Origin of the sequence: Anaerotruncus massiliensis (ex Togo et al. 2026), from assembly GCF_030825285.1 — a bacterium.
In the GTDB taxonomy this organism is placed as follows: Bacteria; Bacillota; Clostridia; order Oscillospirales; family Ruminococcaceae; genus Anaerotruncus; species Anaerotruncus massiliensis.
Map to the genome: position 1 here is coordinate 138,911 of NZ_JAPJQF010000001.1, position 57,671 is coordinate 196,581.

A 57,671-nucleotide genomic window follows, 5' to 3' on the forward strand; every position below is an offset into this window, starting at 1 on the left:
GTGGGCCGCGTCCTGTCTGGTCCTCTTCGTTTTTGTGGGTGTCATATTTTTTATTTTGTTTTATTTTTTGTGGGGGGGGCGCGAGGATCGCGCGCCCGACTTTTTCCATTTTTGTGCACATTTCATATAGACGAGCCCTTTCCTCTGCGGTATACTAGAAAAAATACAGATTATCAGGCCGCTTTGCGGCCAGAAGCGAGGAACTGTTTATGGATTCAACATACCTGCTGGCCTATGGGATGATGATGGTTTTGATCGTCATCGCCTTCATTGTCATCAATCAGGCCCACCAGAAGATCCGGCGGATGTGCGATCCGTTCGGCATCGCCTTTGCCGAGGCCGCCAACCACACCCTCTCCGGGCTGAGCTGCAAGCCCGCCACGGAAACGCTCGCGGACGGCGCCGTCCGGATGCTCCCCTTCGAGCAGCAGTCCCCTGAGATGCAGGAGGTCCTGCGGCGTGGCTGCGACGCCTATGTGCGGGAACGGCACGAGACGATGCAGAACGCCCTGCGGCAGGTTCTGGAAGCCACCAAGGCCAACAGCCGCCAGAACAAGTTCTATTTCGGCGTGCTCAATGAAATCTACCGCGTGAACCTGCTCTTCTTTAACGGCTGCCATGACCTGTCCACCCTCGCGGATGAGGACGACCGTACAGAGTTTGGCCTCTACATCGACAACCAGGATTTCATCCGCGGGAACATCTCCAAGCGGATGACCACCGCCGGGCAGAAGCAGCTCGCCGCGCTCTGGGACCAGCACGACTGACCGGCGTTTCCTGTAAAGCAACTTTACTTAACGCGATTCTTGTAGCAGCTGCAAAAGCGGCCCGCACAGCCATTGAGGCTGTGCGGGCCGCTTCGTTTTACTGCCAAGTGATTTGCCTTTACTCCATAAACGCCGCGAGCAGTTTTTCACGGACCTCCGCCACGTTCGTCTCCCGGACGCGGCGGCGCAGCTCGAGCACGTAGGGCGGCGAAACGGACAGCTCGTCGACCCCGATGGCGAGGAAGGTCTCGGTCAGCTCGGGGTCCGCGGCAAGCTCGCCGCAGATGCCCATCCAGATGCCCGCCTTGTGGGCATTGTCCGCCACCAGCTTGATGAGCCGCAGGATCGCCGGGTGATGCGCGTCATAGAACCGCTCCAGCTTCTGGTTCTGGCGGTCGATCGCCAGGGTGTACTGGGTCAGGTCGTTGGTGCCGATGCTGAAGAAATCCACCTCCGGCGCGAGCCGGTCGCTGATCATCGCCGCCGCGGGCGTCTCGATCATGATGCCCAGCTCGACCTCCTCGGAATAGGGGATGCCCGCCGCCTTCAGCTCCTCCCGCACCTCGGCGGCGATCCGCTTGATCTCGCGGACCTCCCACACGGAGGTGATCATCGGGAACATGATCGCGATGTTGCCGAACGCCGACGCGCGGTAGAGGGCGCGCAGCTGGGTCTTGAAGACGTCCTCCCGCGTCAGGCAGATACGGATGGCGCGGTAGCCCATCGCGGGATTGTCCTCCTTGGGCAGCTGGAAGTAATCCACCTGCTTGTCGGCGCCGATATCGAGGGTGCGGATGACCACCCGCTTGCCGGCGGCCGTCTCCGCGACGGTGCGGTAGGCGGCGAACTGCTCCTCCTCGCTCGGGTAGCCGCTGCTCTCGAGGTAGAGGAACTCGCTGCGGAAGAGCCCGATGCCCCCCGCGTCGTTGGCGAGCACCGCGCCCATGTCGGAGGGGCTGCCGATGTTGGCGTAGATGAGCACCTTCTGACCGTCGACCGTGACGTTTTCCTTGCCCCGCAGTTCCTGGAGCAGGCGGCGCTTGTCGTTCTCCTTCTCCCACTTTTCGCGCAGGGCCGCCGTCGTCTCCGCGTCGGGGTCGACGTAAATCTGCCCGCAGAAGCCGTCCACGATGACCTCGCGGCCGTTATAGGCCTCCTCCAGCGCATCCCCCACGCCGATCACGGCGGGGATGTTCATCGTGCGCGCCAGGATCGCGGTGTGGGAGTTGGCCGAGCCGCGCTTGGTCACGAACGCGAGAATCTTGTTTTTGTCGAGCTGGACCGTCTCGCTCGGCGCGAGGTCGTCCGCCGCGATGACCACCGGCCCGGCCGAGTCGACCCCCGCGCTCTGCACGCCGCAGAGCACGTTCACCAGCCGCTCGGACACGTCCTTGACGTCCGCCGCGCGCCCCTGCATATAGGGGTCGTCCATCGCGGAAAACATCTGCGCGAAGTTATCCGCCGTCACGCCGACGGCGTATTCCGCGTTCACCCCCTGGGAGGTGATGATGTTGGTGACCGAATCGCAGTAGTCGAGGTCCTCGAGCATCATCTGGTGGATCTGGAAGATCATCGCATTGGTCTCCCCCACCTCGACGAGCGCCTTCTGGTAGAGCGCCTCGAGCTGTTCGACGGCCTTTGTCTTCGCGTCCTCAAACCGGGCGATCTCCGCCTGCGGGTCGTCGACGCTGCGTCGGTGGATGTTCTGCTGGCGGCGCTCATAGAACGCCAGCCTGCCGAACGCGATCCCGCCGAACACGCTCTTGCCGTTTAATACTATCATTCCTGCACCTCCCGAAGATTTCCCCGCCGGGTCAGAGCTGTTTTCCCTTCACATAGACCGCACGGATATTCAGCTCCCGGTCGGCCAGCACGAAGTTGGCGAGCTTTCCGGACGCGATCGAGCCCATGCGGCCGTCCTCGCCGATCGCTTTGGCGGGATTGATCGTGGCCATCCGGACGGCGCTCTCGAGCGGCACGCCGAATTTGACCGCGCAGCGCATGCAGTCGAAGAGGTTGGTCGCGGAGCCCGCGATCGTGCCGTCCGAAAGGGTCGCGAGGTTGCCCTTGACGTCGACATGCTGGCCGCCGAGCGAATAGGCTCCGTCCGAAAGGCCGGTGGCCATCATGCTGTCGCTGATGAGCACGACCTTGTCGTCCCCGAGCAGCTTGACGGTCGCGCGCACAACCGCCGGGTGGATGTGCACCCCGTCGCAGATGAGCTCCGCCATCGCGCCGCTGTCCGCCACCGCGCCGACCACGCCGGGCGCGCGGTGGGAGAAGGGCGGCATCGCGTTGTAGAGGTGGATGGCGCGGGACGCGCCCCGCCGGAACGCCTCCATCGCCGTATCGTAGTCCGAGGTGGTGTGGGCCACCGCGACGGCGCAGTACCGCTTCGCCTCGTCGATGAACTCCATCGCGCCGGGCAGCTCGGGCGCGACGCAGGCGGTCTTGATCCTGCCGCCCGACGCCTCCCACAGCCGCCGGAACATGCCGATGTCCGGCTCGCGCAGGAAGGCGCCGTTCTGTGCGCCCTTCTTGGCGGGGTTGAAGAAGGGCCCCTCCATGTTGACGCCGAGGAACATCGCGCCGCCCCGGTAGGAGTAGCGCGCGGCGTTTTGGTAGATCGCGGCGAGCGTCTCCTCCGCCAGCGTCATCGACGCGGGCGAGATGGCGGTCACGCCGTTTTTGCCCTCATAGGCGGTGATCGCGTCGAGCGCCTCGTCGGTGCCGTCGCAGAAATCGTAGCCGTCGCAGCCGTGGGAGTGGATATCGATCAGCCCGGGAAGCATGAGCAGCCCCGACGCGTCGACCGTACCGCCGCCCGCCGTTTCGGCGAACAGCTCCCCTTCCACCGCGACGTCCCGCTTTTCAAAGGCGAACCCTTCGGTATAGACCTGTGCGTTTTTGATAATCATCTGGAACCTCCGTCCCCGCGCCGCGGGGCTTTTACAGTTGGATTTTGGCGAGCGCCGCGCCGTCCGCCACAACGGTCACGTCGTTGTGGAGCTGGAGGATCGACGCGGGTACCGCCGGCGTGATCGGCCCGCAGAGCGCCGCGTACATCGCGTCCGCCTTGCCCGCCCCGCTGGCGACGAGCAGAATCTTTTTCGCCTGCATGATCGACTTGATACCCATCGAATAGGCGTAGCGGGGCACGTCGTCCCGGTTCTCGAAGAAGCGGGAGTTCGCCTCGATGGTGCTCTCGGTGAGCGCGACGCAGTGGGTTTCCTTCTCGAACGCCTCGCCCGGCTCGTTGAAGCCGATGTGGCCGTTCGCGCCGATGCCCAGGATCTGAAGATCGATGCCGCCCACGCTCTCGATGACCCGGTTGTAGCGCGCGCACTCCTTTTCGCCGTCCGGCTCCATGCCGTTGGGGATGTGGGTGTTTTCGGGCCTGATGTTGATGCCTTTGAAAAAATGCTCGTTCATGTAGTAGTAATAGCTCTGGTCGCTCTCCCGCGGAAGGCCCTTGTACTCGTCGAGGTTGACCGACTTGACGGAAGAGAAGTCGATATCGCCCTTGTTGTACCAGTCGGTCAGCTGGGCGTAGATGCCCTCGGGCGTCGAGCCGGTGGCCAGCCCGAGCACGCAGTTGGGCTTCATGATCACCTGCGCGGAGACGATGTTGGCGGCCTTGCGGCTCATGTCGTGGTAGTCCTTCGCAACGTATATTCTCATGGTCGGTTCCCCCTTTTTGCTGCGGCCCTGTCCGCGGGTCGCTTAGTTTCATTATAGTGGCTCTATCCGTCTTTACAAGGGCTCTTGTTTAAAAAAAGAATTTTTTAGGGATAAATCCACAATTTTTTATCCATTTTCTGTTATTGTTAACAAAATGTGTCCATAATATTGACAAAATATATCTCAGCTGTTAAACTGAAACCAAACAGAAGATGCAAAGTGATGTTACTGATGCGATCAGGCATAAGCTTTCGGACGATTGGTTGAATTGTTTGGAAAGTTTGTGCCTTTTATTTTTCCCCGATTTTCGCCGGTACATCCGCATCCGCTCAAAAGGAGGATCATTTCATGCAGACCTTTACCTACAAAATAAACGACGCCCTCGGCATCCACGCGCGCCCCGCCGGGCTGCTCGTCAAGTGCATCTCGTCCTTCCCCGCCGCGACCACCATCTCGGTGAACGGCAAGTCGGCCGACGGCAAGCGCCTCTTCGCGCTGATGGGGCTGGGCGTCAAGCAGAACGACGAGATCACCGTCGCCGTCGACGGCGAGCGGGAGGCCGAAGCCGCCGAGGCCATCAAAAAGTTCCTCACCGAAAACCTGTAAGTGCCGCGCCGCCGCAGGGCGGCGCGCGCGGTCGGCTTTCACGGGGGACGGCTTGAAGGAGGGCGCGCGGCATGCACTACAAAGTGCTGAAGGTCTATAACAACAACGTCGTCCTGGCCGAGGAGCCGGGCGGCAAGCAGATCGTGCTGATCGGCAAGGGCGTCGGGTTCGGTGCGCGCAAGGGCGACCTGATCAACGGCGACGATCCGGACAACAAGGTCTTTTCCATCCTGGACGAGAGCGTCAACCCCAGCGAGATCAAACGGCTCAACTACGACATCGAAAAGGTCGAGAAGGTGACCCAGGAGATCGTGGAGATCGCGCGCGAAAAGCTCGACATCACCAACGACAAGCTCTACGACGCCCTCTACGACCACATCGCGTTCGCGATCGAACGCCTCAAGATGGGGCTGCCGATCGACAACCCCTTCATCGGCGAGATCGCCATCATGTGCTCGCGGGAGTTCGAGGTCGCGGAGATTGCCGCCAAGCTCATCCGCAGGGAGGTCGACGTCGATATCGGCGAACCGGAAAAGGGCTTCATCGCCCTTCACCTCTACTCCGCCCGCCGCAACAAGCACATCAATACCGCCATGAAAAACGCCCGGTTCTATAAGCAGGCGGTACTCGTGGTCGGGCGGTGCTTCGGGCGGACCTTCGACACCAACTCCTCCGCCTGCAAAAACTTCCTGACCAGCCTCAACCGCCTGATCAGCTCCGCGCTGCGCGGCGCCCCGCTCGAGATGCCCGTCAAACAGTATGTCCGGCTGGGCATGGGAGAATACTACCGCGCCGCGCAGGCGGTCTCCGACCTGATGAAACGGGAGATCGGCGCGGAGCTTTCTGAAGACCACAAGGCGTTTCTGGCGGTCCACATCTGCCTGCTGGTCCAGATGTAGATTCCGGCTTTGTCTGTATACGGGGAATTCGCCCCGTACATAATAGATTCTGTTTTAGGAGGTAGACACATGGAAAAAACCACGTTCCTGCAAAAGCTCCAGAAACTGGGCAAAGCGTTGATGCTGCCCATCGCCTCCCTTCCGGTCGCGGCTCTGCTGCTCCGCCTCGGACAGGGCGACCTGCTCAACCTGCCCTTCATCTCGGCGGCCGGTTCCGCGCTGTTCGACAACCTGCCGCTGCTCTTCGCGATCGGCGTCGCGATCGGCTTCGCGAAGGACAACAACGGCGCCGCGGGCCTCGCGGGCGCCATCGGCTTCTACGTCATGAACGGCACCGCGGGCGCGCTGTTCAGCTGGCTGGTCACTCCCGTCGCGGAGGGCGCCACCGGCCTGTTCGGTTCGGTCGGCGGCTTCGCCTGGGCGCAGAGCCTCTACGCCGGCGTTGCTTCGGTCAACATGGCGCACTTCGGCGGTATCATCGCGGGCGTCATAGCGGGCGTCGCCTACAACAAGTATAAGAGCGCCAAGCTGCCCGACTGGCTCGCCTTCTTCGGCGGCCGCCGCTTCGTTCCCATCATGACCGGCCTTTACACGCTGCTTGCCGGTATCGGCTTCGGCTTTGTCTGGCCGTTCATCCAGAAGATGCTTGACACCTTCGCCGGATTCCTCTCTAGCATCGGCGCGGCCGGCGCGGCAATCTATGGCTTCTTCAACCGCGTGCTGCTCTCCGTCGGCCTGCACCACGTGCTCAACTCCTACTTCTGGTTCAACTTCGGTGAGTTTGCCAAGCCTGACGGCACCGTGGTCCACGGCGACCTGACCCGCTTCTTCGCGGGCGACCCGACTGCCGGAAACTACATGGCTGGCTTCTTCCCGATCATGATGTTTGCGCTGCCGGCCGCCGCGCTTGCCATGTACTTCTGCGCGAAGAAGGAGAACAAGGCCGCCATCGGCGGCGCGATGATCTCCGTCGCGATCCCGGCGTTCCTCTGCGGCATCACCGAGCCGATCGAGTTCATGTTCATGTTCCTCGCTCCCGGCCTCTTCGTGATCCACGGCGCCCTGACCGGCGTTTCCATGGCGGTCAGCGTCATGCTCGGCATCAAGATGGGCTTCGGCTTCTCTGCCGGCCTCTTCGACATGGTCCTCAACTGGGGCATTTCCACCAAACCCGCCCTGTCGATCGTCATCGGCCTGATCATGGCGGTCATCTACTTCTTCCTGTTCGTCTTCGTCATCAAGAAGTTTGATCTCAAGACCCCCGGCCGCGAGGAAGACGAGGAGACCGCGGACTTCGGAAAGCTGGCCGACGACATCGGCTTCGACGAGCTGGCCCAGAAATATATCGCGGTCCTCGGCGGCAAGGAAAACATCAAGGAGATCGAGAGCTGCATCACCCGCCTGCGCCTCGTCCTTGTCAGCAACAAGGAGATCGACGAGAAGGACCTCAAGGCTCTCGGCGCCTCGGGCGTGATGAAGGCCGGGACCCAGGTCACCCAGGTCATCGTCGGCATGAAGGCGGAGCTGCTCGTCGACGCGATGAAGAAGTTCCTCTGATCAAAACCGTATCCGTCTTTCGGATATCCCTCTCCGCCGCGGCGGAGAGGGATATCTTGCACTACTATCAAAAGCCCCGGCAGCGGGCAACAGTATAAGGAGAATAGGGTATGCTGAACTTTCTGAAAGGCAAACAACTTGAAATCGCGGCCCCGCTGACCGGGAAGGTGATCCCCGTGACCGAGGTCCCCGACCCCGTCTTTGCGGAAAAGGTGCTCGGGGACGGCATCGCCGTCGACCCGACCGAAGGGACGGTCTACTCCCCCGTCGACGGGACGATCTTCCAGATCGCCCACACCTTCCATGCGATGGGCATCGAGTCGGACGACGGCCTGGAGATCCTCGTCCACCTGGGCATCGACACCGTCAAGCTCGAGGGCAAGGGCTTCCAGAGCTTTGTCGAGGTCGGCCAGAAGGTCAAAAAGGGCGACAAGATCATGGAGATGGACATCGGCTTCATCAGGGAGCAGGGCCTTTCCCCGATGTCCCCCTGCATCATCACCAACCTTGACGCGATCAAGTCGATGACCGCCTGCCCCGGCCCCGCCGAGGGGGGCAGGACGGCGGCAATCACCTATAAGAAGTGAGACCCTCTTCTTCCCCAGGAGGCGTTCCCATGAAAAACCGCGTGTCCATTGAGTTTTGCTGCGGCTCGCTCGAGGACTGCAAACTGGCCGAACGCGTGGGCGCCGACCGGATCGAGCTGGTGTCCGCCCATCTGCTGGGCGGGCTCACCCCCTCCGCCGGCCTCGTCGCCCTGGTCAAGGAGCAGGTTTCCCTGCCCGTCAGCGTCATGGTCCGTCCGCGCGGCGCGGGATTCTGCTATTCCGACGAGGACTTTTCCGTCATGTGCGAGGACGCGCGCCGCTTCTCCCGGATGGGGGCGGACGGCGTCGTCTTCGGCTTCCTGACCGCCGACGGCCGTCTCGATTACGAGCGGTGCGCGCGCTTCCTAGAATGTACCGGCGGCTGTGAGACGGTCTTTCACCGGGCTATCGACGTCACCGAAAACATGCTCGACGCCGCGTCGAAGCTCGTCTCCCTCGGGGTGACCCGCGTGCTGACGAGCGGCGGCTGCGCCGACGCGCTGACCGGCGCGCCCGCCATCCGCGCGATGCAGCAGATGTACGGAGACCGGATCCAGGTCCTCGCAGGGGGCGGCGTGCGCGCGGGCAACATCCTGCGCCTCGTCGAGGAGACGGGCGTCTCCCGCGTCCACCTGGGCGGCACCGCGCAGGTTTCCGACCCTTCGACCCTGCTGAACCCGACGCTGAATTTCGGGTCTTCCCTTCCGCCCTCCAACGACTGCTACCTCGCCGTCAATGAAACGACCGTGCGGGGAGTCATGCAGGTGCTCGGGCGGTAGTCATTCCGATTTACTCCCAATTCCATTCTCCGGCCCCCGCCGTTCCCTCCGTTCGGCGGGGGCCATTCATCTGTCCGCCCTCCCCCGCATATAAATCGGTATGGGAGGGATCCTTGATGAACTGTTCCGACTGCCCCGACCGGGAAAGCTGCGGCTGCCGCCCGGAAAACTGCCCCCGCTGCCGTTCCGGCGCGCCCGGATGCGACGGCTGCCTCGCGGTCTTTCTGATCGCGCTCGTCATCTTCTTTTTGCTCTGCATCATCGGCAACCCCTGCCTGCTCTGAATTTCCGTCCCCTGCATGAAGGGCCCCGCCCCGCCCCATACTATAGGGCGAGGTGATGAACATGTCAAAAGTGAACGGGAGCTTCCCCACAGGACTCGACGCCCTGCTCCAGCGGGACGCGCGCGCCAAGCAGTATTACAGCGCCCTGCCGAGCTATGTGCAGGACCTGGTCCACCGCGGCGGGGAACGCATCCAGACGCAGGCCGAGCTGGAACGCTACGCGGGGAACATCCTCGAGGGGCTGTCCAAATAACCGTTTGGAGGCGATGGCCGTGACGGATACCAATCCCGCGCCGCGCGCCCTGCTCGACGCGCTCCCGCCCGGCCTGCGGCGGGAAATCCTTGAAGCGAACCTGCCGGCCGGCACGCCCGACGAGCTCTTCCGGACCGTCGAGCTGCTCGAATGCCAGCGCTTGCTCTGCGGCGGCGAGGATCCGCCCGCATAAAATAGGGGCGCCCGCCGTCCGGCGGGCGCCCTGTTCCCGTTTTATCGCTATTACCGCGTTTCGTCGGCGGGGAAACGGATGCCGCACTGCCGCCGCGCCTCGTCCAGCAGCTCCATCGCGGCGATCGACCGGCGGCGGTGGGGCTCCTCTCCCCGGCCCGTCTCGGCCATCCTGAGGAACGCTTCCAGCTCGTGGCGCATGTCGTGCTCCGCCGTTTCCACCGGCAGGGGCGTCTCCCCGCCGCCGCCCCGCATGGACAGGCGGAGATCCCCCAGGTGGCTGATGTCCCCCAGGAAGATGCTGCCGTCCTCCCCCTGGAGCTCGCTGCGGTCGTCCATGCCGCTGATCTTCGAGTAAAGCAGCTCGGCGGTCATCTCCCCGTAGGACGCGAGGATGGTGCCCGCGCCGTCCACTCCGTTTTCGAGCTTGACGCAGGCCTCCTGGATCCGTTCCGGCTCCCCGAAAAGGAGCAGCAGCAGGTGCACGCAGTAGACGCCGATGTCCATCAGCGCGCCGTTGGAGAGGGCGGGGTTGAAGGCGTTTTCGATGACGCCCGCGCGGAACCGGTCGTAGCGCGAGGAGTATTTGCAGAAGCTGAGCACCGCGCGCCGCACCTTGCCGATCCTCGGGAGCGCCTCGCGCAGCCGGTCGAGGGAGGGCAGGAACGCCGGGCGCATCGCCTCCAGAAGCAGCGTGCCGCTTTCATCCGCGGCGGCATACATCTCCCGCAGCTCGCGGGCGTTGGAGGCGGCGGGCTTTTCGCAGAGCACGTGCTTTCCCGCGCGGAGCATCCTCACCGCCTGCGCGCGGTGCAGGGCGTTGGGGCTCGCGATGTAGACCGCGTCCACCTCCTGGCAGGCGGCCAGCTCGTCGAGGTCTGTGAAGACCCGGGGCGCGCCCCACTTCGCGGCGTATTCCCTCCCGCGCTCCCGCGTGCGGGAGCAGACCGCCTCCAGCCGGAACCCCGGGACCTCCCCCGCTGCCGTCAGGAGCCGGTCGGTGATAAAATTGGTGCCGATTACAGCAAATCGCATGACGAGTTCCCCCTGTCCGTCTTTTTCGTTCGCTTCCCTTACACTGTACCTCATTTCCCCGGGAATTCCAATCCCCTCCGCGCAATTTTGCATTGGGATTTGATACCGGGGCCGAAAGGTGCTATGATAGGATCAATGTACAGAGGGGAGTGACTGAGGTTGTTCGAGGAACTGCGGACCTTTGTGGAGGTGGCGGAGAGCAAAAACTTCACGCGCACGGCGCAGAAGCTGAATTTTTCCCAGCCCACCGTCAGCCAGCAGGTCAAGAAGGTGGAGATCTTTTTCGGCGGGACAAGCCTGCTCACCCGTTCGGCCGTCTCCCGGCAGATCGAGCTGACCGAGGCGGGCGAGGCGGTCTACCGCTGCGCCAAAAAGGTGCTCGGCACCCTGGAGGACACCTTCGGGGAGCTCGACCAGATCCGGCACAGCGCCGCCGTCCAACGCCTCGAGATCGGCGCGAGCATGACGATCGGCGACCATATGCTTCCCAGGGTCCTGGCGGCTTTCTGCGGGCGGTATCCCGACGTGCGCGCGGGGGTGCTGGTCGGCAACACCCGCGAGGTCTGCGACGCGCTCGAGGACGGGCGGATCGACGTGGGGCTCATCGAGGGGCGGGACATCCCCCACAGCTTCCAGCGCACCGACTTCTATACCGACCACCTCGTGCTCGCCGCCTCCCCCGCCCTCGCGGGGGAGCTCGGGGACGCCAGCCCCGGCAGGCTGGGCAAGGTGCTGTGGATCACCCGCGAGCAGGGCTCGGGCACCGAGCAGTACCTCGACAGCTTCATCTCCTCCAACCACATCCGCGTGGAGAACCGCATCGAATACAACTCCAATTTCGCCATCAAGGAGGTCGTCAAGCAGGGGCTCGGCGTCTGCTTCCTCTCCCGGCTCGTCATGCTCGACGAGCTGCGCAGCGGCGAACTGGTCGAGCTGCCCGTCCGCAGCTCCTACACCCGCGATTTTTCCTACATCCTTCCGAATGACCGCCCCCTCCCCGACGCCGCCGGGGCCTTCCTCGACCTTCTCGGCGAGGTCTGCGCCACCTTTTCGGGAGGCTGACCGGCGCCAAAAAAGCCTCCCGCGCGTATGCGCGGGAGGCTTTTTCCGGCAGGCGGCCTATTTTCGCGGGCCCGCCTTGGGGTGCTCGGAAAGCGGGATCACGTTGATCTGGGCGCGGTACTCGGTCTCTGTCCACAGGATGCGCTGCGCCACCGTCGCCTCGGGGTTCAGCGTGACGCCCTCGAGCATCATCTCCTTGAACTTGTCGTAGCCGGCCATGTCGATCAGGTGGCCGCCGTGCATATAGACGGGCTGGTGGTCCAGCACCCAGGCGGAAAACTTCTGCCAGTTGCCGATGACCGCGAGGAGGACGTCCTCGGTGACCCAGTTGAGGAAGGTCTTGCCCATGCGGGGGGACTGCTTGCCCGTGCGCCCGCCCACCAGCACGCGGAAGAACTTGGTGGGTCTGCGGGTCCACGCGCCCGCGGGGCAGACGGTCGCGCACTCGCCGCAGCCGACGCAGCAGCAGGTGTCCTTGGCGATCTTTTTGTCCTCGGTGAAGGAGAGCACGCCGGTCGCGTGCTTTTTGCACGCGTCGATGCACATGCCGCAGCCGATGCACCGCTCATAGTGGTAGACCATCTTGGAGATGCCGACGATGCCGAAATCGTTGAAGTGGCCCTTGCCGCAGTCGTTCGGGCAGCCCGAGAGGGACATCTTGATGTGGTAGTGGCTCGGGAAGACGAGCGGTTCCAGCTTGCGGGCGAGATCCTGGGTGTTGTAGTTGGCGAGGATGCAGTGGGTGTTGCCGATGCAGGCCATGATGTTGCGGGAGCCGATCGTCGGATAGCCCGCGTCGGTCTCCATGTCGACGTCGCACATGTCGCACTCGACCTCTTCGAGGTACTCGGAGATGTAGTCGTTGACCGCCGGGATGTCCTCGTATTTGACGCCCGGCACGTTGAGGGTGTGGCGCATGCCGACGTGGAAATTGCCGTTGCCCCACGTCTGGCAGATATATTGGACCCGCTCGAGGTGCTTCGCGCTGATCATCGAGCCGGGGACCCGCATCTGGAGCATGAATTCGCCCGGCACCTTCGACTGCCGCCAGCAGTTCTTCTGGAGTTTTTTAATGTTGATATCCTGGTTCATCCGCTTGTTCCCTCCTCAATCCAACAGGTCTTTGGCGACCGTATAGTTGAATACGGGGCCTTCCAGGCAGACATAGGTCTCGTCGATGCGGCAGTGCCCGCATTTGCCCACGGCGCAGGACATTTTGCGCTCGAAGGAGACCCAGATCTTTTCGTCCGGGATGCCGAGCTTTTTGCATTCCAGACCGCAGAAGTGCATCATGACGGGCGGGCCGACGATGATCACCGCGTAATCGTCCCCGAAGGAGTCGAACGGCACCTTCGAGATGTGGGTGGTGACGAGCCCCGTCTCCCACCCCTCGCACACCTGGCTGTCGAGGGTGTAGATCGCGCGGAACTTCTCCGCCCAGCGCCTGAGATCGGGGCGGAAGAGGATGCAGTCCTCATTTTTGTAGCCGCAGATGAGGTCGACGCTCTTCACGAAGTCCGGCTCGGCGGCGCATTTGTTGAGCAGGCTGCGCACCGGCGAAACGCCCGTGCCGCCCGCGACGACGACGAGGTGCTTGCCGCGCAGCTCGTCGGTCGGCCAGCCCTTTCCGTAGGGGCCGCGCACGAAAAGCTCGTCGCCCGGCTGGAGGGAGAACAACTGGTCGGTCACCTTGCCGACCGAGCGGATGGTGAACTCCATCCACCCCTCTCCGAAATTGCTCACCGAGATGGGGCACTCGCCGACGCGCGGGAGGGAGAGCTGAAAGAACTGCCCGTGCTGGGGACGCATATCCGTCTCAATCCGGAAGGTGTATTCCAGATTGGTCTCCCGGATGATATCCAGAATCTGATGGGGTTTCGGCATGACGGGATTGTTCATCGGTATCCTCCTTCTTTCACTGGCGTTCGGCGGCGACGATCTCTTTGATCGCGGCGGCCATCTTGTTGATGGTGGCGGGGAACGAGATGAACTTCGGGCATCTCGCGCTGCACCGCCCGCAGCCCACGCACATGTGGAAATCGCCGAAACGGGCCTTGTAGTCGTGCACCTTATGTAGGACGCGGTAGCGCATCCGGTCGGCCGCGGTCGTGCGGAACTCATGCCCGCCCGCCATGCAGTCGAAGCCCGCCACCTGGCAGGAGGCCGCCACGCGGCGGCGTTCGCCCGCGTGGGCGTTTTCGCCGTAGATTTTGTCCACCGTGGTGAAGCAGGTGCAGGTGCTGCACGCGACGGTGCAGCTTCCGCAGCTGATGCAGCGGTCGTTGAACTCCTGCCACATCGGGTGCTTTTTGAGCTTGTTGAGCACGTCCTTATTGGGGATCTCGGGAATTTCCACGGTGAAATCGTTTTGCTCGATGAACCGGACCTCGAACGGCTCCTCCCGGTTCCCGGCGAAATGGGGGGCCAGCCCGGGGTCGGGGACCGAGAAGAGCAGGCCGTTTTCGTCGCGCCGGACGGCGGCGGAATAGTCGTTCGTGCGGTTGGCGCCCATCGAGACGCAGAAGCAGGTGTCCCACCCCTCGGTGCACTCCATCAGCACAAAGCGCACCCGGTCGCGCACCCGCTGGTAGAACACGTCGGCGATGCCGCCGTTCTCCAGGTAGATCTTGTCCTGGTGCTCAAACGCGTTGATGTCGCAGGGGCGCAGGAAGATGAGGAGCTTTTTGGCGCCCGTGCGGCTCTCGCGGTATTCGTCCTCGGTAAAGTAAAAAATGGTCTGGGTGATCGGGCTGACGACCTCCTTGGCCGAAAAGTCCGATTTGCGGTCCCAGACGATCTCCTCGGCCCGTTTAACCCGGTCGTACCGGACAATGTCCGTATCGGAATAACGGCCCTGTTTCTCAAACAGCTTCGGCGCGTAGATCTCATACTCCGCCGACAGTTTCCGGAAGAGCTCGTCTGCCTCCGGATAGCTCAAGCGATATCCCATCTGTTTTCTTCCGCCTTTCCTCGTTGGATGGAGCGTCCCCGGACGGCACGGCTCCCTTTGTGAATAGTATAACATGGTTAACAATATGCTTGCCAATTGAAAAAATGAATCGGATGGCCAGGGTTTGGCAATGGAAAGGGCCGCCGCGGTTTCCCGCAGCGGCCCTTTCCGGTCCCGTTCAGTTTTTTTCCGTGCGGAAAAAATCCGCGACGCGGGCCGCAAGGGCGTCCACATCCCCCTCGGTGTGCGCGTCCGAGAGGAAGAGCGCCTCGAACTGGCTGGGCGCGGTGTAGATCCCCCGGTCGAGCAAAAACCGGAAGCAGCGCGCGAACCGCGCGGTGTCGGCCGCCTTCGCCGTCGTGTAATCGACGACCGGGCCGGGGGTAAAAAAGAGGCAGCAGAGCGACCCCGCGCCCGTCACCGCGCAGCCGGGCGCGGCCTCCCGCAGCCCGGCGCGCAGCCTCCGGCCGAGGCTTTCGATATGCGCGTAGACCTCCGGGTGCTCCCGCAGGTAACGGAGCTGGGCAAGCCCCGCCGCCATCGCGACGGGATTGCCGCTGAGGGTGCCCGCCTGGTAGACGCTCCCCACCGGCGCGACCCGCTCCATGATCTCCCGCCGCCCGCCGTAGGCGCCCACCGGCATCCCCGCGCCGATGATCTTGCCGTAGGTGACGAGGTCGGCCTCGACGCCGTACCGCTCCTGCGCGCCGCCGAACGCCAGCCGGAAGCCGGTGATCACCTCGTCGAAAATGAGCGCCGCGCCGTTTTCGTCGCAGAGCCGCCGCAGCCCCTTCAAAAAGCCCCCGGCGGGCTCCACCACACCCATATTGGCGGCGACAGGCTCGACGATGACCGCCGCGATCTTCCCCGGGTTCTCCGCGAAGAGCAGCTCCACGCTCTCAAGGTCGTTATAGGCGGCGGTCAGCGTGTCGCCGGCACAGGCCGCGGGCACCCCCGCGCTGTCCGGCACCCCCGCCGTCATCACGCCCGAGCCCGCCTTGACGAGCATCGCGTCGCTGTGGCCGTGGTAGCAGCCCGCGAATTTGACGAGCTTGTCCCGTCCGGTAAAACCGCGCGCCGCGCGCACCGCGCTCATGACCGCCTCGGTGCCCGAATTGACCATCCGCACCAGCTCGACCGACGGGACCGCCCCGCAGACGAGCTCCGCCATCTCCACCTCGCGCTCGGTCGCCGCGCCGAAGCTGAGGCCGTCCCTCACCGCGCGCTCGACCGCCTCGCGCACCACGGGATGGTTGTGCCCGAGGATCATCGGCCCCCACGAGCCGACGTAATCGGTGTATGCACGCCCGTCCGTGTCGTATATTTTCTGCCGGTCGGCGCGGGAGATGAAGCGCGGGGTCAGCCCCACCGAGCCGAACGCCCGCACCGGGCTGTTGACCCCGCCGGGGATGACCTTTTTCGCCCGCTCGAACAGTTCCTCCGAACGTCCCATCAGCCGATCCTCCCCTCGTCGATCCAGCCCGCGAGCTCCTTGGCGTAGTAGGTGATGAGGATGTCCGCTCCCGCGCGGAAGACGGATACCGCCGCCTCGCAGGCGACCGCCGCCTCATCGATGAGGCCCGCCTTCCCCGCCGCCCGGATCATCGCGTATTCCCCGCTGACGCTGTAGGCGGCCAGCGGCAGGTCGAACCGCGACTTGACCTCGCGCACCACGTCGAGATAGGAGAGCGCGGGCTTCACCATCAGGACGTCCGCCCCCTGCTCCACGTCGAGGGCCGCCTCCCGGACCGCTTCCCGGACATTGTGGTAATCCATCTGGTAGCCCCGCCGGTCGCCGAAGGCGGGCGCCGAGCCCGCCGCGTCGCGGAAGGGCCCGTAGAAGGCGGAGGCGTATTTGACCGCATAGGACATGATCGGCGTGTCGGAAAAGCCCGCGCCGTCGAGCGCCCGGCGCAGCGCGAGAATCCGGCCGTCCATCATGTCGGAGGGCGCGACCATGTCCGCGCCCGCCCGCGCGTGGGAGAGGGCGGTTTTGGCAAGCAACTCAAGGGTCCTGTCGTTGTCGACCTCTCGGCCGTTCAAAATGCCGCAGTGCCCGTGGGAGGTGTATTCGCACATGCACACGTCGGTGATGAGATAGAGTTCGGGAAAGTCCCGTTTGGCCAGCCGCAGCGCCTGCTGCACCGCGCCCTCGTCGTCCCACGCGCCCGAGCCGCATTCGTCCTTATGCGCGGGCAGCCCGAAGAGCAGCACGGCGGGCACCCCCGCCTCCCGCACCTTTTCAAGCTCCACATGCAGCATGTCGGGGCTGTAGCGGAACTGCCCGTCGAGCGAGGGGATCGGCTCGGCGATCTCCCGCCCCTCCTTGACGAAGATCGGATAAACCAGCGCGGATTTCGACACCCGCGTCTCCCGCACCAGCCCGCGGACGGCCGGGGTCTTCCGCAGCCTTCTCGGCCTCTCAATAAGCTCCATATCCCTTACGCTCCTTCTCACTCAGTTCTGCCATCCGGTCTGCCATCGCGTCGATCGACGGCTCCGAGGCGGTCACCACCCGCATCCCGTATTCCCGCGCGGCCGCGGCGGTCGATTCCCCGATGCAGACCGCGCGGACCTCCCGGTAATCCCGTTTCCCGAGCGTCTCCGCAAACCCCCGGACGGTCGACGCGCTCGTGAACGCCACATAGTCGATCTCCCCCGCGTCGAGCAGCTCCGCCGCGCGCTTCGCGTCCGGATGGGCGTAACGCGTCTCGTAGAGCGGGAGATCGTCGTAGGAGATCCCCGCCGCATCGAGCGCGCGCGTCAGCTCGGGCGAGCCCTGCCTCGCGCGGCAGATAAGCACCCGCTCCCCGGCGGCGCGTTCCGCCAGCGCCGCGCCGAGCGCGGCGGCGTAGGCGCGTTCGGGCAGGAGCGCGGGCAGCAGCCCGCGCTCCCCGAGCGCCCCGGCGGTCGACGGGCCGATCGCGGCCAGCCGCACCCCGCCCAGCCGCCGCAGGTCGAAGCGGGTTTCGCGCAGGTGCTCCAGGAAGACGCGCACCCCCGTCGGGCTCGTGAAGACGAGCCAGCCGTATTCGCCGATCCGCGCGAGCGCCTCGTCAAGCGCCGGATTCGGCGCGACCGGCTCCGTCACGATCGACGGCAGCTCCAGGACCTCGGCACCCAGCGCGCGCAGCTTCGCGGTCATGCGGGAGGCCAGCTTTCGCGGGCGGGTGACAATCACCCGCCTGCCGCCGAGCGGGCGCTTCTCCGCCCAGGAGAACCGCTCCGCCAATGCGCAGACCTCCCCCACGACGATGACCGCCGGGGTCCCGACCTCCGCTTCCCGTGCCTTTTGGGGCAGGGTTTCGACCGTTCCGGAAATCCGCCGCTGGCGGGCCGTGGTCCCCCGCTCCAAAATTGCGGCGGGCGTGGCCGGGTCGATGCCGCCGCCGAGCAGTCCCGCGCAGAGCTCCTCCAGCGCAGCGACCCCCATCAGAAAGACCAGCGTGCCGCCCAAGCGGACGAGCGCCCGATAGTCGGTGCGCGCGCCCGGCGATTTTTTCGTGTGGCCGGTGATGATGTGCACCGATGAGCAGCAGTCCCGGTGGGTCACGGGAATGCCCGCGTAGGCGGGCACCGCGACGGCCGAGGTCACGCCCGGCACCACCTCGAAGGGAACGCCCCGCTCCGCGAGCAGCTCGAGCTCCTCGCCGCCCCGCCCGAAGAGGAAGGGGTCCCCGCCCTTGAGCCGCACGACGGTATGCCCCTCGAGCGCCTCCCGCAGCAGGATGCGGTTGATCTCCTCCTGCGGCACCGGATGGCTCCCCGCGTGCTTGCCCACGTCGACACGGCGGGTTTCGGGCGGAATCAGCCCGAGCACCTCCCCGCCCACGAGCGCGTCGTACACCACCACGTCGGCGGTTTGCAGCAGTTCATAACCCTTGAGGGTCAGCAGTCCCGCGTCGGACGGGCCCGCGCCGACCAGATAGACCTTTCCGCTCATACCCGCCTCCTCATCCGTTCGGCCAACAGGACGCCGAGCTTTTCCGCATCTGTCCGGCTGCCGGTCATGTGTTCGACCGTATGGCTCCCGTCCGCCTCCCGGCAGTAGAGGCCGGTCAGCCGAAGCTCCTGCCCGTGAAGCTCCGCGTAGGCGGCGATGGGGGAGGAACAGCCCCCGTCGAGCGCGCGCACAAAGGCGCGTTCCGCGAGCCCCGCGGCCCGCGAATTTTCGTCGTCAGCGCAGCTGAGGAAGGAGGCGTCCTCCTCCGCCCTCCCCTGCACCGCCAGAATCCCCTGGCCCGCCGCCGGGAGCATTTCATCGGTGGAAAAGACCCGGCTGACGCGGTTTTCCAGCCCGAGGCGCAGGATGCCCGAATAGGCCAGCACCAGCGCGGAAAACTGTCCGCCGTCCATCTTGGAGAGGCGGGTCTGGATGTTGCCGCGCACGCTTTCCACCCGCATCCCGGGAAAAAGGCCCCCCAATTGGAGTGCACGGCGCGGACTCGACGAGCCAAGCGGCTTTTCCGGGTCCAGGCGGTCCGCGCCCTCCGGCAGAACCAGCACGTCGCGCGGGTCGGCGCGGCGGGAATAGGCCAGGATGGGCAGCCCTTCCGGTTGCTCCATCGGCAGGTCCTTGAGGCTATGTACCGCGAAATCGATGCGGCCCTCCAGGAGCGCGCGGTCGAGCTCCTTTACGAAAAGGCCCTTGCCGCCCACCCGGTCGAGCGGGCGGTCGAGAATCACGTCGCCCGTCGTTTTCATCGTCACGAGCTCCAGCTCCCAGTCGGGATGCGCCCGGCGGATCGCATCCATCACCAGTTCGCTCTGGATGACCGCGAGTCTGCTCTCCCTGCTGCCAAAGCGGATTTTACGTCGCCGCATCCGCCGTCACCTCCTTTGGAATCCATTCCTCCATCCGCGCGCGGAGACTGTCCGCCGCGGCCTTTGCCAGCGCGTGGTTCGTCCCGCTGGCGGTCACCCCGACGACGAGCGCGTCCCGCCGCACAACCGCCGGGAAAAAGAAGCCGCACTCCCCCGGCGCGTCGCAGACGTTCGCCGGGATGCCCAGCCGCCGGGCTTCCTCCCCGACCGCGTGATTGGTTTCCCGGTCGTCGGTCGCCGCGAGCACAAGGTCGAAGCCCGCGCAGTCGCCCGCCCGGAAGGCGCGGCGGACGATCCGCGCGCCGAGCGCCTCGATCTCCGGGGAGATGTCCGGCGCGATCACCGTGAGGGAACAGCCGAAGGGGGCGAGCGCCTTCGCGCGGCGCGCCGCGACGCGGCCGCCGCCCACGAGGGCGATTTTGCTGTTCGTCAGATCGACGAACAGCGGAAAACGCGGAGCGTTTTCCGTCCCTCCGGCCGCGGGCCGGGGGGCAAAATCGCCCGGCCCCGCGGGTTCGGCGCGCCCTCCGGCGGCCAGATGCAGCGCGTCCATACAGGGCTGCCACAGCTCGGACGGCAGCGTCTCCCGCAGGCCGAAGAGCAGCCTGTCGACCGTCTTTTCCGCCGAAGCCCGCAGCCGGCCGAGAAGCTCCTCCTCCGCCTCCCCGGAGAGTCCGAGGCCGCGCACCGTCTTTTCCACCCGGCCCATAAAGTCCCGGGCGACGAGCTCGCCGGTCTCCCTTGCCGCGGGCACCACCGCGCGAAAGCCGTACCACCGCGCGAATTCCGCAAGGCCGTCCGCGAGGATCTCCCGCGCCCGCGTCAGAGCGGCTTCATCGCGGCGGGCGTCCGCCCCGCCGCAGATCCCGTCGGTGTCGTAAACCCGCGCCCCCGGCAGGGATGCGATCGCCGGGTCGATGTCCCGGGGCACCGCGAGATCGCAGAATACCATCGGCCCCGAGAGAGCGGGCCCGACCTCCGCCGCGCGCAGCGTATAGTGTGGACTTGCGGTCGCGCTGACCACCAGGCGCACCCGCGGCAGGAGGGAGAGCCGCTCCTCATAGGAAACCGCCTCCACGCCGTCCGGCAGCGAAACCTCCCCGTGGCGGTAGCGGCGCACCGTCATCGAGACGCGGCACCCGGCCTCCACAAGCCGCCGCGCCGCGAGCCGCCCCATCTCTCCGTTTCCGATCACCAGGCAGGGCGTACCCGCGAGCGGTCCCATGACGCCCTTCAAAAACGCCTCCATCCGCACCGCCACCGACTGGTCCGCCTCCGTCAGGCGGACGGCCGTTTTGACCTTCTTGGCCGAGGTGACGGCCGACCGGAAGAGGGTTTCCAGCACCGCGTCGGCCGCGCCCGCCTCCCGGGCGAGGGAGAGGGCGGTCCCGACCTGGGTCAAAATCTGGTCCTCTCCGAAGACCTGGGATTTCATTCCGCACGCGAGCTGGAAGAGATGTTCCGCCGCCTCAAGGCCCTCGCGGCGGACAAAGCAGTCCCGGTGCGCGCCGGGCTCCGCGCCCCTGAGCGCGCAGAGCAGCTCATAGGGTTCGAGCGAAGCGCGCCCGCTCAACCACAGCTCGGTGCGGTTGCAGGTGGAGAGAAGAACGCACCCCTTTGCGCCAAACTCCCGGCAGGCGCGCGCCGCCGCCTCGGACGCGGCCGAAGCGGTCATCGCGAACCGCTCCCGTACCCCGACCGGGGCGCGGGAGCTGTCGATCCCGGCCATCCGTATTTCCAAACCGACTCCTCCATCCTCCGCCACGCCCCATACAAAACGCCATCCGGCAGCGCGTCGCTTCCGAATGGCGTGGGACTGTGCGGCAAACAACCATTTGTAATGCCTTAAATTTTATCGGAATCCGGCCCAAAAGTCAAGCTGTACCGCTTTTCCATACAATTATAATATATAGCGCTTTCCATTCGTTTTATGAATGGAAGGCCGGGCGGCCAGGAAAAGAATCAGAGGGAATCCCGCCGGCGGGATCCCCTCTGGATATCCGGTGTGCAATCAGCCGACTCCGGCACACACCTTTTCTTCCATTCCGTCGAACGGCACGGCGCCCTTTTGCGAGATTGCCCGCGCGGCGAGCGCGTTTCCCGCTCGAAGCCAGTCCTCTGGTTTTTCCCCGCGCAGGTAGGACGCGAGAAATCCCGCGTTGAAGGCGTCTCCCGCGCCCGTCGTATCCAGCGGGGTCACCTCGACGGCAGGGACATGCCAGCGTCCGGTTTCGGAGTATCCGCCGCGGATCCCGAGCGCCGACCCCTCCGCGCCCAGCTTGAGCGCGGCGATCGGCACCCTGCACAGCAGCGCATCCAGGCCGGCGCCCGTTTCCCAAACGCCGGTGATCGCCTGCATCTCCCGCCGGTTCGGCAGCAGGATATCGGTTACAGCGAGCGCCTCCCGCAGGGTATCGGGCGGGACATTTTCGATATTTGGGGAGGCGTCGAGCGCGACCAGCCCGCCCGCCCGCCGCGTCATCCCGGCGGCCTCGACCGCAAAGCGCGCCTGCGCCGCATCGGCCAGCAGGTATCCGGAGAGCAGCAGCACCCGGACGGTTTGCAGCGTCTGCCGGAGCGCGGCGGTCAATTCCAGCGGTTCGCCGGCTGCGCCGCGAAAGGATAGCATCGTCCGTTCGCTGCGGTCGTCTATGATCGTCACGGTATAGCCGGTGTCGTCGCCGTACTGCATGCAGCTCAGGTCCAGACCTGCGTTCTGCATCCGTTCCTCGACACGACGGCCCGCCGCGTCCTTCCCGATCCGTCCGCAGAATCCGCACCGGATCCCCAGCAGCGCGAGGGAAAACGCAGTGTTCGCCGCGGATCCGCCCGGGCTGCAGCTCGACATCAGGATTTTGACGTCCCCGCCCCTCTGCGGGAACCGGTCGACCCAGTACTGGTAATCCATCAGCACGTCGCCGATCGCAAGCACCTCCGGCCCGGCCGTTTTATTCATGCCGCCGGGCGGCGTCTTCAGCCCCATCCTCCGGCCCCCCTTTCCCATTTTGCCGGCGCATCAGCCGCAGTGCGGGCTCCACCATTTCTGCCCGGCCCTTTCCTTCTCCGCGTCGCGCCTGGCGAGGAGTGCAAGCCCCTCCAGACCGACGGCGATCGCATCGTCGATCCCCTGCGATACGCCGACCTTCTGGGTGATCGAGCTGTTGCAGACCGTGCAGATCGAACCGCCGCGCGCATGGAAGAGCTGAGCAAGGGTCAGGATGGCGGCCGTCTCGCGTTCGACGTTGAGCACGCCTGCGTTCACCCAATGCTCGACAACGCCTTCGTTGGGCAGGTACCCCATAACCGGGCGGCCCTGTCCACAGTAGATCGCATCGTTGGAGCGGGTGATGCCGACATGATAGCGGAGGGAACGGGCCTGCGCCGATTCGATCATCGGCAGCATCAGCTCATAGCTGGCGATGGCGGGGTAGCAGGCGTCGATATATTCCTTGGTAAGGCCCTCGTCGCGGACCGCGCCGGAGGTGATGACAATGTCGCCGACGTTGAGGTCGGGGCGCTGGGTGCCCGAGGTGCCGATGCGCAGGAAGGTGTCCACGCCGCCGTACTGCATGAGGTCCACCATTGCGATCTCGGTGTCCGCGCCGCCGCTGCCGGTGGAACAGACGATGATCTGCGCGTCCTGATAGCAGCCGCTGAGGACGGTGAACATCGAATTGCGGGTGATCTCCCTGACGTCGGTCATCGAGTCGGCGATGACGTCCGCCGCATCCTTGGAAAAGCCCAGCGGATCGCGGACCGCCAGGATCGCATACCTGCCCAGTTTGTCTCCGCGCCTGAGTCCCGTCAGGACCGCTTTCCCATCCACCTCAAAGAGGGGCGGCTCGTTTCGATTGATCTTGCTCATAAGAGTCCTTCCTTTCTATTCCATCGGTTATTTCAGCTTTGCCAGTTCCACCGCGATGTTCGACGCGGCGACCGCGTTGTTGAAGACAAGACGGATATTCGCTTCCAGGCTTTCGCCGCCTGTGATCTTCTGGATTGCATCGAGCAGGAAGGGGGTGATCTCCTTGCCCTTGACCCCCCGGCGCTCCGCATCCGCGACCGCCTCGTCAATCTTGCCGTTGATGTAGTCCGCGTCCATCGCGTACTGCTCCGGAATGGGATTTGCCACGAGCATGCCGCCGGGGATCTCCATCTTCCGCTTGGCGTAAAAGGAGGCCGCGATCTCGCGCGGCGTATCCAATCGGTAATCGACCCCAAAGCCGCTTTTCCGCGTGTAGAAGGCGGGCATCTCCGAAGTCTGGTAGCCGACAACCGGAACCCCCTTGGTCTCGAGGTATTCGAGGGTGCGGCCGATGTCGAGGATCGACTTGGCCCCGGCGCAGACGACGAGCACCGGCGTCTGCGCCAGTTCCTCGAGGTCCGCGGAAATGTCCATCGTGTTCTCCCCGCCACGGTGCACCCCGCCGACGCCGCCCGTGCAGAAGACGGAAATGCCGGCCAGGTGCGCGACGATCATCGTCGCAGCCACCGTGGTGGCGCCGTCCCTGCCAAGTGCGTGCAGGATGGGCAGGTCGCGGCGGCTCGCCTTGATGACCTCCGTCCCCTTTTTGCCGAGGTGGATGATCTCCTCCTCGCTGAGTCCCGCTTTGAGCTTCCCGCCGATCACCGCAATCGTCGCGGGCACGGCCCCCTGCTCCCGCACGACCCGTTCGACCGCGAGCGCGGTCTCAACATTCTTCGGGTAGGGCATGCCGTGGGAGATGATCGTCGACTCGAGCGCAACGACAGGCTTTCCCGCCGCCAGGGCGGCTTCGACCTCGGGCGAGCACTCCAAAAACTCCTTAGAAAGCAATGTGCGCATCCTCCTTTATTGTTTCGACCCGGAGTGGGACGAACGGAACATGTCCAGCGCGACCGCGCCGACGATGATGAACCCGAGCGCGACCTTCTGCCAGTAGGCGTTGACCTCCATGAGGTTGAGGCCGTTGTTGATCAGGCCCATGATGAGCGCGCCCGCCAGCGTGTTCATGACGCTGCCCTTGCTCGCGCCGCCGACAAAGACGGCGGCCAGCGCCTGCAGGGACAGGTCCGAGCCGGACGACGGCTGTCCCGACGAGAGCCGCGCGGTCAGCAGCAGGCCGCCCATCGCGCTCATGAGACCCGCGATCGCAAAGACGGCGATCTTGGTCCTGTGCACGCTGATGCCCGACAGGTTCGCCGCGGTCGGATTTTCGCCGACGGCCAGCACATTGCGTCCAAAGGCGGTATATTTTAAAACAAACGCGCCGATCAGGAAGACGATCACCAAAATGATCGACGGGACGGGGATCGGGCCGACATAGCCGCGCCCGAAGACCGCGAAGGAATCTGGCAGCCCGGTGATCGGCTGGCTGTTGGTGAGCAGAAGCACGACGCCCGCCAGCGCATACTGCATGCCGAGAGTCGCGATGAACGACTGCACGCGCAGCTTGGTGACGATGAGCCCCATCAGCGCGCCGACGACCGTACCGGCCGCAAGGGAAATGACCATCGCGAGGTAGATGTTCATCCCGGCCCTCATGATCAGCATCGCGCAGCCGCATCCCGCGAGCACCGCCAGCGAGCTCTGGCTCAGGTCGATCTCGCCGCAGAGCACGACATAGGTCGCGCCGAGCGCCACAACGGCGTTTACACAGATCTGCCGCACCACGTTGATCAGGTTCGCGGGAAGCAGAAATTTTTCGTTGGCAAACGCGAGAAGGATGAAGAGAATGATAAAAACCAGCCATACGCCGAGCTTGTTCCAGGCGTAACTCACCATCTTCCCCGCGGTCAGGTTTCTCTTTTGGGCTCCGCCGCTCATGACGCCGTCCCTCCTACCGCATATTCTGTAATCCGCTGCTGGGAAAAGTCCTTCCGTTCCACCGTCCCGGCAACCTCGCCCTCCCGCATCACGATGATGCGGTCGCTGATCCCCATGACCTCCTCCATCTCGGAGGAGACCACGATGACGGCCTTGCCTTCCGACGCCAGCCGGTTGATGATCTCATAGATTTCCCGTTTGGCCCCCACGTCGATCCCGCGGGTCGGCTCGTCCAAAATGACGATCTCCGAATCGGAGAAGAGCCACTTGGCCACAACCACCTTCTGCTGGTTGCCGCCGCTGAGGTAGACGACCCGTTGATTAATCGACGGGGTGGCGATGTGCAGACTCTTCACATAGTCCTCCGAGACCTGCTGCTCCTTCTTCATGTTGAGCATCCGCATCCGCTGGATTTTGCGGATGGCAACCAGCGTGATGTTGAACCGCACCGGCAGCGAAAGCAGTAGCCCCTCTCCCTTGCGGTCCTCGGTGACAAAGCCGATCCGGGACCGGATGCCGTCCCGTGTGGTGGCCACGGCCGCCTCGCGGCCGTTGATGAGAATCCTGCCCGACCTGCGTTTGTCCGCCCCGAAGATGAGGCGCATCGTCTCGGTGCGTCCCGAGCCGACCAGCCCGGCGAAGCCGACGACTTCCCCGTGGCGCACCTCGAAGGAGACGTCCCTGACCCGTCTTCCGTCCGAGAGGTGCTCCACCTTGAGGCAGACCTCCCCGATCTCCGCATTCCGCGCGGGGAACTGCTGGGTGAGCTCCCGTCCGATCATCATCGCGATCAGTTCGTCCTTGGTGGTCTCCTTCACCTCACGCGTGCCGATGTAGCAGCCGTCGCGCAGGACGGTCAGCCGGTCGGCCACCCGGAAGATTTCCTCCAGCCGGTGGGTGATGAAGATCACCGCGACCCCCTGCTCCTTCAGCGTCCCGATGATCGAAAACAGGATTTCCGTTTCCCGCGAGGTGAGCGAGGAGGTCGGCTCATCCATAATGACGACCTTCGCGTCGACGCTCACCGCTTTGGCGATCTCCACCATCTGCTGGCGGGCGATGCTCAGCTCGCCCACCGGACTCCTGACGTCGCCGTCAATGCCGAGCCGCCGGAAAAGCGCCTGCGCGTCGTCGAACATCTTTTTCCACTGGACGATGCCGCGGGCCCTCGGCTGCCGGCCGAGGAAGATGTTCTCCGCGACCGTCAGGCTGCCCATCAGGTTGAGCTCCTGGTGGATGATCGAAATCCCCAGCCTTTCGGCCGCCTTCGGGGTGCCGATCTCCACCTCCCGCCCGTTAAAAAGGATGGTGCCGCCGTCCTTTTTATAGGCGCCCGAAAGGATCTTCATGAGCGTCGATTTGCCCGCGCCGTTCTCCCCGACCAGGGCGTGGACCTCTCCGCGGCGGATGGTCAGGTCGACGTCGGTCAGCGCCTTGACGCCCGGAAATTCCTTGCAGACCCCTTTCAATACGAGCACATTCCCGTCGTGATTTTCCTGCATGGCAATGTTCCTTTCCTCAGAACCCGCGGGCCCGGGACGGCCGCCCGTCCCGGAAACCCGCAGGCGAAGGGAGTTTCGCTTTTATTTGCTGCCGAGGATATCCTCGGTGGTCAGCGCGCCCTGCGCACAGTAAACGCCCGACTCGTAGGGAGTGGATTTTTCAAAGGTCGCCCCATTGTAGAGGTAGTCCTCGATGTTCTGGATGGTCTGCTGGGCCATGCCCGCGGGAAGCTGCATGACGCTCGCGATGTACTGGGTGCCCTTGTCGATCAGTTCGACCTCCTCATCCTCGCAGTCAAAGCCGACGATTTTGACCTCGGGACGGTTGGCCGCGACGCAGGCGTCATACGCGCCCAAGCCGCCCTGCGCGTTCGCCGCGAAAACCAGGTCAAGTTCCGGATAGGTCACGAGCGCATCCTCGCAGGAGGTCATATAGCTCTCGCGGGAGTCTCCGAGGTACTCGTTGAGCACCTCCACCGTGAGGCCGCCCTCCTCGAGGCCCTTGACGAACCCGTCGGCGCGGTTGCGTCCGTTGGAGGTCGCGGTGGTAAAGGAGATCATCCTGACGGCTTCCTTTCCCGCCTCCTTCATCTGCCCGGCGGCCCAGTATCCGCCGTTGTAGCCCGCGTCGAAATCGACGGTCCCGATGTTGGTCACATAGTCCCCATCGGGCGGCAGCGAACCGGTGTCGATCAGAAATACGGGGATGTTCGCCGCCTTGCACTGCTCGAAGACATCCTGCAGCGAGTCGCCGTACCAGCTTGCGATCACGAGCGCGTCGATGTCCTTGAGGGTGAGGTCGAGGCAGTCGTTAACCGTCTTTTCCACGTCCATGCCCGCGTCGGTATAGACATAGTCCCAGCCTTTTTCCTTGCAGGCCGCCTCAAACCCGTCGAGCATCTTCACATAGTAGGGGAACGTCAGCGTGATGATGGAAAATCCAATCTTCAGCTGTTTTTCCTCTCCCGGCGCGACAGCCTCCGTTTTGTCCGCCGGGACTTCGTCCGCGGGAGCCGCCGAAGGCGCCGCGGGCTGCTCCGCCGCCCCCTTCATCGAACAGCCTGAGAGCGGCATGACCGCCATGACGACCGCCAGCAGCAGCGCGAGCATTTTCTTTCCGTTCATTCTGATCTCTCCTTTTCATTTCACTTCCCCACCCGGGGAATCGGCGCGTCCGGAGGGCTCGCCCGGCCGAACGCTTCACACACATAGATGTCGGGCCCGATCGCCCGTCCACGTATGGCCGGCTCCACTGCCGGCTCAGAGAAAGTACCTGGTTTTCGACGCGGTGATCTTCCGCGTCCCCTGCATCACCTCCAGCATATATTGTTCGCTGAGCTCCTCATTGACGACCGGTTCGCCCGCGGTACAGATGCCGGCCGCCGCCAGCCCCGCGCAGGCGGATTCCCGAAGGTCCATCCCGCGCATCCGCGCCCACACGAGCGCGGCCATAAAACTGTCCCGCGCGCCCGTTTTGTTGACGACCTCCGCCGGGTAGCCGGGAAGCCGCCAGGCACCGGTCTCATCCGCGCAGTAGGCTCCCGACGAAAGGGTGATGTAAACATGCCTGACCCCCCGGTCCAGCAGCTGTCTGGCCGTCACTTCCACGTCGGCCTTTTCGTCGGGCTCCCGACCGAGCAGCAGCTGGACCTCCAGCCGGTCCGCTTTGAGCGTATCGATCCGGTCAAGAATCCCGCGCAGCTTGTGGGCCTTGGCCACCGAGATCGTCTCTGCGAAGAGCGGTACGCGGCAGTTGTCCGCCAAAAAGCGAAGGGCATCCTCGGTGAGGTTTGTATCCACCACGCAGGTGTGCGCCCGGTTGATGACCCCCATGCGCTGTGCGAGCAGCGCCGGGGTGAGATGTTCATAGATGTCCATGCTCGAGATGCCCACCACCGGGTCCCCCCGGTGATCCACCACCGAAAGATAGGTTGACGTCGCGGCGTTGACCACCGTGATCGCGTCCTTGACGTCGATACCGAGATCACGGCAGTTCTGCCGGAGCTTTTCCGCATAGAGATCGTCGCCGAAGGCGGTGACCAGCTTGACGTCCAGGCCCAGAAGACGCATGCCGTGCGCCTCGTTCCGCCCCACGCCGCCGGCCGTGTGCTCCACCCTGCCCGGGTTGGAATCGTGCGGGACGACCTCCCCGCTGGCATAGCCGGCGATATCCATATTGACGCCGCCGACAACCACCGCATAGGGGCGTTTCTGCACGACATAGCCCTTTCCCTGGATCATGCCCTTCTTCATCAAATTGGAAATGTGCACCGAAACGGACGACCGGGTGATGCCCGCGCGGTCGGCAAGCTCCTGCTGGGACATCATCGGGTTTTCCTCGATCCAGGAGAGCAGTTCCCGTTCCCTGTCGGTTACCATCTGTCCCACCTCCGATCTAAGCATTTGCGTATTTACGTAACCATTTCCTTATATTTTCATCATAGCCAGCGCCGCAAAACAAGTCAACATTCTTTTCAACAAAATTCGACAAAAAATTCCGTTAAATTCACTAAATTTTGAGGATATTTTACCATCAATTGTATATTTTGATTCTATTTCCCCAATTGCAGGCACGCTTTCCACCATTTGCGCGCCTAAGCATTGTGCAAAAAAACGGGCTCCCGCAATATGCGGGAGCCCGTTTTACTCTTCAGAATCATGTTTCGTCCAGAACCTCGCCCGACGTCGAGACGACCGTCACCTGCCAGGGGATCCATTTCCCGCTGGCCTGCAGGGCGCCACGGACGGCGTTTTCGATCCCGCCGCAGCAGGGCACCTCCATGCGCACCACATGGACGCTTTTGACGTCGTTTTCGCGGAGGATCTCCGTCAGCTTATCGGCGTAGTCGCCCTCGTCGAGCTTGGGGCAGCCGACGAGCACGACGCGGTTTTTCATGAACCGCCGGTGGAAATCTCCATGGGCAAAGGCGGTGCAGTCGGCCGCGACGAGCAGATGCGCGCCGTCAAAATAGGGCGCGTTCACCGGTACCAGCTTCAGCTGTACCGGCCACTGGCGCAGTTCGCTCGCCATCTCCGCCGCGGGCGCGGATACGGCCTCGTCCCGCCGGGGATGCTCGATCGTTTTGACCTGGCTGCCCGGACAGCCGCAGGGCAGCGCCTTTTCCGCTTTCACGTTTTCCGCCTTCGCGGCGAGCACCGCCGCATGGTCGTAGGCGGGAGCCTCCCGCTCCTCAAAGGAGATCGCACCCGCCGGACAGGCGGGCAGGCAGTCCCCCAGGCCGTCGCAGTAGTCCTCCCGCAGGAGCCTTGCCTTCCCGTCCACCATGCCGATCGCGCCCTCGTGGCAGGCGTCCGCGCACAGTCCGCAGCCGTTGCATTTCTCTTCGTCTATCGTGATGATTCTGCGTTTCATTGTCGTCATCCTCCCTTTCCGTCCTCAGGATAACGGATTTTATTGATGAAGTCTGTTGTTTTTCCAACAGATTGAAAAAAGGACGCATTTTTCCGAAAACCACGACCTTATCCCGTGCCCAAACGGCCGGTATAATAAAATCAACAGAATTCATACCAGAGGAGGGTGCCTATGGCAAGCTATTACGCCGCCGTGGATATCGGCGCCTCGAGCGGCCGGCTGATCCTGGGCTGGCTCGAGGACGGAACGCTCCGGCTGCGGGAGGTCCACCGGTTCCAGAACCGGCTCGTCAAGACCGGCGGACATCTCTGCTGGGAGATCGACCGGCTCTTTTCCGAGATCGTGGCGGGCCTCAAACGGTGCGTCGAGCTCGGGATGCCCCCGCAGAGCGTCGGCGTCGACACCTGGGGCGTCGACTACGTGCTCCTTGACAAGGACGGCGGCCGCATCGGCGACGCGGTCGCCTACCGCGACGGGCGCACCGCCGGGATGGACGCGGAGGTCGCGAAGCTGATCCCCCCGGAGGAGCTTTACGCGCGCACCGGCATCCAGAAGCAGCCCTTCAACACGATCTACCAGCTCGCCGCGCTCAAAAAGGAGCATCCGGAGCAGCTCGAGCAGGCCGCGCGTCTGCTGATGGTGCCCGACTATTTCCACTACCTGCTCTCGGGCGCGATGAAAAACGAGTACACCAACGCGACCACCTCCCAGCTCGTGAACATCGCTTCGCGCGACTGGGACTGGGAGCTGCTCGACCTGATCGGCGTCCCCAGGCGGCTGTTCGAGCCGGTGTCGGCGCCGGGAACGCCCGCCGGGCGGCTGCGGCCGGAGCTTCGGGCGCAGGTGGGCTTCGACTGCGAGGTCGTCCTGCCCGCCACCCACGACACCGCCTCCGCGGTCATGTCGGTCCCCTGCCCGGACGGCGACGCGATCTACCTGAGTTCGGGCACCTGGTCGCTGATCGGGATCGAGCGAACGACGCCCGACTGCTCGGAAAAGAGCCGCGGCAAAAACTTTACCAACGAGGGCGGCTACGATTACCGCTACCGCTACCTCAAGAACATCATGGGCCTCTGGATGATCCAGTCGGTCAAACGGGAGCTTGGCGGCAAATACACCTTCGACGACCTGTGCGACATGGCGATCGCCGCCGACCGCTTCACCACCCGGGTGGACGTGAACGCCCCCGAATTCCTCGCGCCCGACTCGATGATTGGCGCGGTGCGCGAGGTCTGCCGCAAAAGCGGCCAGCCCGTCCCGAACGACCCGGGCGAATTGATGAACTGCATCTACCACAGCCTGGCCAAAAGCTACGGCGAGGCGGTGCGGGAGATCGAGACGCTCACCGGGCGCGCCTATGAGGACCTGCACATCGTCGGGGGCGGCACCAAGGACGACTACCTCAACCGCCTGACCCGCCAGTACACCGGCAAACGGGTGCACACCGGTCCGACCGAGGCGACCGTCGTTGGCAACCTGCTCGCGCAGATGCTCCGGGACGGCGTGTTCCCCTCCCTCTCCGAGGCGCGCCGCGCGGTCGCAAATTCATTCGACATCAAGGAAGTGAGGAATTACAATGAGTAACCGTTATCAGGAAGCCAAGGAACGCTACGCAAAGCTCGGCGTCGACACCGAGGAGGCGATCCGCAGGCTGCAAAACGTCTCGCTCTCGATGCACTGCTGGCAGGGGGACGACGTGCGCGGCTTTGAGGACGCCGAGCTCACGGGCGGCATCCAGGCCACCGGCAACTATCCGGGCCGGGCGCGCACCCCCGGGGAACTGATGGCCGACATCGACGAGGCGCTGCGCCTCATCCCCGGCACCCACCGCATCAACCTGCACGCGAGCTACGCGCTGACCGGCGGAAAGCACGTCCCCAAGAGCGAGCTTCTGCCCGAGCACTTCGCGGGCTGGGTGGAGTTCGCCCGTCAGCGCGGGCTGGGCCTCGACTTCAACCCCACCCTCTTCTCCGACGATATGGTCGTCGACAACCTGACCCTCTCCAGCCCCGACGGGGCGGTGCGCCGCTTCTGGATCGACCACTGCAAGGCCTGCCGCCGCATCGGCGAATACTTCGGCCGCGAGCTCGGAACCACCTGCCTCGTGAACATCTGGATCCCCGACGGCTTCAAGGACGTCCCCGCCGACCGGCTGGGCCCCCGCCGCCGCCTCAAGGAGGCGCTCGACGAAATCTACTCCGAAAAGCTCGACCCCCGGTACATTGCCGACTCGGTCGAAAGCAAGGTGTTCGGCATCGGCGTGGAGAGCTGCACGGTCGGTTCCCACGAGTTCTATATGAATTACGCGGCAAAGAACGGCGTGCTCTGCCTGCTGGACAACGGCCACTTCCACCCCACCGAGATGGTCTCGGATAAGCTCCCCTCGATGCTCCTCTTTTTCGATAAGGTCGCGCTGCACGTGACCCGTCCCGTCCGCTGGGACAGCGACCACGTCGTCCTCTTCGACGACGAGCTGCGGGAAATCGCCAAGGAGATCGTCCGCTGCGACGCGCTCGATCGGGTGATGATCGGGCTCGACTACTTCGACGCGAGCATCAACCGCATCTCCGCCTGGGTGGTCGGGATGCGCAACATGCAGAAGGCCCTGCTCTGCGCCCTGCTGACCCCCCACGGGATGATGCGCGGCTTGCAGGACGCCTCCGATTACACCCGGCTGATGATGCTCAGCGAGGAGCTCAAATTCTACCCCTACGCGGACGTGTGGGCGGAGTTCTGCGAACGCTGCGGCGTGGCCGCCGACGAGGGCTGGTTCTCCGAAATCTCCCACTATGAAAAGGACGTCCTCCAGGGCCGCAACTGACGGTTTCCCACCATCTTTCTTCCTCCAAATAAAGCGAACGGGGAATCCGCATGGATTCCCCGTTCGCCGTTTCTCCCATTCCCAATTCCATTCCCTCAGACCCGCAGGCGTTCGCCCCGGCTGTGTCCGGCGCGGTATTCCCGCGGGCTGATCTGATATTTCTCCCGGAAAAGCCGGTAGAAATAGCTGCTGTTCTCATACCCCACCGCGTAGACGATGTCGCTGACCGGCAGGGTGGTGTCGCAGAGCAGTTCGAGCGCCACCTGGAACCGCTTGCGCTGCTGCATGTCCTTGAAGGTCGCGCCGAACGTCTGCTTGATGAACCGGCTGAGCCCCGACGGCGACTGGTTGAGCATGTCCGCCAGCCCCGCGAGAGTGCCGCCGCGGTAGTGCTCCTCGATGTACTTCATCACCATCGCGGCGATCATGTTTTCATACTGGTTCTCCTCGCTCTCCTCAATGCGGTCGGCGAAGTTTAAAAGCTGTAGGAAGAGCAGCCCCATCGTCGTCTGGTTGATCTCCCGCTCGTTGCCCTGGTGGTAGACGAGCGCGTAGACCATGTTTTCCACGAGGTTCTGCACCGGCAGCACCCCCGCCACCTTGAAATGCAGGTACTTGCCGCTGCAGGAGGACTGCCGCAGCACCCCCAGCAGAAACCGCGTGAGCACGTTTTCCCCGCTGATCATCCGGAAGGCGGTGTCAAAGAACTCGGGCAGCACGATGAAGTTGACCCCGATGTCCCCCTCCCCGGTCGGGAGGATCTCATGGTAGGCGTGCTGGTTGAGGAAGAGCAGGTCCCCCTTCCGGAGCACGACCTCCTTCTGTCCGTCGATGATGTGGGTCGTGCTGCCCTCGCACATGTACATGATCTCGATGTAGTTGTGCTTGTGGCGCGGGAACCCGGTGAAGCGGGTGTGGGTGCGCACCCGGATCAGCTCCCCGTTCGCCAGCATCCGGCCGCTCTCGACCGTGAAGCTGTCGCTACCGGTGTAGAGCTTCCGGTCGATGCCCGTGCCGTCGAGGATCTTCTGTTCCTCCGGCGTGACCTCGCGCAGCAGCCGCAGCAGCTCCGCGTCCATCCAACCCCCTCCTTTCCGCGTCAGCCGTCCTCCCCCGCGTCCCGGCCGGGATATTCGGTCGGCCACATGCCCGTCTCCTTTTTAAAGATGCGGGAGAAATAGTACTGGTTCGCATAGCCCACCGCCTGCGCGATCTCCTTGATCAGCATGTCCGGGTGGGCCTTCATCAGCCGGATGGCCATCTCCACCCGGTACTTCGTCAAAAACTCCGACGGGGTCACGCCCCGGTGCCTGCGGAATATTTTGCTGATGTAGTTGGGCACGAAGCCGAATTTATTCGCAAGCATCTCGTTTGAGATCGGCTTTTCGTAGTTGTCGATCAGGTACTGCTCCATCTCCGCGACGACCGCCTCCTGGCTCTTCTTGGCCTCGCCGCCGCTCTGGCGCATCCCGAGGAGGATCTCCGACACCCGTCCGCCGAGGGACGCAAAGTCCATGCTCCCGAGCACCGCCTCGCTGAGGCGCGTCTTGACGTCAAGATAGCTCTCCGAGTTGTCCCCGATGCGGCTGTCCCCGATGATCGTCTCGAGCAGGCGCATGAAGTCGAACTGCGTCTGCCCCTCCCGCTCGGACACGGCGAGCATTTCTGCAACCGCGGCGGAAAGCTGCTCCGCGCTGCCCGCGCAGATCGCCTCCACCACCCGGTTGACCGGGAAGCTCGAAAGGGGGATCGCCTTCCCCGGACGCCTGGCGCCGCCCGGCGCGTCCCACAGAAGCTGGGAGGCGCACAGCCGGATCTCCCGGTAGAGCAGGGTGCGCAGGTCGCTGATCGTCTGCGCCACCTCGGAGATCGGCACCGGTTCCACACGCGCCGCGACGGTGATCGGCAGCGGCGTCATTTCCGTCAGCCGGCGGTAGAGCGTTTCGATCGCCGCGCGCGCCGAATCGGGGCTGCGCGTCTCAATCACGACGATCCGCTCGGTCTTGGACTTCCCGGAGAAGGGCAGCACGCTGTCCCGTTCGGGCACGATCGAGCGGAGCAGCTCCTCAAGCCGCACCTCCCGCCAGAACTTCCGCCCCGGCGCCTCGAGGTCGTCGGAGGTCAGCGGCATCGCGCCCGCGTTCACGAGCAGCGTCACGCAGTCGGCCTGCGCGGCGGACGCCTCGCCGTTGCCCTCGATCAGGCCGGAGAGCTGGTCGCGCTTTTTGAGGTAAGCCCTGTTGCGGCAGAGGATCTCCAGCTTGCCCAGCAGGGCGGACATCTTTTCAAACGAGACCGGCTTGAGCAGGTAGTCGAACGCCTGGAAGCGCACCGCCTTCTGCGCGTACTCGAACTCCTGGTAGCCGCTGAGCAGCACGGTGACGACCTCCGGATAGTCCCTCTGGATGTTTTCCAGCAGCTCGAGGCCGTCCATGACGGGCATGCGGATGTCGGTGAACACCACGTCCACCTCCCCGCGCCCGAGGCGCTCGAGCGCCGCCCTGCCGTTAATCTCGGTCCCGACCACCTGAAACGCGTCCGAATAGCGGCAGATCAGCTGTTTGACCGCGCGTGCGATCGGCGGCTCGTCTTCGACGATCAGTACCTTTATCATATCCAGTCCTCCGTCCCTGCTGTCCGGGCACGTCCTCTGCTTCCCATTATATGGCTCCCGCCGCGGGAAAGCAACCTTCCGCCCGCTTGTTGCATCTGCCTTGCGCAAAAGCTATAATAATAACCAGAAAATGAAAGACAGCCTGTTATCCATCGACATCTTAAGGGGGATTTACCAATGAAACTCCGCGCTCTCGGCGCCCTTTTTCTGGCGCTGCTCCTCGGCGGCTGCGGCGCCCAGCCGCAGCCCGCGCCCGAAGCGCCCCTGCCCGTCCCCGAGCCGCCCGTCTACGCCATCATCTCCAAGGAAAAATCCAACCCCTATATGCAGAACATGGCGGACGGGTTTTCCGCCGCCTGCCGGGAGCTCGGCGCCGAGGCGCTCTGCATGGGCCCCGACTCCTATACCGCGCAGGCCCAGATCGACATCATCGACGCGCTGATCGACCGGAAGGTGGACGCGATCGTCATCGCGGCCAACGACTCGGACGAGCTGCAGGACGCCCTCCAGCGCGCGATGGACGAGGGGATCGCGGTTCTCTCGCTCGACTCGGCCGTCAACAGGGAGAGCCGCATGCTCCACATCCAGCAGGCCGACCCCGAAAAGATCGGCCGGGTGCTCATCCAGGCCGCCTGCAAGATGGCGGACGGCGAGGGCAAGGCGGCGGTCCTGTCGGCCACGCGGCAGGCCACCAACCAGAACCTGTGGATCGAATGGATGCAGCGGGAGATCGAGCAGAACCCGTCGGTCTACGCGAAGTTTGAGCTGCTGCCCGTTGCCTACGGGGACGACGAGCCCGAAAAATCCCGTGAGGAGACGCTGCGGCTGCTCGAGGAAAACCCCGATCTCAAGGTGATCATCTCTCCGAGCGTCGTGGGGATGCTCGCCGTGGGCCAGACGCTCCAGGAGGAGGAGTCCCCCGTGCTCTTCACCGGGCTGGGGCTGCCCTCCGAGATCGCCCCCTACATCGAATCGGGAAGCTGCCCGTGGATGTACCTGTGGAACCCCATCGACCTCGGCTACCTCAGCGCCTACGCCGCCGACGGGCTTGCGACCGGCCGGATCACCGGCCGGGAGGGCGACAACCTCACCGCCGGGCGGCTCGGGCTGCGGGTGGTGGTCGACGCCGAGGACGGCGGCACCGAGCTGCTGCTGGGGGACCCGGTCAAGTTCGACCCGGACAACATCGGCGAATGGAAGTCCGTCTACTAGCCGCCCGAAAGAACGGCGGCGGGGCATCGCGGCACTGGGGCCGGGGGCTTAAACAGGTTCAGGGATGGGGGCGTGAAGCCCCCATCCCTTTTTGTGTTCTGCGAAGAATCAGTCGGCGGTGAGGTCGGTGAGGACCTCGCCGTCCTTGCCGATCATCTGGACGGCTGCGAAGATCTCCTTGTTGGTCGCGTCGTCATAGGAGAGGGAACCGCCGGTGCACAGGGTGTTCGCCAGCTCGACGCCCAGAGCGCCGATGCCCTTCGGGTCCTGCGCGACGGTGCCCTGCATGGTGCCGGCAGCGATCGCTTCCAGCGCGCCCGCGTCACCGTTGAAGCCGAAGAGGAGCACGTCGGAACGGCCCGCTTCCTGGAGCGCTTCCATCGCGCCCAGCGCCATCGGATCGTTGGCGGCGAAGACCGCGGCGATGTCCGGGTTGGCGGCAAGGATGTCCTGCATCGCCTCATAGCCCTTGGTCTGGTCGCTGTCGGCGGTGAGCTCCTGGACCATCGTGTAGCCCGCGTCGTTCATGACGTCCTTGAAGCCCTCGGGGCGGCGCGCGGCGTAGACCGCAGAAGCCTCGCAGCGGATGACGGCGTAGTTCTTGCTGGCGGTGCCCGCCGCTTTAAGCAGCTGGAGGGCGTATTTGCCGGCCATCCGGCCGCCGCCGTACATATCGGAAACGATGATGGCGTCCTTATCGGTGCCGCCGTCTCCGATGTCGCAGATGATGACGGGGATGCTCTTCTGCTTGGCGAGCTCGACGATCGAGCTGAGCGCCTCGGGCTTGCAGGGGGAGATCACGAGCGCGTCGACGCCTTCGTCGTTGATCAGGCGGGTCGCGCCGCTGACCATCTCGGTCTCGTCGTTCTGCTGGTCGTGGAGGATGACCTGGATGCCCATCTCCGCGGCCTTCTCCTCGACGCCGGCGGTCATGCTCTGGAAGAATTCCTGCTGGTTGTCGTAGACCGACCAGCCGAATTTGAGGCCGACGGTTTCAGCCGGGGTCTCGGCGGGCGCTTCGTCGGCGGGTGCCGCGGGAGCCGCGGGGGCCGCCGTGCTCGGGGCCGGAGCCGTGCCGCTGTCGGACGAGCAGGCCGCGAGGGAAATCGCCATTGCAAAACAGAGTACCAGAGCGAGGATTCGGGTCTTCTTTAACATGAATAATCCATCTCCCAATCTTTTCATTTTGTTTTCTCGGTTGATTTCTGCGGATGAACAGGTCACGCCGGGCACGCATCCCTCCTTCTTGGTGAACTGCGCGGCTTCAGGCGCCCGCCGCGCTTCCGCGCCGCCGTTCGTCCAGTTCCCTGCGGGAGCGGGACTTGACCAGAAAGTCGTTGACATAGGCGCGGATGCCGTTGATGGAAAATGCGAATATCAGGATGACGCCCTCGATGATGCGCTGCATATAGCTCTGGATCTGGAAGGCGTCCATTCCGCTTTTGATGGTCGCCAGGAAGATGGCGGCGACCGCGGTGGTAAAGATGCTCCCCTTGCCGCCGACGAGCGCCGTGCCGCCCAGCACGACCGCCGAGATGACGGTGAACTCGAACCCGTCCTTCATGCCGTAGTTGGAGGAGCCGAGGTAGGAGGTGATCATGATCGAGGCGGCCGCCGTGAAGAGGCCGACCATCAGGTAGATGAGGATCTGCGTTCTGGGGATGCTGATGCCCGCGATGCGCGCCGCCTCGTGGGAGTTGCCGATCGCCAGCGTGTGGCGGCCGAGCGCGGTCTTGCGCAGGATGACGGTCCCGATCACGCCGCAGATGATCATGACGATGAAGGGTACCGGGATGCCCGCCAGGTAGCTGGTCGACATCAGCTTGAAGAGCTTGTTCTCGACGACGACCGGCGTGGCGTTCACGATCTGCGCGAGCGCGCGGTAGCCGAACATCATGGCGAGTGTCGCGATGAACGCGGGAATCTTCATCTTCGCGATGAGCACGCCGTTGAAGGTCCCGAGCACCGCGCCGAGCAGCAGGATGAGGATGACCGACGGAAAGACTCCCATCTTCGGGAGCAGCAGGGTCAGCACGCAGGAGCAGAGCGCCACCTGCGAGGCGACCGACAGGTCGAGGTCGCCGCTGATGATGACGAAGGTCATGCCCACGCCGCAGATCCCGGTGAAGGAGGCCTCGCGGACGATGTTCTGGAAGGCCGAGATGTTCCGGAAGTTGGGGCTGAACACGATGAGGATCAGCCAGAAGATGAGCAGCGCGTAGAGGATACCCAGTTCGCCGAAATTGATCTGTAATTTCTTTTTCATCACTTCGCCGCCTCCTGGGTAATGATTTTGATTCCGCTGATCGACAGCGCGAAGAGCAGCACGACCGCGATTGCGAGCTTCTGGAACGCCTCGTCGACGCCCAGGATGTTCAGCCCGCTGCGGATGAGCGAGAGGAGCAGCGCCCCGATGAAGGAGCCCCAGATGTTCCCCTTGCCGCCCGAGAGCGCCGTGCCGCCGAGGATGACCGAGGTGATGGCGTCGAGCTCGAACCCGTCCCCGATGATCGCGCTGCCGGTGGCGAGCCGCGACGACTGGAGCACGCCCGCGCAGGCCGCGGTCAGTCCGGTGACGACGAAGACCGCGATAAGGGTGCGGTCGACGTTGATGCCGCTCGCGCGGGCGGCCGCCTCATTGGAGCCGATCGCGCGGGTCTTGACGCCGAAGCGGGTGTGGCGGTAGACGAGGTAGGCGATCACAAAGACCGCGACCACCAGGATCACCTGCACGGGGATGCCGAAGATGCTGGAGGTGGAGAAGATCTTGATCTCCTTGTTTTTCGACATGAGCACCCGCTTGCCGTTGCTGTAGACGAGCGCCGCGCCCTTGAAGGCGAGCTGGGTGGCCAGCGTGGCCACGAAGGTCTGGATATGTAATTTCGTGATGATGAGGCCGTTTACCACGCCGCAGAGCACGCCGACGAGCAGCGCCAGCAGGATGCTCGGCCACATGCCGATGTTGGCGATGTTCATGGCCACCACGCAGGTGACCAGCGAGAGGATCGAGCCGACCGAGAGGTCGAAGCCGCCCGCGCAGATGGCGAAGGTCATGCCCGCCGCCGCGATGCCCGTCGTGGCCGAGCGGGAGAGCACGGTGGTCAGGTTGGATACCGATACGATCCTCGGGTTGAGGGCGAGGAAGACCAGCCCCACGGCCAGCAGGATCGCGAGGATGCCGAAACGGTCCCACCACGCCCAAAATCTTTTCGTCCTGTCGTTCATATGCTGTCACCGTCCAATCTTTCCGAGGTTCCGGTCGCGCACTCCATGATCGTGACCTCGTCCATCTCCGTCTTTGAGAGGTTGCCGGTGATCCGGCCCTGGAAGACGACCAGCGTGCGGTGGCAGATGCTGATGATCTCCGGAAGCTCGGAGGAGACCACGATGATCGCCAGTCCCGACTTCGCGAGCTCCTCGAGCAGCTCGTAGATCTCCGCCTTCGCGCCGACGTCGATGCCGCGCGTCGGCTCGAGCATGATCAGCACCTTGCAGTCGCTCGCCAGCGCGCGCGCCAAGAGGAACTTCTGCTGGTTGCCGCCCGAGAGGTTGACGATCCGCTGCGCCGGGGAGGAAAACTTCATGTTCATGCGCTTCTTGTAATTTTCAAGCAGCTCCTGCTCCTTCGCGTCGCTGATGAGCCCGAAGCGGGAGATCGACCGCAGGATGTTCATCGTGAGGTTTTCCCGCACCGTCATCAGCGCGAAGATGCCCGCGCTCTTGCGGTCCTCGGTGACGAACCCGATGCCGTCCCGGATCGCCTGCAGCGGCCCCTTCATCTGGAGCTGCCGCCCGCCGAGGGTCACCGTGCCGCCGTCCGGACGGATGAGGCCGTAGATCGCCTTGACGATCTCCTCCCGTCCGCAGCCCATGAGTCCCGCCACGCCGAGCAGCTCGCCGCTGCGCACGCTGAAGCTCACGTCCTCGAACATCCCGGCGCGGGTGAGGTTTTTGACCTCGAGCACCGTCTCCCCGAGTTCGTGCCCGGAGGATTTGTAGTACTGGTCCACCTCGCGGCCGACCATCAGCTTGACCAGGTCGTTGTGGGTGAGCTCTTCGGTCCTTTTGGTGGCGACGTACTGGCCGTCCCGCAGGATCGAGACCCGGTCGGTCAGATCGAAAATCTCCTTGAGGCGGTGGGAGATGTAGAGGATCGTTTTCCCGTTCTCCTTGAGCCGCCGGATGAGGGCGTAGAGGACGTCGACCTCCTGGTTGTTGAGCGCGCCGGTCGGTTCGTCCATGATGATGATGTCCGATTCGTGGGAGATCGCCTTGGCGATCTCGACCATCTGCTGCTGGGAGACGCTGAGCATCCCGACCATGTCGGTCGGCTTGAGGGACAGGTTCATGCTGTCGATCAGCTCCTGCGCCCGCGCGTTCATCGTCCGGATGTCCAGCACCACGCCGTGCACCGGCAGGCCGGACGCGAAGATGTTCTCCGCGACGGTGAGCTCCGGCATGAGGTTCAGCTCCTGGTAGATGACGCTGACCCCCGCCTTCATCGCGTCCTGGATCGAATGGATCTCCTGTTTCTCGCCGCGGATGAAAATTTCTCCGCTGTCCGCCTGGTACATCCCGCCGAGAATCTTCATCAGCGTGGATTTCCCCGCGCCGTTTTCACCGACGATCGCGTGGACCTCCCCCTCTTCGATCGAGAGGCTCACGTCCGACAGCGCCTTGACGCCGGGAAACGACTTGCTGATATTGCGTATCTCGATGATAGCCAATTGTTTTCGCACCTCGCTTTTCTGTCTGGCGGCTATTCCTGCAATCTGCTCCACCTGTTTCTGTTTTTATTGTAATGTTCACCAGTTTATTAGTAAATGAACAATTCAGAACTGTTTGGATACACAAAACAACACAAAAAGGCCCGGTTTCCGTTTACCGGAAACCGGGCCTTTTGTCCGTTATGGAAAGACAGCCCGCGCCGTCACTTCGCGCTCCACCTGCCGCTGAGCGTCACGGTCGTGCCCTGCGGGAAATTGCGCGCGATGCGGTATCCGACGCTCTCCCCCGCCGACAGCTTGAGGCGGATGATCGTGTTCACCAGCCCGAGCCCGCCGATTTTGAGCTCGCTGTAGTTTGCGGGCAGATCCTCGCTGTACTGGGCGACCTTGCGCTCGAGCTCGTCGATCTCCCCGTCGGCAAAGCCCGAGCCGTTGTCCGCCACTGAGATACACCAGCGATCCCCCTCGATGCGCGAGGTGATGCTCACCCGCCAGGGGGGCTCCACCTGCTTGAAGGCGTGCTCGAAACAGTTCTCCACGATGGGCTGGATGATCAGCCGGGGGATCGCCATCCCCTCGAGCCGCTCGTCGAGCGAGAGGTCGTAGTCGAAATACTCCTCATAGCGCAGCTTCATCAGCTCGAGGTAGTTGCGGACGTTTTCGATCTCGCTGCCGAGCGTCGCGCCGCCGCTGCTGTAGGAGCTGCTGTAGCGCAGCATCTGGGAGATCCGCTCGCAGGTGTCGGCGATGCGGTCCTCCCCCGCCTCGATCGCCATGCTGCTGATCGTCGAGAGGGAGTTATAGAGGAAATGCGGGTTCATCTGCGACTGGAGCGCGAGCAGGTAGGCCTTCTGCTCGCAGGCGACCGAATCGTTCATTTTTTTGAGCATCGACTGGAAGGCGGCGTTGAGCTCCCGCACCTCGTCGATGCTCTCGTCGGGGACGAGGTCGGCCTGGATGGAATCGATCGAGATCTTGCGCACCTCGTCGCTCAACCGGATGAGCGGCGCGGAAATCCGCTTGGAGATGAGGTAGACCGCCAGAATGAGCAGTATGATCGTCACAAGGCTGCCGATAAAGAGGTAGACGGTCATCGAGCGGTAGGGCTGCATCATCGAGCGCCGGTCCTGCGCGAGCGCGACCCGCCAGCCGTACTGGTCGGACAGCTTGGCGGTCACGTAGTAGTCCCGCTCATCCAGATCGCTGTACGCCCGGCCGGCCGGGAGGATCTGGTTGCCCTCCCCGTCGAAGAGGAAGACGACCGTGTCGGTCAGCACGTCGAGCGCGAGATAGCTCTCGAGCTGGTCGACCCCCTGCTGGATTTCAACGATGCCGTAGACCTCCTTGGAGTAGAAGTTGGTGATCGGCCGCAGCAGGGAGGTGTACCGGGCCTTATAGGTGCCCGACCAGCGGTCCTCCTGGGGCGGGAGCAGCAGATACCCGGCCCGGCCGTCGATCAGCTCGCGCATCTGCGCGCCCACGTCGGTCTCATAGAGCGTCTCGGAGACCCGGCTCTCGGGGTTGACGCTCGCGCCCGCGCTGATGAAATCCCCATGCTGGTTGTAGACGCTAATCCGCCAGATCGGCATGCTCGGGCCGTTGTGGGAGGTCAGCACGCTGGCGATGTCGATGCTGTCCATGATGTTCACATCGAAGTAGTTCTCCCGGCTGGCGTCCTGCTGGAGGCGGTTGAAGATGTTGATGATGCGGGGATCCGATTTGACCTGCTGGGCCATCTGGTCCATCTCCGAGAGGTAGGCGTCCACCTGCGAAACCATCTTGTCGAGCAGCTGCGTCTGGTTGATCGCGGCGGTCTTTTCGCTCACGCTGACCACATACTGGTAGGCTGCGCCCACCAGCACCAGCATGAATACCAGCAGGAAGGCCGAATAGGTCAGCACCAGCCTGCGCAGAAATCCTGTTTTCCGATGTTTCATCCGCTCGCCACCCGCAGTTCCAATTTTTCCGTTTTCCTTATTGTAACAGAAATTCAAAATTCCGCAATCCGCGCCCCCAAATTTCCATCCGTGACCCGAATTTGGTGAAATCGCCCAAAATTCACAAAATATTCACAATTGAGCGCGACAAAACGGCCGCAAATCCGCTACTATTAAATCAGAAGGCAAGGATTGACAACAACCCCAAAACCTGACCGGGAGGAACGCTTATGAAACGGCTCCTATCCATGCTGCTCGCGCTTGCGATTTCGTGCAGCTATCTCTCCCTCGCGGCGCTCGCCGCCGAAGGTGAGGACGAGACGCCCAAGGTCACGATCACCTACAGCGTGGCGGAGGGCGGCACCCTGACGATCAACGGCACCCCCCACACCGCGGCGGAGGCCGTCACGACAGGACCCGACGGCCTGCCCCTGCCCCACACGGTCACCCTGCCGGAGGGCGTAGACGTGGCTTTTTCCGCCGTGCCCGACGCTTCCCATACGCTGGGCGCCCTGACGGTGACCGGCCTGCCCGTGGGCACGCCCGCCCCCGTCATCACGAACGGAATGGGCACGGTCAAGGCCGTCAACGGCTTGCAGATCCACGCGAGCTTTGACATTCTGACCTACACCGTGGACGTCCGGCAGGCGCCGGGCGGCACGATCTCCGCGTCCGGGCTCGGCGCGAACGGCACGACCGCGGCCAACGGCAGCGTCACCCTCGCCGCCGCGGCGAATGATAACTACGAATTCTCCCACTTCCTGGTGGACGGCGCGCAGGTGACCGCCAACCCCTGCACCTTCACGGTCACGAAGGACACCGTCGTTTCCGCCCTCTTCACCGCCAACCCGGTCACCCATTCGGTGACGGTCGCCCCCCCCGTCGGCGGCCGCATCCAGGTGAGCGGCATCGACGACGCCGGACTCGTCGCGGACGGCGCGAAGATCACGATCGCCGCCGAGCCCGATGGCCGCCATACCTTCGGCGCGCTCCTGATAAACGGCACGGACGTCGGAAGCGCCACCCATGGGATGGAGGTGCGCGGCGACGTGACCGTCTCAGCCACCTTCCCGGAAAAGGCCCCCGAGACCTATTCCGTGTCCGTCACGGCGGGCGCGGGCGGCAGCGCCGCGGCATCCGACGAGACGGGCGCGCCCCTCTCCGGCCCCGTAACGGCCGGTACGCGGGTCACTCTGACCGCACAGGCGGATGAAACGCACACCTTCAGCCACTTCCTGATCGGCGGCGTGCAGATCGCTGAAACCCCCTATACCCTCACGGTGAACGGGGCCGTATCCGCCGAGGCCGTCTTTGCCGAGAAGCCCGCTCCCAACCCCAGTGAAAACTCGAAGCCGGACAATGGCGGCGAGGGCTCCAACGGGATTCCCACCGTACAGGTTTCCGTGAATCAGCCCGCCGCGGGCGGCGCGGTCACGGCCGTCAACGGCATCGCAGTCGACGCCTCCGGGGTCCTTTCGGGCGCGCTCACGCTCAAGGAGGGCGACACCCTCACAATCACCGCCGCGCCCGGTGAAAAATACCAGCTCAAATCCGTTTCCGTCAACGGCGGCGCGGCGGCGGTCAGCGGCAATACCGCCAGCTACACCGTCCAGACCGACGACTTGAAAGGCATCATCATCGAGCCCGCCTTCATCGCCTCCGCGCCGGTGACGGTGGATTCCTCCGCCGCCACGGGCGCTTCGGTCGCGGTCGGCAGGGGCGGCACGCCCCTCCAGAACACCGACGCCGTGGCCGAGGGCGACGCCCTCACCTTCACCGTCATGCCCGCGGACGCCGGGAAGGCGGTCCAGTCGGTCACCGTCAATGGGAAGGCGGCCGCCAAGAGCGGCGACAACGCGTTCGGTTACGCGGTCACGGCGGAGGACATCCTCAGCGGCGTCCTCAAGGTGGAGGCCGTGCTTGTCTCGACCGACGTGCAGGTCAAATGGAACCCCGCCCCGGAAACCGGCGTCACCGTCGAGGTTAAACCCGAAAACGGGACCGCCGACAAAAGCGGCGATCTCACCGTTCCCTACAACGCCAGTCTGATCGTCGGCGTCTCCGCCCCCGACGGAAAATCCGTCGAGAAGGTCACCGTCGCGCAGGAGGGCGGGTCGGCTCCGGCGGACTACGTCCCCGGCGCGGACGGCAGCTTCAAAATCCCCTTTGTCCGGGCGGCGGTCACCGCCATCACCCCCACCGTGAACGGGGTCCGGCCCAGGATTAGCTGGACCGCTCCCCCGGCGGGCTCGATCACCGTGAAGTCGGGCGACGCCATTTCCACCGGCGGCGACGTGCCCTACGACAGCACAATCACCATTGAGGTGACGCCGCCAGCCGGCCGCCTGCTTGAAAAGGTCGCCGTCACCGGAAACGGCGAGACGGCTCCGCAGGACTACACGCCCAAAGCCGGGGAAAACAAGGTCACGGTCGAGCATGTGAAAGCCGATATCACCGCGCTTTCCGTCGCCTACCAGGACGACCCGGGCAACCCGGCGGTCACCTGGACCGCGCCCGCTTCGGGTAAGGGGACGATCACCGTCACAGCCAAGGAGGGCGGCGGCGCGGTCACAAACGGCAGTACGGTCGCGCTCGGAAGCACCGTCACGATCAAGGCGGACCCGCCGGCCGGCTACTTCCTCAAAAGCCTCGCGGTCGCGGGCGGCGCGGCAGCGGGTACCACCGCCTACAGCCAGTTCAGCAGTAACGGCGTGGAGGTGAAGATGGATTACCCGGTCACCGCGATCACCCCCGTCTTCGCGCAGTACCGGAAGGTGACGCTCGCCGATATCCCGAACGCGACCGTCACGGCGCGCGGCGCCTTCTACCCGAACTCCGACGGTACGGGAAGCACCTTCACGGCCCTTTCGGAAAAGGACGCCGGCTATGTCTACGCCGAGCTGGACAAAGATCCCACGGTCACGCTCTCTGTACGGGACATGAGCCTGGGCAGCCAGCTCCAGGTCAAGAATAACGGCAACGGCATCGGTTCCCCGCTCCGTTCGGGCGACTCGCTGGCGATCTCCGTGAACGGGGACCTCGCGCTGTCCGGTACGGTTTCGGCCGTCCCGCCCACGCCCAGCGGCGCCGGAAGGGTCCACGCGCCCATCGCCGTGCAGGACGAGGAGGGCGCGGTGCTCGAGGACAAGGACGGCGACGCCTTCCACATCCGCGCAATCGCCAGCGAGGGCAGGCTGGTGCTGGACGGCGTCACGCCCGGCCAGACCTTCTACATCAAGCTCGGGGAAAACGGCTACGACCTGCCCACGACGCTCGACAGCCGTCTCTCCCCCGCCCCCGTCGCGCTGGCCAGCCAGCTCGCGGACGACGACCTCTTCCGCCTGTCGGTCGACAAGGACGGGGACGGCAAGAGCCTCATCAGCTCGATCACCCAGGTGGATGAAAAGCGGCTCAAGGAGGACGGCGTCCGCGGCAGCTACCTCAAGGTGGTGCTCAAGGATTCGACCGCCACCGAGGAGAAAAAGGCCCGCGCCACCATCACCTTCAAGGCGCGCAAGACGCTCGACGCCTCGAAGGGCGGCCCCTGGCAGGCGGGCGACACCGCGACCCTCGATCTGACGATGTGGATCGAGAACACCAAGAAGAGCGGTTCGGACGAGGACGCGGATGTGGGCGACCGCATCTACATCGACCCCGAATCCAACGAGTACAACACCTTTGTGTGGGGCGACGACCGCGCCGCGCTGGAATACCACGCGGACGACAACGCCAAGGCGTTCTACGCGCGCCTCTCCACCAAGGCGGACATCGATATCTACACCGATTACGGCGACCCGGTGGACGCGGACCTCTGGTTCTACAACTTCATCGGCAACCCGGAAATCCCGAGCACCTCCCGCGCCTGGCTGACGCTGGGCATCCCGTGGGACGAGGACAGCGACTACCATCCCGACCCGCGCGACGTCTACATCTACCAGGTGGACAAATACGGCGACCTGGAGGACGTGACCGACCGGTTCACCTACTCGGACGACGCCTACGCCATCGAGGGCTGGACCATCCGGACCCGCCAGCTCGGCACCTACATCATCTCCGACACCGAGCTCGACCTCGACACCGGCTACGAGATGGAGTACGACTGGGACGACGACGCCTACGAGGAGCAGTACAAGGTCAACCCGGTCACCGGCGGCGGCACGCAGGATTACACGCCGGTGACCCTCCCCGTCAACTACGGCGGCGGCAGTACCGGCGGCTCGACGGGCGGCGCCATCTCCGAGCCGGAGCCGGAGGAGAGCAAACCGGACGACGAGGAGGAAGAGGGCAACCGTCAGGTCACCGCCAAGCCGGTCCCCGAGGCGGTCCCCGAGGTCGACGAACCGGAGGAAAAGCCCGCGGGCAAGGGCTTCGCCCCCTGGGCGGTCGTACTGGTGATCGCGCTCATCGCGGCCGGGGCCGGGACGGGCGGCTACTTCCTCTACCGGCACTTCAGCGAATAACCGGCGTTTTGAAGCCCGGGGCCCCGCGGAATTCCCGCGGGGCCTCTTCGCATCCCGGCGCGCCGGAGCTTGCATTCGCGGGCCCCGCATGGTATGATTTGGGCACCAGGAACTTCCAAAAAGGCGGGTGTATTTCATGGGCGGAAAGGTACGGCAGGTTTTGGCGGACGGCGAGCACTCCGAACGGATGAAGCGCAGGGAATCCTTCCTGCTGCGTTTTCCGGACGCGAGCGGGACGGACGGCCATGAGAAGTTCCAGATGCGCTGCATCACCGCGCTGATCGAGTATTACGGGAACTCCGAAGACTACCTGGCGGATTACATGGATATCTGCGACATGCTCGGGCAGGGCTACCGGGAGGAGGCGTTCCACCTCGGCTTCCAGAATTCCAACCTGTGCACCCTCCTGGCGGAGTTTGAGCTGCGGGAGGAATCCGACCTCTATCTCTGGCTGCAAATTCTCGAACGCCTGCTGGACAGCCCGGGACGCGGCGACAAGCAGAAAAAACGCCTCGCCCTCAAAATTGCGGAGGCGCTCAAGCTCTCGGGAATCGGCGCGGCGCTCTGCCGGCTGGAAGGCGGCCGCTACGCCTTCTATCCCGCGACCGAGCCGTTTCTCGACCGGGCGCTCGTCTTCGACGTGCTCGGCTGGCTGGACGCCTACCCGAAGGCGCGGGAGCAGTACCGGGAGGCCCTCAGGCTCCTGTTGCACGGGGACCGCACCCGCAAGGCGATCGACTGCCTGCGGCTCTCGCTCGAACTCTTCTGCAAGCAGCGCTACCAGAACGAAAAGTCGCTGGAAAACCAGTTCTCCCTGATCGGGAGCGAGCTGGCCGACCGGGGGCTGTCGGCCGAGCTGCGAAATCTCTACACGACCCTGCTCACCTACTACGCCAAATTCAACAACGAGCACGTCAAGCACGACGACTCGGCGAACGCCGCGGAGGCCGATTTTGCGCTCTATCTGACCGGCAGCTTTCTGCGCCTGCTGCTCCTCTCCGACCGGGAGACGCTCTGACCCCAAACCCAAAAGGGCCGCGTGAACAAAAGTTCACGCGGCCCTTTTTTCACCCACCGGGCGGCCTGTTCAGCCGATCCAGCGGTGCAGGGTCTCGAGCAGCCGGTCGATCTCCAGCGGCTTGGTCACATGTTCGTTCATGCCCGCCTGCCGGGCGCGGTAGACGTCGTCGGCAAAGGCGTTGGCCGTGAGCGCGATGATGGGGATGTCCGCGGCGTCCGGCCTCCCCTCGCCGGCCAGCCTCCGGATCGCCTTCGTGGCCTCGTAGCCGTCCATGACGGGCATCTGGATGTCCATCAGGATGAGGGCGTAGGCGCCCGGCGGATGGGAGGCGAAGAGGTCCACCGCCTGCCTGCCGTTTTCGGCGCAGGCGATCTCCAGCCCGGCCATGCCCAGAAGCTCCCGGGCGATCTCCCGGTTGAGGTCGTTGTCCTCCACCAGAAGAAGCCGCGTGCCGGGAGGGAACGCCTCCCCCTGCCGCGCCGGAGAGCCGGAACAGGATCCCGCCTCCCGCGCGTCCTCCCCCGCCAGCTTGAGGAAGATGGTCACGATGAACCGGGTACCCTTGTCCGGCTGGCTCTCCACCCGGATGGTTCCGTTCATCATCTGTACCAGATTGTGGGTGATGGCAAGGCCCAGCCCCGTCCCCTGGACCCCGCTCACGCGGGCGTCCTTCGCCCGCTCGAACGGGGTGAAGAGCTTATCGAGGAACTCGGGCGGCATACCGATGCCGTCGTCCTCCACGGTGAATTCAAAGCAGCCGACCCCGCTGCGGCCCGACACCCGTTCCTCCGCCGTCAGGGAGATGTGGCCGCCCGTCCCGGTATATTTCACCGCGTTGGACAGCAGGTTCAGCAAGATCTGCTGGACCCGCATGAAATCCCCGTGGACCGCGTCATGGCGCAGGTCGGAGCGCAGGACGATCTGCTGCTCCTTGCTTTCCGCGTCGGAGCGGATGATCTGCATGACGGTGTTCAGCGTGTCGCTGACCAGGAAGGTGTTCTCGCTGAGGCTGACGTTGCCCGACTCGATCTTGGACATGTCCAGAACCTCGTTGATGAGTCCCAGCAGGTGATTTCCCGATATGCGGATCTTCCCGAGGCAGTCGGCGAGCTTGTCCGGGTCGCCCAACTGCTTTTCCGCGATGGAGGTCATGCCGAGGATGGCGTTCATCGGCGTGCGGATGTCGTGGCTCATCCGGGAGAGAAACTCCGACTTGGCGTGGTTCGCCCGCCGGGCGCCCTCATACGCCTCCTCCAGCGCCCGCTTGGCCGCCTGGTCCTCCGCCTGACGCTCCAGCTCCCGCCGCTTCTCCCCGCTGATGTTGCGCAGGGTGACGATGGCGGTCCTGGTCTCCGCCCCCTCCGTCGAAACCGGGTGGATCTCCAGCCGCAGCCAGGGCGACGCGGTGCCGTCCGACGCGTTCCGGTGGAACTCCGCCTCCGAGTGGCCGCTGATCCGCGAAAATTCCCCGAGCAGGCGCTCCCGGTCGCACAGCCGCGCCACGCGGGGGCGGTCGCCCTCCGCCACATGGGGGAGCAGCCGTTCGCACAGGTCCCCGGTGAAGCTGCCGGTGCGCGGAAAGGCCATCGCGTCGCTCGCCTGCGGCAGACGCACGGCGTAGTACTCGTTCGCGGTCAGGTTGACGTAAAAGATGCTCACGTACATGCCGCTGATCGCCTGCAGGGCCGACTGGCTCATGTGCAGGCGTTCGCTGTTTTCCGAAAGCGTCTCCTTCATGCTGTGGATGTCCCGGATCGTGCCCACGACCCGGCTGAGCCGCCCCTCCCGCAGGATGGGACGGCTGCTCACCCGGTGCCAGCGGTAATCGCCGGGGGCGGCCCCGGGCGTGACGACCCGCATCTCAAACATTTCGCCCCGCCCGTTGCAGATGTTGTCGAGCGTGGCTGGCACGTCCTCCGGGTGGATGAACGTTTCGTCCCGCAGCCTCCGCGAATAGTCGCGGATCTCCCGGCGGATGATCCCCTGCCCGTGCTGCGGCTCGTAGCTGATGAAGGTGTCGGAATCCACAAGGTACTCGAACAGCGTGTCGGAGCTGGACTCCATGGCCACGCGGTACATCTCCTGCTCCTGCTCGAGCTGCTGCTGGAGGGCCCTGCGCGGTGTGATATCGATCATAGTGCGCTGGATGACCGCGTCCCCCTCCTCCGTCCGGCCGACGATCATGTTGGTGCCCTCCAGCCAGTGGACCGAGCCGTCGCGCCAGCGCGCACGGTATTCCCGGTCCTGGCGGTCCCCCACCTCGTGCAGCAGCAGGTAGGTCTTCCGCAGCATGACGCGGTCCTCCTCCAGCACCGAGCCGAGCACGCCGCCGTGCCAGTCGCGCAGGCCCTCCTCCATGCTTCCGTATCCCAGCAGGGAGAGCGCCGCCCGGTTGAGGGAGATCAGGTCGCACGCCCCGCCTTTGCGGCGGACGAAGCGGATGATCCCGCAGGGGACGGTGTCGTAGATGCTGGTGAGCAGCGCGGTCTGCTCCCGGAGGCGCTGGGAGTCCTCCTCGGCCTGGGTCACGTCGAGGTAGAGGCTGTTGACCATCCAGTTGCCTTCCGCGTCCCGGGCCTTCTTCCCGCTGTCGATGATCCATTTGAGGCTGCCGTCCTTGCAGCGCACCCGGTAACGGGTGGAATAGGAGAGCCCGCCGTCCCGGAACGCCTCGGCGCAGTCAGCGAGCGCGTGCGCGAGGTCGGGCGGATAGACGGCGCCCACGGCGCTTCCGCCGCTGGCCTCCATAAATTCCTCCACCGTGTATCCGAAGAGCGTGGCCGCCTCCCGGCTGACAAAGGCGAAGGAGTAGGTTTCGTCGTCCCGGCTGATCTTCAGCCCGCCGGCGATCGAGCTCATGACCACTTCCATCTGGCGGTTCTGCTGGACCGTCTGCGCCTCCAGCGCGGCAAGCCGCTCCTGTACGAAGTCGTAGGACTGGCGGCCGATCTTTTCGGGGAAGAGCTCCTCCTCCACCATCTCCTGATAGGGGTTGGAGCAGTGGATGTGCGCGCAGCGCAGGCCGTCCGGCGTCTCCTGGAAAACAAAGGTCACCCGCTGGTGCACCTTCAGGTACATCTTCACGCCGGGCGCGGTGGTGATCCACATCCGCCCCGTCACCACATAGACCCCCGGCGCCGGCTCGATCACGTCGTATTCCTCGTCCCGGATGTCGCAGCGGGGGATGGCTCCGCCGAACCGCCGGAACATCTCCGCCGCCGCGCCGCGGTCGGCGAGGTACTGCTCCTCCCCCGCGCCCAGCCAGGTGAACTGCGGTGCAAAAAAGGAGGCCACGCCCCCGGCGTCGCCGTCGCAGTAATGCATGTGCATCAAGCGGCTGGCGAGGGCCTTGGCCTCCTCATGGCGCCGGACATGCGCGTCCCTCTGATTTTCCAATGCCTCCCGACCTTTCCTCCGCGGCTGAAAAGCGGATATCCTTTCCCATGATACTTGATTGTTTCCCGCCCGTCAAGGGAGCCGGGCGGGAACCGCGTCCGCGCTTTGCGGGGAACGGTCTACCGTTCGGCCTCCCCGTCCCTGCCGAGGAACTTGATCAGCCGGGCCGGATTCCCGCCCATCACGGCGTTGGGCGGCACGTCCCTCGTCACCACGGCGCCCGCGCCGACGATCGCGTTTTCCCCCACGGTGACGCCGGGCAGCACGATCGCGCCCGCCCCGATCCAGACGTTCCCGCACAGGCGGATGGGCCGCGAAACCGTGCACCTGCGCATCGCCGGGTCGGCCGCGTGGTTGGTCGTGATGAGGCTGACGTTCGGCCCGATGAACGCGTCGTCCCCGATCTCGATGCCGCCGCGGTCCATAAAGGTGCAGCCGGTGTTGATGAAGACGCGGCGGCCCACCCGGATGTTCCTTCCGAACCCTGCGTAAAAGGGCGGGCAGAGGCGCAGCGTCTCGTCGATCGGCGTCCCGGTGAGCCGTGCGAACCACGCGCGCACCTGCTCCGGGGTGTGATAGCCCATATTCAGCTCCGCGGAGAGCCGGTGGGCCTCCCGGATGATCTCATTGATGACCCCGTAATCGGGGTCCTCCAGCGAGACAGGAAGTCCCGCGCGGTCCCTCTCCAGAATATCCATCTCTTCCGCCTTCCTTCCGGGAGGGGGGTCCCTCCCCGTTTTCTCCAGCTTATCACATCCGCCCGACCGTTTCAATCCATTTCGCAGGGCGCGGGAAACGCAGAAAAGGCCGCATGGATCGAAATCCACGCGGTCCTTCGGCGGTCATTCCCCTGCGGGGCGGCTGCCGCGGAGAAGCCGTTCTCCGTCCACAGGCCGCCTTGAGACCCATCTGCCCGGTTTGTCCATCCGTTCCAGCGTCTCCAGAAGCATTTCGCCCAGCTCCAGCACGCTTCGGAAGTTCACCCTGCGCCTGCCCTCGGGCCACTCCACGCTGCCCTGCCAGGTGGCGTTCTGGCGAAAGAGCACCCGGATATAAAACCGGGTCTTGGCGGAGAGAATCTTCTTGAGCTCGCCCGGCTCCCAATACCGCACCAGAGAGGATTTCGGCAGGAAGACGGGGGGCTTGGCCGCCATGTTGTCCAGATCCCGCCCGGACAGCCAGCGGCGCTCGAACGTCGCCTGCGGGTGGTCCAGCGCGTCCAGAATCTGGTCGATGCGCAGGAAGAGGTCCATGAACCCGTAAAACGGGATGTAGGACTCCAGATAGCAGTTGAACAGCCGCCCCTCCGGGACGCCCAGCTGGTAGGCGTCCACCCCCACCACCATCAGGGCCGCGTAATCCGGCAAACCGTCCTTTTTCATCACAGGCTCCCTCCCTGAGCTTTCGTCAACACGGCGCCCGGCCGCAGGACGACCTGTCCCGCCCGCAGGCTCCCGGTGACTCTCGCGCCCGGATGCAGGAGAACGGTCCCCTCGGCCGAGATCTCCCCTGCAACCTCCCCGTACACCTCCAGCGCCGGACAGGCGATGTTTCCGCGCAGCCGGGCGCGCGCGCCGATGACGCTTCGCCTTTCCCAGTTGATGAACGTTTCCTGTTCCACTGCGGACGCCTCCCTGATTCATTTTGTCATGCGGGCGCCGTTCCGCGCCCGGGGGAAATGCCGGCCGGGCGGCGCGGCAAGAGGGCGCGCCGCGCCGCCGGCCGGTCATTCCGCACGGCCCTCCGCCATTGGACAGAGGCTTGGAGAGACGGCGGAGGGGCCTATCCATATGGGCTCAGGCCCTTGAGGAAAGCATGATGCCGGTCGGGACGCGCAGGGGCCTGCCGGCCTCCTCCCGCGCCTTTGCGGCCGCGTCGGCAGAGAAGACGTAGGTCCCGAAGGTGCGGTCCTTCGCGGTGAACATCAGGTCGCCCCCGTCGTTCCCGGTATAGCGGAACTCAGCGGTGACGTCCTCCAGCGTGTCTTCATCGATCAGCTGGTAAATCCGGATCTCCTCCGGATCGATCAGCTCTTCGCCGTCGCGGCCGACGAACGGATTGGCCAGCTCCAGCTTGACGCGGGTCACGCCCGTCATCGTCGGCTTACCGGAAAACGCATAGACGCAGGCGTCGGTATCCGCGAACCGGCCGTCCAGGATCCCGGAATCCCAGCGGGTGGAGAGCTTGGCGTAGAATTTGCCGGGGTCGCTGTCGCCCAAAAAGGTGGCGCGCGCGATGGTGCCGCCGTCGTTCTCCCAGGTGATCTCGTTGTCGTCATTTTTGGAGGGCTTGACCATCAGCCCGCGGTCGCCGGCGGCAAAGTCCGCGTCCGCGTCCACCACGAGGTTGTTGATCCACAGCCGGTCGCTCTCAAGGGTGATCTTGGTGCCCTTGGGGATCACGTCGACGCCCGGGACGAGGGTGGTCACATCCTCGGGAAGCCAGTAACTCTCGGGGGGATAGAGCCCGAACCAGGCGTTGCCCCAGGCGGCCTGCGCCCCCCTCAGGTCGATGTCCTTCTTGACCTTGATCTCGAGCTTGAAGGTCACGCCGGCCTCCTTGTCCTGCTGGAAATCCTTCAGCCGGACCTGCGCGTAGTAGGAGCGGTCATGCGCGTTCATGCCGGGACCGGCGGCATAGCCCGGCAGGCCGTCCGTCGACGGGTCGGTCAGGAATTCGATGTCCGCCGCGTCAAACTCCCTGTCGACGAGCTTGATCGACTCGATGTATTTCGCGTTGTCGCCCTTCTTGATTTTCACGTCGAGGTAGTCGTCATAGTCGAAGATCGACCGCCCCTCCAGCGTGCCTGCGGCGTCCTGCAGGTCCCCGACGGTCGGGAAGTCCGACTTGAGGTAGACCCAGAAGGGGTTGAGGGTCAGGTAGAGCGTTTCGCCGGGCTTGATCAGGTCGTTCAGCCGGTCGTTGGGTGTGTAATAGTCGCCGTTTACCCCCTCGGCATAGTGCCAGCCGGCGTTCAGGGTGTCCTTGGCCGGGTCGTAGCCCGGGTCGCCGGCATAGACGACGGTGTCGAGGTGCCCGGATTCGTGCTTGGCGTTGTCCGCCTTCTCCACGATGACCCTCCGGCCGATCGTCCAGGGGTTGCTGTCCGTGTACTGGGAATCGTTGATCGCCCCGGTAAAATAGCCGAGGGCGTCCTTTTCGGCGCCGGCGCCGCCTGCGGCCGAGACGGGGACCGCCGCCGAAAGGGCGAGCGCCGCCGCCAGCGCAATGGATAAGAGCTTCTTCATGAGAGTTCCTCCTTCAATAAAGTCGGTCAGCGCCCGGTGTTCGGGATTTCCTTTTCACCCGAGGGTTCCGCGGCGGGCGACTCGCCGGCCAGTGTTTTTTCAACGAAGATGTAGGTGCCCAGCGTGCGGGTTTTGAGGGTGAAGACGTCGTTGCCGTCCTCGTCCTCGCCGTGCCGGAACGCCGCGGTCGCGTCGATCAGCTCGCCGTCTTGAACCTCATAGATGCGGATGTTTTCAAGGTCCGCGGTCAGCTCCTCCTCGTCCCAGTCGTAGTAGGGGTTGTAGAGGGTGAGCATGGGGCGGATGGTCGAGGAGATGGACGGGTTCCCGACGAAATCGAAGATGAATGCGTCCTGGTCGGCGAACAGCTCGGCGTAATCCCGGTCGTCCCACCTGGTGGACAGCTTCGGATAATACTTTTTGGTCTCGGAATCCGCGTAGAATTCGAGCTTTGCGATCGCATGGTTCTCATTTTCCCAGGTGACCGTGTTGTCCTCGTTCCTCTCCGGCTTCACCACGTAACCCCCCTGTCCGGCCATCCAGTCCTGGTCGCCGCCTCGCTCGGTGCGGTTGCCGATATAGATCGCGCCTTCGAGCGAAGCGCCGGGGACGGTGCCCGCGCCGGGGCCGTTTTTGAGGGCGGAGGCGGAGATGACGTACTTGGTGCCCTTGCTGATGCCGTTTACGCCCGAGGAGCCGGCGGTCCCGTTCTTCGACTCCACGAGCCTGCCGCCGGACTCATACACCATGTCGCACCTCGCGGTGAAGGTGAATTCGGGGGAGAGCTTGTATTCCGTGTCGGTGTAATCGTCCTTGATGACGATCTTGACGGCGCGGTCCCTGCCCGCCCCGCCGGTGACCCGCTTCTCGGCGATGGACATCGACTCGATGATCTTTTTGTCGTCGTCTCCCCTGCCCGCCTTGAATTTGAAAAGGTCCTTGTCAAAGAACGCCTCCAAAAGGGCCTCCCGGCCCGCGCCGCTCCAGCCGGCGAACAGGCCGCCGCCGTCCTCCGGGAACTGGCCCGCCGCCAGGTCGCCGGGGACGATGTCCAGGGTGTCCAGGACCAGATAGACGGTGGTGTTGGGGACGCCTTCGCCGTCCGGGTTTTTGGCGACGGTCTCGCCGTCGTCAAAATAGATGGCGCCGTTGACGGTGGAGATGTGCACCTCGTCGGCCTTGGCGGCCAGAGCCGGAACGGCCGCCGAGACGGCCAGCAGCACGGCCAGCACGCCGGATAATAGCTTTCTCATAGGGTTTCCCTCCTGTTATTGTTCTGGACCGCCGCGCGGCGGTCCGTGCAGATATGGTTACCTCCTGCCGGGGCGCTTGGGAGGCGCGGGAACAACCGGCGATCCCCCGCCGGAGGACGAGGGCGCGTACTGCGCGGTGACCGTCTTGTTGCCGGTGATGGGGGTGTCCCTGTCGACGGAAGCGCCGCCTTCATCCACCCAGCCGATGATGTCGCCGTCCGTCGGCAGCCGGTCGCCGAGGCTTTCGCCATCGGGGACCTTGACCCTGGTCGTCCCGCCGTTGGTCACGATGGTGACGCTCCAGACGTTCTGGACGGCGGCGCCCTTGTCAAAGACCGCCGTGATCGTCATGTCCCCGTTCACCGGGAGCGCGGCGAGCGCGTCATCCTGGACGTCTGCCGCCCCGTCGCCGTCAACGTCCCAGCCCTTGAACTCGTAGCCGTCGTTCGGCTTCGTCCCGGGCGCGCTGAAGCCGCCCTCCGCGTCGCCGAGGACCGCGCTGCCCGCCCTGTCCAGAACGGCGAAGGCGTCCCTTCCGCTGATCGAGCCGTTGGGCCCGGAGGTAAACTTCACGTTGTAGGCGGGGACGTAGACCGGCTTGACGGTCAGTTCTCCGGAGACCTCCGCGTTTTTCAGGGACTCGTTGTCTGCGTAGTCGGCCGCGCCGTCGCCGGTCGTATCCCAGCCGACGAACGCGTAGCCGGAATCCGGCTTCGCCTCCGGAAGGGTCTTGCCGTCCTTCTTGATCTCGACCGCGTCGCCCAGCCTGTCGCTGCCCGTCTTAATCACGGTGAATTGCTTTTCACCGGAAAGGGTCCCGTGGTC

The 57,671-nt window shown here is 64.5% G+C and carries 49 protein-coding genes (1 of these 49 cut by a window edge); 15 read left to right on the top strand and 34 right to left on the bottom strand.

What is annotated here, in order from left to right:
• Positions 1 to 209 precede the first annotated feature (209 nt).
• Entirely contained in the window at positions 210 to 767 is a 558-nt protein-coding gene (locus RCI06_RS00665; RefSeq protein ID WP_101550410.1) for a hypothetical protein, read from the top strand.
• A gap of 118 nt (positions 768 to 885) precedes the next feature.
• On the opposite strand, the gene ptsP is transcribed toward RCI06_RS00665, so the two are convergent.
• From ptsP to nagB, 3 genes are read right to left on the bottom strand one after another with little or no spacing between them, the layout of a single operon-like run.
• Positions 886 to 2,550, bottom strand: coding sequence for a phosphoenolpyruvate--protein phosphotransferase (ptsP, locus tag RCI06_RS00670; protein ID WP_276872581.1), 1,665 nt, complete (start codon positions 2,548 to 2,550; stop codon positions 886 to 888).
• Positions 2,551 to 2,581: 31 nt separating this feature from the next.
• The gene (nagA, locus tag RCI06_RS00675; protein ID WP_306573607.1) at positions 2,582 to 3,685 is read right to left on the bottom strand and encodes an N-acetylglucosamine-6-phosphate deacetylase; all 1,104 of its coding nucleotides are present in this window, start codon (positions 3,683 to 3,685) and stop codon (positions 2,582 to 2,584) included.
• Positions 3,686 to 3,716: 31 nt separating this feature from the next.
• Positions 3,717 to 4,448, bottom strand: a complete 732-nt coding sequence (gene nagB, locus RCI06_RS00680) for a glucosamine-6-phosphate deaminase (protein ID WP_306573609.1) — start codon at positions 4,446 to 4,448, stop codon at positions 3,717 to 3,719.
• A 348-nt stretch (positions 4,449 to 4,796) separates the two neighbouring features.
• Between nagB and RCI06_RS00685 the strand changes: the two genes are divergently transcribed.
• The 8 genes from RCI06_RS00685 to RCI06_RS00720 all read left to right on the top strand — a co-directional run bounded on the left by RCI06_RS00685 (position 4,797) and on the right by RCI06_RS00720 (position 9,606).
• Positions 4,797 to 5,054: an HPr family phosphocarrier protein gene (locus tag RCI06_RS00685; protein WP_306573611.1), complete on the top strand. Its 258-nt coding sequence runs from the start codon at positions 4,797 to 4,799 to the stop codon at positions 5,052 to 5,054.
• A 71-nt stretch (positions 5,055 to 5,125) separates the two neighbouring features.
• Positions 5,126 to 5,953, top strand: coding sequence for a PRD domain-containing protein (locus tag RCI06_RS00690; RefSeq protein ID WP_101550399.1), 828 nt, complete (start codon positions 5,126 to 5,128; stop codon positions 5,951 to 5,953).
• 69 nt (positions 5,954 to 6,022) lie between these two features.
• A complete protein-coding gene (nagE, locus tag RCI06_RS00695; RefSeq protein WP_101550397.1) occupies positions 6,023 to 7,510 on the top strand; it encodes an N-acetylglucosamine-specific PTS transporter subunit IIBC in 1,488 nt (495 codons plus the stop codon).
• Between the two features lie 110 nt (positions 7,511 to 7,620).
• On the top strand, positions 7,621 to 8,097 hold the full coding sequence (locus RCI06_RS00700; RefSeq protein ID WP_101550395.1) for a PTS glucose transporter subunit IIA: 477 nt from the start codon (positions 7,621 to 7,623) through the stop codon (positions 8,095 to 8,097).
• Positions 8,098 to 8,126: 29 nt separating this feature from the next.
• Positions 8,127 to 8,876: a copper homeostasis protein CutC gene (locus RCI06_RS00705; protein ID WP_306573613.1), complete on the top strand. Its 750-nt coding sequence runs from the start codon at positions 8,127 to 8,129 to the stop codon at positions 8,874 to 8,876.
• Between the two features lie 116 nt (positions 8,877 to 8,992).
• Positions 8,993 to 9,160 (top strand): hypothetical protein, encoded by a 168-nt coding sequence (locus RCI06_RS00710; protein WP_158595569.1) that lies wholly within the window; start codon positions 8,993 to 8,995, stop codon positions 9,158 to 9,160.
• 61 nt (positions 9,161 to 9,221) lie between these two features.
• Positions 9,222 to 9,413 carry a hypothetical protein gene (locus RCI06_RS00715; RefSeq protein WP_121586242.1) on the top strand — a complete coding sequence of 64 codons (192 nt, stop codon included), beginning with the start codon at positions 9,222 to 9,224 and terminating at the stop codon, positions 9,411 to 9,413.
• A gap of 19 nt (positions 9,414 to 9,432) precedes the next feature.
• The gene (locus RCI06_RS00720) at positions 9,433 to 9,606 is read left to right on the top strand and encodes a hypothetical protein (RefSeq protein ID WP_158595568.1); all 174 of its coding nucleotides are present in this window, start codon (positions 9,433 to 9,435) and stop codon (positions 9,604 to 9,606) included.
• 50 nt (positions 9,607 to 9,656) lie between these two features.
• Here the strand turns inward: RCI06_RS00720 and RCI06_RS00725 are convergent, their stop codons facing one another.
• Positions 9,657 to 10,640 carry a Gfo/Idh/MocA family protein gene (locus RCI06_RS00725; protein ID WP_306573615.1) on the bottom strand — a complete coding sequence of 328 codons (984 nt, stop codon included), beginning with the start codon at positions 10,638 to 10,640 and terminating at the stop codon, positions 9,657 to 9,659.
• 159 nt (positions 10,641 to 10,799) lie between these two features.
• On the opposite strand from RCI06_RS00725, the gene RCI06_RS00730 reads away from it, so the two are divergent.
• A complete protein-coding gene (locus RCI06_RS00730) occupies positions 10,800 to 11,702 on the top strand; it encodes a LysR substrate-binding domain-containing protein (RefSeq protein ID WP_276872585.1) in 903 nt (300 codons plus the stop codon).
• Positions 11,703 to 11,759: 57 nt separating this feature from the next.
• On the opposite strand, the gene asrC is transcribed toward RCI06_RS00730, so the two are convergent.
• From asrC to RCI06_RS00810, 16 genes are all read right to left on the bottom strand, one after another.
• Positions 11,760 to 12,794 (bottom strand): sulfite reductase subunit C, encoded by a 1,035-nt coding sequence (gene asrC / locus RCI06_RS00735; protein WP_121586238.1) that lies wholly within the window; start codon positions 12,792 to 12,794, stop codon positions 11,760 to 11,762.
• Between the two features lie 15 nt (positions 12,795 to 12,809).
• Positions 12,810 to 13,601, bottom strand: coding sequence for an anaerobic sulfite reductase subunit AsrB (gene asrB / locus RCI06_RS00740; RefSeq protein WP_306573618.1), 792 nt, complete (start codon positions 13,599 to 13,601; stop codon positions 12,810 to 12,812).
• Between the two features lie 16 nt (positions 13,602 to 13,617).
• Positions 13,618 to 14,652, bottom strand: a complete 1,035-nt coding sequence (gene asrA / locus RCI06_RS00745) for an anaerobic sulfite reductase subunit AsrA (protein WP_288234161.1) — start codon at positions 14,650 to 14,652, stop codon at positions 13,618 to 13,620.
• A 178-nt stretch (positions 14,653 to 14,830) separates the two neighbouring features.
• Complete coding sequence (gene hemL, locus RCI06_RS00750) at positions 14,831 to 16,105, bottom strand: glutamate-1-semialdehyde 2,1-aminomutase (RefSeq protein WP_306573620.1); 1,275 nt, start codon at positions 16,103 to 16,105, stop codon at positions 14,831 to 14,833.
• A complete protein-coding gene (gene hemB / locus RCI06_RS00755) occupies positions 16,105 to 17,088 on the bottom strand; it encodes a porphobilinogen synthase (RefSeq protein WP_306573622.1) in 984 nt (327 codons plus the stop codon). The genes hemL and hemB overlap by 1 nt, the downstream gene beginning before the upstream one ends.
• The gene (gene cobA / locus RCI06_RS00760) at positions 17,075 to 18,595 is read right to left on the bottom strand and encodes a uroporphyrinogen-III C-methyltransferase (protein WP_306573624.1); all 1,521 of its coding nucleotides are present in this window, start codon (positions 18,593 to 18,595) and stop codon (positions 17,075 to 17,077) included. Before cobA ends, hemB begins: the two co-directional genes overlap by 14 nt.
• Positions 18,592 to 19,476, bottom strand: a complete 885-nt coding sequence (gene hemC / locus RCI06_RS00765; RefSeq protein ID WP_306573626.1) for a hydroxymethylbilane synthase — start codon at positions 19,474 to 19,476, stop codon at positions 18,592 to 18,594. The genes cobA and hemC overlap by 4 nt, the downstream gene beginning before the upstream one ends.
• Positions 19,463 to 21,217, bottom strand: coding sequence for an NAD(P)-dependent oxidoreductase (locus RCI06_RS00770; protein WP_306573628.1), 1,755 nt, complete (start codon positions 21,215 to 21,217; stop codon positions 19,463 to 19,465). The genes hemC and RCI06_RS00770 overlap by 14 nt, the downstream gene beginning before the upstream one ends.
• Positions 21,218 to 21,487: 270 nt before the next feature.
• Positions 21,488 to 22,459 carry a carbohydrate kinase family protein gene (locus RCI06_RS00775; RefSeq protein ID WP_172439199.1) on the bottom strand — a complete coding sequence of 324 codons (972 nt, stop codon included), beginning with the start codon at positions 22,457 to 22,459 and terminating at the stop codon, positions 21,488 to 21,490.
• A gap of 33 nt (positions 22,460 to 22,492) precedes the next feature.
• Positions 22,493 to 23,341, bottom strand: a complete 849-nt coding sequence (locus RCI06_RS00780) for a nucleoside phosphorylase (protein ID WP_101550365.1) — start codon at positions 23,339 to 23,341, stop codon at positions 22,493 to 22,495.
• Between the two features lie 27 nt (positions 23,342 to 23,368).
• Positions 23,369 to 24,292, bottom strand: coding sequence for a pseudouridine-5'-phosphate glycosidase (locus RCI06_RS00785; RefSeq protein WP_306573630.1), 924 nt, complete (start codon positions 24,290 to 24,292; stop codon positions 23,369 to 23,371).
• Between the two features lie 15 nt (positions 24,293 to 24,307).
• The gene (locus RCI06_RS00790; RefSeq protein ID WP_242970826.1) at positions 24,308 to 25,282 is read right to left on the bottom strand and encodes an ABC transporter permease; all 975 of its coding nucleotides are present in this window, start codon (positions 25,280 to 25,282) and stop codon (positions 24,308 to 24,310) included.
• Positions 25,279 to 26,784 (bottom strand): sugar ABC transporter ATP-binding protein, encoded by a 1,506-nt coding sequence (locus tag RCI06_RS00795; RefSeq protein WP_276871522.1) that lies wholly within the window; start codon positions 26,782 to 26,784, stop codon positions 25,279 to 25,281. The genes RCI06_RS00790 and RCI06_RS00795 overlap by 4 nt, the downstream gene beginning before the upstream one ends.
• Before the next feature lie 81 nt (positions 26,785 to 26,865).
• On the bottom strand, positions 26,866 to 27,909 hold the full coding sequence (locus RCI06_RS00800) for a sugar ABC transporter substrate-binding protein (RefSeq protein WP_121586226.1): 1,044 nt from the start codon (positions 27,907 to 27,909) through the stop codon (positions 26,866 to 26,868).
• Positions 27,910 to 28,044: 135 nt separating this feature from the next.
• Positions 28,045 to 29,163, bottom strand: a complete 1,119-nt coding sequence (locus RCI06_RS00805; RefSeq protein WP_121586225.1) for a PfkB family carbohydrate kinase — start codon at positions 29,161 to 29,163, stop codon at positions 28,045 to 28,047.
• A 277-nt stretch (positions 29,164 to 29,440) separates the two neighbouring features.
• Positions 29,441 to 30,157, bottom strand: a complete 717-nt coding sequence (locus tag RCI06_RS00810) for an ATP-binding protein (RefSeq protein ID WP_276871526.1) — start codon at positions 30,155 to 30,157, stop codon at positions 29,441 to 29,443.
• A gap of 171 nt (positions 30,158 to 30,328) precedes the next feature.
• Between RCI06_RS00810 and rhaB the strand changes: the two genes are divergently transcribed.
• Positions 30,329 to 31,741: a rhamnulokinase gene (gene rhaB, locus RCI06_RS00815; RefSeq protein WP_121586223.1), complete on the top strand. Its 1,413-nt coding sequence runs from the start codon at positions 30,329 to 30,331 to the stop codon at positions 31,739 to 31,741.
• A complete protein-coding gene (locus tag RCI06_RS00820) occupies positions 31,728 to 32,978 on the top strand; it encodes an L-rhamnose isomerase (RefSeq protein ID WP_306573700.1) in 1,251 nt (416 codons plus the stop codon). Before rhaB ends, RCI06_RS00820 begins: the two co-directional genes overlap by 14 nt.
• Before the next feature lie 95 nt (positions 32,979 to 33,073).
• Here the strand turns inward: RCI06_RS00820 and RCI06_RS00825 are convergent, their stop codons facing one another.
• Both RCI06_RS00825 and RCI06_RS00830 read right to left on the bottom strand, forming a co-directional pair.
• On the bottom strand, positions 33,074 to 34,057 hold the full coding sequence (locus RCI06_RS00825; protein WP_121586221.1) for an AraC family transcriptional regulator: 984 nt from the start codon (positions 34,055 to 34,057) through the stop codon (positions 33,074 to 33,076).
• 20 nt (positions 34,058 to 34,077) lie between these two features.
• On the bottom strand, positions 34,078 to 35,592 hold the full coding sequence (locus tag RCI06_RS00830) for a response regulator (RefSeq protein WP_256151878.1): 1,515 nt from the start codon (positions 35,590 to 35,592) through the stop codon (positions 34,078 to 34,080).
• 177 nt (positions 35,593 to 35,769) lie between these two features.
• On the opposite strand from RCI06_RS00830, the gene RCI06_RS00835 reads away from it, so the two are divergent.
• Positions 35,770 to 36,804: a substrate-binding domain-containing protein gene (locus tag RCI06_RS00835; RefSeq protein ID WP_121586219.1), complete on the top strand. Its 1,035-nt coding sequence runs from the start codon at positions 35,770 to 35,772 to the stop codon at positions 36,802 to 36,804.
• Positions 36,805 to 36,912: 108 nt separating this feature from the next.
• On the opposite strand, the gene RCI06_RS00840 is transcribed toward RCI06_RS00835, so the two are convergent.
• The 5 genes from RCI06_RS00840 to RCI06_RS00860 form a co-directional block, all read right to left on the bottom strand.
• Complete coding sequence (locus RCI06_RS00840; protein ID WP_306573634.1) at positions 36,913 to 37,962, bottom strand: substrate-binding domain-containing protein; 1,050 nt, start codon at positions 37,960 to 37,962, stop codon at positions 36,913 to 36,915.
• A 106-nt stretch (positions 37,963 to 38,068) separates the two neighbouring features.
• Positions 38,069 to 39,070 (bottom strand): ABC transporter permease, encoded by a 1,002-nt coding sequence (locus RCI06_RS00845; protein ID WP_276871536.1) that lies wholly within the window; start codon positions 39,068 to 39,070, stop codon positions 38,069 to 38,071.
• A complete protein-coding gene (locus RCI06_RS00850; protein WP_101550340.1) occupies positions 39,070 to 40,029 on the bottom strand; it encodes an ABC transporter permease in 960 nt (319 codons plus the stop codon). The genes RCI06_RS00845 and RCI06_RS00850 overlap by 1 nt, the downstream gene beginning before the upstream one ends.
• Positions 40,026 to 41,531, bottom strand: a complete 1,506-nt coding sequence (locus tag RCI06_RS00855; RefSeq protein ID WP_121586216.1) for a sugar ABC transporter ATP-binding protein — start codon at positions 41,529 to 41,531, stop codon at positions 40,026 to 40,028. Before RCI06_RS00855 ends, RCI06_RS00850 begins: the two co-directional genes overlap by 4 nt.
• A gap of 203 nt (positions 41,532 to 41,734) precedes the next feature.
• On the bottom strand, positions 41,735 to 43,468 hold the full coding sequence (locus RCI06_RS00860; RefSeq protein WP_101550335.1) for a sensor histidine kinase: 1,734 nt from the start codon (positions 43,466 to 43,468) through the stop codon (positions 41,735 to 41,737).
• 230 nt (positions 43,469 to 43,698) lie between these two features.
• Between RCI06_RS00860 and RCI06_RS00865 the strand changes: the two genes are divergently transcribed.
• Together RCI06_RS00865 and RCI06_RS00870 are read left to right on the top strand one after the other, a co-directional pair.
• Positions 43,699 to 47,928 (top strand): hypothetical protein, encoded by a 4,230-nt coding sequence (locus RCI06_RS00865; protein WP_306573638.1) that lies wholly within the window; start codon positions 43,699 to 43,701, stop codon positions 47,926 to 47,928.
• A gap of 136 nt (positions 47,929 to 48,064) precedes the next feature.
• On the top strand, positions 48,065 to 48,946 hold the full coding sequence (locus tag RCI06_RS00870; protein WP_306573640.1) for a hypothetical protein: 882 nt from the start codon (positions 48,065 to 48,067) through the stop codon (positions 48,944 to 48,946).
• A gap of 69 nt (positions 48,947 to 49,015) precedes the next feature.
• On the opposite strand, the gene RCI06_RS00875 is transcribed toward RCI06_RS00870, so the two are convergent.
• The 7 genes from RCI06_RS00875 to RCI06_RS00905 form a co-directional block, all read right to left on the bottom strand.
• A complete protein-coding gene (locus tag RCI06_RS00875) occupies positions 49,016 to 52,345 on the bottom strand; it encodes an ATP-binding protein (protein ID WP_306573642.1) in 3,330 nt (1,109 codons plus the stop codon).
• A 119-nt stretch (positions 52,346 to 52,464) separates the two neighbouring features.
• Positions 52,465 to 53,043, bottom strand: coding sequence for a sugar O-acetyltransferase (locus tag RCI06_RS00880; protein ID WP_101550329.1), 579 nt, complete (start codon positions 53,041 to 53,043; stop codon positions 52,465 to 52,467).
• A 144-nt stretch (positions 53,044 to 53,187) separates the two neighbouring features.
• Positions 53,188 to 53,727 carry a hypothetical protein gene (locus tag RCI06_RS00885; protein WP_306573644.1) on the bottom strand — a complete coding sequence of 180 codons (540 nt, stop codon included), beginning with the start codon at positions 53,725 to 53,727 and terminating at the stop codon, positions 53,188 to 53,190.
• Entirely contained in the window at positions 53,727 to 53,966 is a 240-nt protein-coding gene (locus tag RCI06_RS00890; RefSeq protein ID WP_306573646.1) for a polymer-forming cytoskeletal protein, read from the bottom strand. The genes RCI06_RS00885 and RCI06_RS00890 overlap by 1 nt, the downstream gene beginning before the upstream one ends.
• A gap of 175 nt (positions 53,967 to 54,141) precedes the next feature.
• The gene (locus RCI06_RS00895; RefSeq protein ID WP_306573648.1) at positions 54,142 to 55,593 is read right to left on the bottom strand and encodes a hypothetical protein; all 1,452 of its coding nucleotides are present in this window, start codon (positions 55,591 to 55,593) and stop codon (positions 54,142 to 54,144) included.
• Positions 55,594 to 55,619: 26 nt separating this feature from the next.
• Entirely contained in the window at positions 55,620 to 56,846 is a 1,227-nt protein-coding gene (locus RCI06_RS00900; protein WP_306573650.1) for a hypothetical protein, read from the bottom strand.
• A 57-nt stretch (positions 56,847 to 56,903) separates the two neighbouring features.
• Positions 56,904 to 57,671: the end of an InlB B-repeat-containing protein gene (locus RCI06_RS00905; RefSeq protein WP_306573652.1), read on the bottom strand. It continues 1,494 nt past the right edge of the window; only the last 768 of its 2,262 coding nucleotides appear in the window; its start codon lies off the right edge, out of view — the gene reads right to left on this strand; it ends in the stop codon at positions 56,904 to 56,906.

Coding starts and splice junctions, on each gene's coding strand:
- RCI06_RS00825 (WP_121586221.1), bottom strand. CDS start 34,057: ATGGACGCGGAGCTGCTGCGGCTGCTGCGCGAGGTCACGCCGGAGGAA.
- RCI06_RS00835 (WP_121586219.1), top strand. CDS start 35,770: ATGAAACTCCGCGCTCTCGGCGCCCTTTTTCTGGCGCTGCTCCTCGGC.
- RCI06_RS00795 (WP_276871522.1), bottom strand. CDS start 26,784: ATGCAGGAAAATCACGACGGGAATGTGCTCGTATTGAAAGGGGTCTGC.
- RCI06_RS00845 (WP_276871536.1), bottom strand. CDS start 39,070: ATGAAAAAGAAATTACAGATCAATTTCGGCGAACTGGGTATCCTCTAC.
- RCI06_RS00870 (WP_306573640.1), top strand. CDS start 48,065: ATGGGCGGAAAGGTACGGCAGGTTTTGGCGGACGGCGAGCACTCCGAA.
- hemB (WP_306573622.1), bottom strand. CDS start 17,088: ATGGAGCTTATTGAGAGGCCGAGAAGGCTGCGGAAGACCCCGGCCGTC.
- RCI06_RS00865 (WP_306573638.1), top strand. CDS start 43,699: ATGAAACGGCTCCTATCCATGCTGCTCGCGCTTGCGATTTCGTGCAGC.
- asrA (WP_288234161.1), bottom strand. CDS start 14,652: ATGGGATATCGCTTGAGCTATCCGGAGGCAGACGAGCTCTTCCGGAAA.
- ptsP (WP_276872581.1), bottom strand. CDS start 2,550: ATGATAGTATTAAACGGCAAGAGCGTGTTCGGCGGGATCGCGTTCGGC.
- RCI06_RS00800 (WP_121586226.1), bottom strand. CDS start 27,909: ATGAACGGAAAGAAAATGCTCGCGCTGCTGCTGGCGGTCGTCATGGCG.
- RCI06_RS00840 (WP_306573634.1), bottom strand. CDS start 37,962: ATGTTAAAGAAGACCCGAATCCTCGCTCTGGTACTCTGTTTTGCAATG.
- asrB (WP_306573618.1), bottom strand. CDS start 13,601: ATGAACAATCCCGTCATGCCGAAACCCCATCAGATTCTGGATATCATC.
- RCI06_RS00805 (WP_121586225.1), bottom strand. CDS start 29,163: ATGGTAACCGACAGGGAACGGGAACTGCTCTCCTGGATCGAGGAAAAC.
- RCI06_RS00895 (WP_306573648.1), bottom strand. CDS start 55,593: ATGAAGAAGCTCTTATCCATTGCGCTGGCGGCGGCGCTCGCCCTTTCG.
- RCI06_RS00665 (WP_101550410.1), top strand. CDS start 210: ATGGATTCAACATACCTGCTGGCCTATGGGATGATGATGGTTTTGATC.
- RCI06_RS00885 (WP_306573644.1), bottom strand. CDS start 53,727: ATGAAAAAGGACGGTTTGCCGGATTACGCGGCCCTGATGGTGGTGGGG.
- RCI06_RS00690 (WP_101550399.1), top strand. CDS start 5,126: ATGCACTACAAAGTGCTGAAGGTCTATAACAACAACGTCGTCCTGGCC.
- nagB (WP_306573609.1), bottom strand. CDS start 4,448: ATGAGAATATACGTTGCGAAGGACTACCACGACATGAGCCGCAAGGCC.
- hemL (WP_306573620.1), bottom strand. CDS start 16,105: ATGGGACGTTCGGAGGAACTGTTCGAGCGGGCGAAAAAGGTCATCCCC.
- nagE (WP_101550397.1), top strand. CDS start 6,023: ATGGAAAAAACCACGTTCCTGCAAAAGCTCCAGAAACTGGGCAAAGCG.
- RCI06_RS00715 (WP_121586242.1), top strand. CDS start 9,222: ATGTCAAAAGTGAACGGGAGCTTCCCCACAGGACTCGACGCCCTGCTC.
- RCI06_RS00810 (WP_276871526.1), bottom strand. CDS start 30,157: ATGAAACGCAGAATCATCACGATAGACGAAGAGAAATGCAACGGCTGC.
- RCI06_RS00685 (WP_306573611.1), top strand. CDS start 4,797: ATGCAGACCTTTACCTACAAAATAAACGACGCCCTCGGCATCCACGCG.
- RCI06_RS00780 (WP_101550365.1), bottom strand. CDS start 23,341: ATGAGCAAGATCAATCGAAACGAGCCGCCCCTCTTTGAGGTGGATGGG.
- RCI06_RS00880 (WP_101550329.1), bottom strand. CDS start 53,043: ATGGATATTCTGGAGAGGGACCGCGCGGGACTTCCTGTCTCGCTGGAG.
- RCI06_RS00700 (WP_101550395.1), top strand. CDS start 7,621: ATGCTGAACTTTCTGAAAGGCAAACAACTTGAAATCGCGGCCCCGCTG.
- rhaB (WP_121586223.1), top strand. CDS start 30,329: ATGGCAAGCTATTACGCCGCCGTGGATATCGGCGCCTCGAGCGGCCGG.
- RCI06_RS00710 (WP_158595569.1), top strand. CDS start 8,993: ATGAACTGTTCCGACTGCCCCGACCGGGAAAGCTGCGGCTGCCGCCCG.
- RCI06_RS00830 (WP_256151878.1), bottom strand. CDS start 35,592: ATGATAAAGGTACTGATCGTCGAAGACGAGCCGCCGATCGCACGCGCG.
- RCI06_RS00900 (WP_306573650.1), bottom strand. CDS start 56,846: ATGAGAAAGCTATTATCCGGCGTGCTGGCCGTGCTGCTGGCCGTCTCG.
- RCI06_RS00705 (WP_306573613.1), top strand. CDS start 8,127: ATGAAAAACCGCGTGTCCATTGAGTTTTGCTGCGGCTCGCTCGAGGAC.
- RCI06_RS00850 (WP_101550340.1), bottom strand. CDS start 40,029: ATGAACGACAGGACGAAAAGATTTTGGGCGTGGTGGGACCGTTTCGGC.
- RCI06_RS00860 (WP_101550335.1), bottom strand. CDS start 43,468: ATGAAACATCGGAAAACAGGATTTCTGCGCAGGCTGGTGCTGACCTAT.
- RCI06_RS00725 (WP_306573615.1), bottom strand. CDS start 10,640: ATGCGATTTGCTGTAATCGGCACCAATTTTATCACCGACCGGCTCCTG.
- RCI06_RS00790 (WP_242970826.1), bottom strand. CDS start 25,282: ATGAGCGGCGGAGCCCAAAAGAGAAACCTGACCGCGGGGAAGATGGTG.
- hemC (WP_306573626.1), bottom strand. CDS start 19,476: ATGCGGCGACGTAAAATCCGCTTTGGCAGCAGGGAGAGCAGACTCGCG.
- RCI06_RS00775 (WP_172439199.1), bottom strand. CDS start 22,459: ATGGGGCTGAAGACGCCGCCCGGCGGCATGAATAAAACGGCCGGGCCG.
- asrC (WP_121586238.1), bottom strand. CDS start 12,794: ATGAACCAGGATATCAACATTAAAAAACTCCAGAAGAACTGCTGGCGG.
- cobA (WP_306573624.1), bottom strand. CDS start 18,595: ATGAGCGGAAAGGTCTATCTGGTCGGCGCGGGCCCGTCCGACGCGGGA.
- nagA (WP_306573607.1), bottom strand. CDS start 3,685: ATGATTATCAAAAACGCACAGGTCTATACCGAAGGGTTCGCCTTTGAA.